This is a genomic window from Nocardia aegles (assembly GCF_052545135.1).
Map to the genome: position 1 here is coordinate 57672 of NZ_JBQWRI010000003.1, position 55629 is coordinate 113300.

General features: G+C 68.2%; 63 protein-coding genes and 2 pseudogenes (2 of these 65 running past the window's edge). 34 read left to right on the forward strand and 31 right to left on the reverse strand.

Translation table 11 applies throughout. The features are described 5' to 3' along the window. On the forward strand, window positions 1–49 hold the 3' portion of the coding sequence (locus ACT89H_RS10215) for a molybdopterin-dependent oxidoreductase (RefSeq protein WP_445108320.1). It extends 1610 nt beyond the left edge of the window; the window shows 49 of its 1659 coding nt (coding positions 1611–1659); its start codon lies beyond the left edge, outside the window; its stop codon occupies window positions 47–49. 72 nt (window positions 50–121) lie between these two features. Further along, a complete protein-coding gene (locus ACT89H_RS10220; protein ID WP_445108321.1) occupies window positions 122–559 on the forward strand; it encodes a Uma2 family endonuclease in 438 nt (145 codons plus the stop codon). A 50-nt stretch (window positions 560–609) separates the two neighbouring features. On the opposite strand, the gene ACT89H_RS10225 is transcribed toward ACT89H_RS10220, so the two are convergent. The 3 genes from ACT89H_RS10225 to ACT89H_RS10235 all read right to left on the reverse strand — a co-directional run bounded on the left by ACT89H_RS10225 (window position 610) and on the right by ACT89H_RS10235 (window position 3940). Further along, window positions 610–2091, reverse strand: a complete 1482-nt coding sequence (locus ACT89H_RS10225; protein ID WP_445108322.1) for an MFS transporter — start codon at window positions 2089–2091, stop codon at window positions 610–612. 7 nt (window positions 2092–2098) lie between these two features. Continuing rightward, window positions 2099–2785, reverse strand: coding sequence for a PadR family transcriptional regulator (locus ACT89H_RS10230; protein WP_445108323.1), 687 nt, complete (start codon window positions 2783–2785; stop codon window positions 2099–2101). Between the two features lie 264 nt (window positions 2786–3049). Then, complete coding sequence (locus ACT89H_RS10235; protein ID WP_445108324.1) at window positions 3050–3940, reverse strand: glycine betaine ABC transporter substrate-binding protein; 891 nt, start codon at window positions 3938–3940, stop codon at window positions 3050–3052. A 242-nt stretch (window positions 3941–4182) separates the two neighbouring features. Here ACT89H_RS10235 and ACT89H_RS10240 point away from each other — a divergent pair, with 242 nt between their 5' ends. From ACT89H_RS10240 to ACT89H_RS10255, 4 genes are read left to right on the forward strand one after another with little or no spacing between them, the layout of a single operon-like run. Further along, on the forward strand, window positions 4183–5067 hold the full coding sequence (locus ACT89H_RS10240) for an ABC transporter substrate-binding protein (protein ID WP_445108874.1): 885 nt from the start codon (window positions 4183–4185) through the stop codon (window positions 5065–5067). 13 nt (window positions 5068–5080) lie between these two features. Then, entirely contained in the window at window positions 5081–6229 is a 1149-nt protein-coding gene (locus ACT89H_RS10245; protein WP_445108325.1) for an ABC transporter ATP-binding protein, read from the forward strand. 49 nt (window positions 6230–6278) lie between these two features. After that, window positions 6279–6947 carry an ABC transporter permease gene (locus ACT89H_RS10250; protein WP_445108326.1) on the forward strand — a complete coding sequence of 223 codons (669 nt, stop codon included), beginning with the start codon at window positions 6279–6281 and terminating at the stop codon, window positions 6945–6947. Continuing rightward, window positions 6944–7669, forward strand: coding sequence for an ABC transporter permease (locus ACT89H_RS10255; RefSeq protein WP_445108327.1), 726 nt, complete (start codon window positions 6944–6946; stop codon window positions 7667–7669). Before ACT89H_RS10250 ends, ACT89H_RS10255 begins: the two co-directional genes overlap by 4 nt. 152 nt (window positions 7670–7821) lie before the next feature. Here the strand turns inward: ACT89H_RS10255 and ACT89H_RS10260 are convergent, their stop codons facing one another. From ACT89H_RS10260 to ACT89H_RS10275, 4 genes are all read right to left on the reverse strand, one after another. Beyond that, window positions 7822–9009: an NAD(P)-dependent malic enzyme gene (locus tag ACT89H_RS10260; RefSeq protein WP_445108328.1), complete on the reverse strand. Its 1188-nt coding sequence runs from the start codon at window positions 9007–9009 to the stop codon at window positions 7822–7824. A 515-nt stretch (window positions 9010–9524) separates the two neighbouring features. Next, window positions 9525–11066: an FAD-binding protein gene (locus ACT89H_RS10265; RefSeq protein WP_445108329.1), complete on the reverse strand. Its 1542-nt coding sequence runs from the start codon at window positions 11064–11066 to the stop codon at window positions 9525–9527. 51 nt (window positions 11067–11117) lie between these two features. Beyond that, window positions 11118–11375: a hypothetical protein gene (locus ACT89H_RS10270; RefSeq protein WP_445108330.1), complete on the reverse strand. Its 258-nt coding sequence runs from the start codon at window positions 11373–11375 to the stop codon at window positions 11118–11120. Between the two features lie 5 nt (window positions 11376–11380). Continuing rightward, on the reverse strand, window positions 11381–12235 hold the full coding sequence (locus tag ACT89H_RS10275; RefSeq protein ID WP_445108331.1) for a PHP domain-containing protein: 855 nt from the start codon (window positions 12233–12235) through the stop codon (window positions 11381–11383). A 75-nt stretch (window positions 12236–12310) separates the two neighbouring features. Here ACT89H_RS10275 and ACT89H_RS10280 point away from each other — a divergent pair, with 75 nt between their 5' ends. Next, on the forward strand, window positions 12311–13402 hold the full coding sequence (locus ACT89H_RS10280) for a magnesium and cobalt transport protein CorA (protein WP_445108875.1): 1092 nt from the start codon (window positions 12311–12313) through the stop codon (window positions 13400–13402). A 12-nt stretch (window positions 13403–13414) separates the two neighbouring features. On the opposite strand, the gene ACT89H_RS10285 is transcribed toward ACT89H_RS10280, so the two are convergent. The 3 genes from ACT89H_RS10285 to ACT89H_RS10295 are packed head-to-tail and all read right to left on the reverse strand — an operon-like array spanning window position 13415 to window position 15460. After that, window positions 13415–13996, reverse strand: coding sequence for a suppressor of fused domain protein (locus ACT89H_RS10285; RefSeq protein WP_445108332.1), 582 nt, complete (start codon window positions 13994–13996; stop codon window positions 13415–13417). A gap of 3 nt (window positions 13997–13999) precedes the next feature. Further along, window positions 14000–14491: a YflT domain-containing protein gene (locus ACT89H_RS10290; RefSeq protein ID WP_067804215.1), complete on the reverse strand. Its 492-nt coding sequence runs from the start codon at window positions 14489–14491 to the stop codon at window positions 14000–14002. A 12-nt stretch (window positions 14492–14503) separates the two neighbouring features. After that, complete coding sequence (locus tag ACT89H_RS10295; protein ID WP_445108876.1) at window positions 14504–15460, reverse strand: HpcH/HpaI aldolase/citrate lyase family protein; 957 nt, start codon at window positions 15458–15460, stop codon at window positions 14504–14506. A gap of 63 nt (window positions 15461–15523) precedes the next feature. Between ACT89H_RS10295 and ACT89H_RS10300 the strand changes: the two genes are divergently transcribed. From ACT89H_RS10300 to ACT89H_RS10340, 9 genes and pseudogenes are all read left to right on the forward strand, one after another. Then, window positions 15524–16804: a magnesium transporter MgtE N-terminal domain-containing protein gene (locus ACT89H_RS10300; RefSeq protein WP_445108333.1), complete on the forward strand. Its 1281-nt coding sequence runs from the start codon at window positions 15524–15526 to the stop codon at window positions 16802–16804. Window positions 16805–16862: 58 nt separating this feature from the next. Continuing rightward, the gene (locus tag ACT89H_RS10305; RefSeq protein ID WP_445108877.1) at window positions 16863–17492 is read left to right on the forward strand and encodes a DUF1003 domain-containing protein; all 630 of its coding nucleotides are present in this window, start codon (window positions 16863–16865) and stop codon (window positions 17490–17492) included. Window positions 17493–17630: 138 nt separating this feature from the next. Next, window positions 17631–19007 carry a lytic transglycosylase domain-containing protein gene (locus ACT89H_RS10310; protein WP_445108334.1) on the forward strand — a complete coding sequence of 459 codons (1377 nt, stop codon included), beginning with the start codon at window positions 17631–17633 and terminating at the stop codon, window positions 19005–19007. Between the two features lie 113 nt (window positions 19008–19120). Beyond that, window positions 19121–19978, forward strand: coding sequence for a lytic transglycosylase domain-containing protein (locus ACT89H_RS10315; protein WP_445108335.1), 858 nt, complete (start codon window positions 19121–19123; stop codon window positions 19976–19978). A 19-nt stretch (window positions 19979–19997) separates the two neighbouring features. Further along, a complete protein-coding gene (locus ACT89H_RS10320; RefSeq protein WP_445108336.1) occupies window positions 19998–21134 on the forward strand; it encodes an Mrp/NBP35 family ATP-binding protein in 1137 nt (378 codons plus the stop codon). Between the two features lie 58 nt (window positions 21135–21192). After that, the gene (locus tag ACT89H_RS10325) at window positions 21193–21513 is read left to right on the forward strand and encodes a DivIVA domain-containing protein (protein WP_445108337.1); all 321 of its coding nucleotides are present in this window, start codon (window positions 21193–21195) and stop codon (window positions 21511–21513) included. Further along, window positions 21510–22186, forward strand: a pseudogene (locus tag ACT89H_RS10330) (DNA-3-methyladenine glycosylase I). Before ACT89H_RS10325 ends, ACT89H_RS10330 begins: the two are co-directional and overlap by 4 nt. A gap of 56 nt (window positions 22187–22242) precedes the next feature. Further along, window positions 22243–22410: a DUF3117 domain-containing protein gene (locus ACT89H_RS10335; protein WP_011211259.1), complete on the forward strand. Its 168-nt coding sequence runs from the start codon at window positions 22243–22245 to the stop codon at window positions 22408–22410. Next, window positions 22411–23283 (forward strand): putative RNA methyltransferase, encoded by an 873-nt coding sequence (locus ACT89H_RS10340; protein ID WP_445108338.1) that lies wholly within the window; start codon window positions 22411–22413, stop codon window positions 23281–23283. Between the two features lie 9 nt (window positions 23284–23292). Here the strand turns inward: ACT89H_RS10340 and glgA are convergent, their stop codons facing one another. Further along, window positions 23293–24447 (reverse strand): glycogen synthase, encoded by a 1155-nt coding sequence (gene glgA / locus ACT89H_RS10345; RefSeq protein ID WP_445108878.1) that lies wholly within the window; start codon window positions 24445–24447, stop codon window positions 23293–23295. 137 nt (window positions 24448–24584) lie between these two features. On the opposite strand from glgA, the gene glgC reads away from it, so the two are divergent. After that, window positions 24585–25799: a glucose-1-phosphate adenylyltransferase gene (glgC, locus tag ACT89H_RS10350; RefSeq protein ID WP_445108339.1), complete on the forward strand. Its 1215-nt coding sequence runs from the start codon at window positions 24585–24587 to the stop codon at window positions 25797–25799. Between the two features lie 16 nt (window positions 25800–25815). Here glgC and ACT89H_RS10355 read toward each other — a convergent pair whose 3' ends face one another. The 3 genes from ACT89H_RS10355 to ACT89H_RS10365 form a co-directional block, all read right to left on the reverse strand. Then, window positions 25816–26046, reverse strand: coding sequence for a hypothetical protein (locus tag ACT89H_RS10355; protein ID WP_445108340.1), 231 nt, complete (start codon window positions 26044–26046; stop codon window positions 25816–25818). A gap of 192 nt (window positions 26047–26238) precedes the next feature. Then, entirely contained in the window at window positions 26239–26472 is a 234-nt protein-coding gene (locus tag ACT89H_RS10360) for a hypothetical protein (protein WP_445108341.1), read from the reverse strand. 74 nt (window positions 26473–26546) lie between these two features. After that, window positions 26547–27179: an O-methyltransferase gene (locus tag ACT89H_RS10365; RefSeq protein WP_445108342.1), complete on the reverse strand. Its 633-nt coding sequence runs from the start codon at window positions 27177–27179 to the stop codon at window positions 26547–26549. 288 nt (window positions 27180–27467) lie between these two features. Here ACT89H_RS10365 and sigE point away from each other — a divergent pair, with 288 nt between their 5' ends. From sigE to ACT89H_RS10400, 7 genes are all read left to right on the forward strand, one after another. Then, window positions 27468–28127: an RNA polymerase sigma factor SigE gene (gene sigE / locus ACT89H_RS10370; protein ID WP_445108343.1), complete on the forward strand. Its 660-nt coding sequence runs from the start codon at window positions 27468–27470 to the stop codon at window positions 28125–28127. Window positions 28128–28188: 61 nt separating this feature from the next. Next, window positions 28189–28587, forward strand: coding sequence for a hypothetical protein (locus tag ACT89H_RS10375; protein WP_195046890.1), 399 nt, complete (start codon window positions 28189–28191; stop codon window positions 28585–28587). A 10-nt stretch (window positions 28588–28597) separates the two neighbouring features. Then, window positions 28598–30130 carry a S1C family serine protease gene (locus ACT89H_RS10380; RefSeq protein WP_445108344.1) on the forward strand — a complete coding sequence of 511 codons (1533 nt, stop codon included), beginning with the start codon at window positions 28598–28600 and terminating at the stop codon, window positions 30128–30130. A gap of 33 nt (window positions 30131–30163) precedes the next feature. Next, window positions 30164–30580, forward strand: coding sequence for a Sec-independent protein translocase protein TatB (gene tatB / locus ACT89H_RS10385; RefSeq protein WP_445108345.1), 417 nt, complete (start codon window positions 30164–30166; stop codon window positions 30578–30580). Between the two features lie 51 nt (window positions 30581–30631). Further along, window positions 30632–31489 carry a hypothetical protein gene (locus ACT89H_RS10390; RefSeq protein ID WP_445108346.1) on the forward strand — a complete coding sequence of 286 codons (858 nt, stop codon included), beginning with the start codon at window positions 30632–30634 and terminating at the stop codon, window positions 31487–31489. A gap of 422 nt (window positions 31490–31911) precedes the next feature. Continuing rightward, on the forward strand, window positions 31912–32262 hold the full coding sequence (locus ACT89H_RS10395; RefSeq protein WP_445108347.1) for a hypothetical protein: 351 nt from the start codon (window positions 31912–31914) through the stop codon (window positions 32260–32262). Window positions 32263–32685: 423 nt separating this feature from the next. Beyond that, on the forward strand, window positions 32686–33021 hold the full coding sequence (locus ACT89H_RS10400) for a hypothetical protein (RefSeq protein WP_445108348.1): 336 nt from the start codon (window positions 32686–32688) through the stop codon (window positions 33019–33021). A gap of 25 nt (window positions 33022–33046) precedes the next feature. On the opposite strand, the gene ACT89H_RS10405 is transcribed toward ACT89H_RS10400, so the two are convergent. The 6 genes from ACT89H_RS10405 to dapE all read right to left on the reverse strand — a co-directional run bounded on the left by ACT89H_RS10405 (window position 33047) and on the right by dapE (window position 39649). After that, window positions 33047–33985: a glucosyl-3-phosphoglycerate synthase gene (locus tag ACT89H_RS10405; protein WP_445108349.1), complete on the reverse strand. Its 939-nt coding sequence runs from the start codon at window positions 33983–33985 to the stop codon at window positions 33047–33049. After that, complete coding sequence (gene folP / locus ACT89H_RS10410; protein WP_445108350.1) at window positions 33982–34866, reverse strand: dihydropteroate synthase; 885 nt, start codon at window positions 34864–34866, stop codon at window positions 33982–33984. Before folP ends, ACT89H_RS10405 begins: the two co-directional genes overlap by 4 nt. A 222-nt stretch (window positions 34867–35088) precedes the next feature. Further along, complete coding sequence (locus tag ACT89H_RS10415) at window positions 35089–36858, reverse strand: long-chain-acyl-CoA synthetase (protein ID WP_445108351.1); 1770 nt, start codon at window positions 36856–36858, stop codon at window positions 35089–35091. A gap of 4 nt (window positions 36859–36862) precedes the next feature. Continuing rightward, the gene (locus ACT89H_RS10420) at window positions 36863–37432 is read right to left on the reverse strand and encodes an LOG family protein (RefSeq protein WP_445108352.1); all 570 of its coding nucleotides are present in this window, start codon (window positions 37430–37432) and stop codon (window positions 36863–36865) included. Further along, window positions 37426–38235 (reverse strand): LOG family protein, encoded by an 810-nt coding sequence (locus ACT89H_RS10425; RefSeq protein WP_445108353.1) that lies wholly within the window; start codon window positions 38233–38235, stop codon window positions 37426–37428. Before ACT89H_RS10425 ends, ACT89H_RS10420 begins: the two co-directional genes overlap by 7 nt. Window positions 38236–38545: 310 nt before the next feature. Beyond that, entirely contained in the window at window positions 38546–39649 is a 1104-nt protein-coding gene (gene dapE / locus ACT89H_RS10430) for a succinyl-diaminopimelate desuccinylase (protein ID WP_445108354.1), read from the reverse strand. A 290-nt stretch (window positions 39650–39939) separates the two neighbouring features. Here dapE and dapD point away from each other — a divergent pair, with 290 nt between their 5' ends. From dapD to ACT89H_RS10450, 4 genes are all read left to right on the forward strand, one after another. Beyond that, entirely contained in the window at window positions 39940–40887 is a 948-nt protein-coding gene (gene dapD / locus ACT89H_RS10435) for a 2,3,4,5-tetrahydropyridine-2,6-dicarboxylate N-succinyltransferase (RefSeq protein WP_445108355.1), read from the forward strand. Window positions 40888–41248: 361 nt separating this feature from the next. After that, window positions 41249–41803, forward strand: coding sequence for a Mu transposase C-terminal domain-containing protein (locus ACT89H_RS10440; RefSeq protein ID WP_445108356.1), 555 nt, complete (start codon window positions 41249–41251; stop codon window positions 41801–41803). After that, entirely contained in the window at window positions 41800–42240 is a 441-nt protein-coding gene (locus ACT89H_RS10445) for an AAA family ATPase (protein WP_445108357.1), read from the forward strand. Before ACT89H_RS10440 ends, ACT89H_RS10445 begins: the two co-directional genes overlap by 4 nt. Further along, entirely contained in the window at window positions 42192–42773 is a 582-nt protein-coding gene (locus ACT89H_RS10450) for a ribbon-helix-helix domain-containing protein (protein WP_445108358.1), read from the forward strand. Before ACT89H_RS10445 ends, ACT89H_RS10450 begins: the two co-directional genes overlap by 49 nt. A gap of 27 nt (window positions 42774–42800) precedes the next feature. Here ACT89H_RS10450 and ACT89H_RS10455 read toward each other — a convergent pair whose 3' ends face one another. Continuing rightward, entirely contained in the window at window positions 42801–42956 is a 156-nt protein-coding gene (locus ACT89H_RS10455; RefSeq protein WP_445108359.1) for a hypothetical protein, read from the reverse strand. Between the two features lie 311 nt (window positions 42957–43267). Here ACT89H_RS10455 and ACT89H_RS10460 point away from each other — a divergent pair, with 311 nt between their 5' ends. Beyond that, entirely contained in the window at window positions 43268–43711 is a 444-nt protein-coding gene (locus ACT89H_RS10460; protein WP_445108360.1) for a hypothetical protein, read from the forward strand. 112 nt (window positions 43712–43823) lie between these two features. After that, window positions 43824–44117: a hypothetical protein gene (locus tag ACT89H_RS10465; protein ID WP_445108361.1), complete on the forward strand. Its 294-nt coding sequence runs from the start codon at window positions 43824–43826 to the stop codon at window positions 44115–44117. Here ACT89H_RS10465 and ACT89H_RS10470 read toward each other — a convergent pair. The 6 genes from ACT89H_RS10470 to ACT89H_RS10495 form a co-directional block, all read right to left on the reverse strand. Next, window positions 44054–45421 carry a TfuA-like protein gene (locus ACT89H_RS10470; RefSeq protein WP_445108362.1) on the reverse strand — a complete coding sequence of 456 codons (1368 nt, stop codon included), beginning with the start codon at window positions 45419–45421 and terminating at the stop codon, window positions 44054–44056. The two genes, ACT89H_RS10465 and ACT89H_RS10470, sit on opposite strands and share 64 nt — an antisense overlap. After that, window positions 45418–46581: a YcaO-like family protein gene (locus ACT89H_RS10475; protein ID WP_445108363.1), complete on the reverse strand. Its 1164-nt coding sequence runs from the start codon at window positions 46579–46581 to the stop codon at window positions 45418–45420. Before ACT89H_RS10475 ends, ACT89H_RS10470 begins: the two co-directional genes overlap by 4 nt. A 67-nt stretch (window positions 46582–46648) precedes the next feature. After that, complete coding sequence (locus ACT89H_RS10480; RefSeq protein WP_445108364.1) at window positions 46649–46786, reverse strand: hypothetical protein; 138 nt, start codon at window positions 46784–46786, stop codon at window positions 46649–46651. Window positions 46787–46852: 66 nt separating this feature from the next. Further along, complete coding sequence (locus ACT89H_RS10485; RefSeq protein ID WP_445108365.1) at window positions 46853–47467, reverse strand: hypothetical protein; 615 nt, start codon at window positions 47465–47467, stop codon at window positions 46853–46855. 35 nt (window positions 47468–47502) lie between these two features. After that, window positions 47503–48096 carry a 2OG-Fe(II) oxygenase gene (locus ACT89H_RS10490; protein ID WP_445108366.1) on the reverse strand — a complete coding sequence of 198 codons (594 nt, stop codon included), beginning with the start codon at window positions 48094–48096 and terminating at the stop codon, window positions 47503–47505. Continuing rightward, on the reverse strand, window positions 48080–49051 hold the full coding sequence (locus tag ACT89H_RS10495) for a JmjC domain-containing protein (RefSeq protein ID WP_445108367.1): 972 nt from the start codon (window positions 49049–49051) through the stop codon (window positions 48080–48082). The genes ACT89H_RS10490 and ACT89H_RS10495 overlap by 17 nt, the downstream gene beginning before the upstream one ends. Before the next feature lie 221 nt (window positions 49052–49272). Between ACT89H_RS10495 and ACT89H_RS10500 the strand changes: the two genes are divergently transcribed. Both ACT89H_RS10500 and ACT89H_RS10505 read left to right on the forward strand, forming a co-directional pair. Beyond that, window positions 49273–50511, forward strand: a complete 1239-nt coding sequence (locus ACT89H_RS10500; RefSeq protein WP_445108368.1) for an MFS transporter — start codon at window positions 49273–49275, stop codon at window positions 50509–50511. A 30-nt stretch (window positions 50512–50541) separates the two neighbouring features. Further along, window positions 50542–51300 (forward strand): class I SAM-dependent DNA methyltransferase, encoded by a 759-nt coding sequence (locus ACT89H_RS10505; RefSeq protein WP_445108369.1) that lies wholly within the window; start codon window positions 50542–50544, stop codon window positions 51298–51300. Window positions 51301–51966: 666 nt separating this feature from the next. Here the strand turns inward: ACT89H_RS10505 and ACT89H_RS10510 are convergent. Continuing rightward, window positions 51967–52110, reverse strand: a pseudogene (locus ACT89H_RS10510) (PNPOx family protein); the annotation flags it as partial. A gap of 46 nt (window positions 52111–52156) precedes the next feature. After that, window positions 52157–53572 (reverse strand): acyl-CoA synthetase, encoded by a 1416-nt coding sequence (locus tag ACT89H_RS10515; protein WP_445108370.1) that lies wholly within the window; start codon window positions 53570–53572, stop codon window positions 52157–52159. Window positions 53573–53709: 137 nt separating this feature from the next. On the opposite strand from ACT89H_RS10515, the gene ACT89H_RS10520 reads away from it, so the two are divergent. Continuing rightward, entirely contained in the window at window positions 53710–54561 is an 852-nt protein-coding gene (locus ACT89H_RS10520; RefSeq protein ID WP_445108371.1) for an oxygenase MpaB family protein, read from the forward strand. 112 nt (window positions 54562–54673) lie between these two features. Then, complete coding sequence (locus ACT89H_RS10525; protein ID WP_445108372.1) at window positions 54674–55393, forward strand: hypothetical protein; 720 nt, start codon at window positions 54674–54676, stop codon at window positions 55391–55393. Between the two features lies 1 nt (window position 55394). Here the strand turns inward: ACT89H_RS10525 and ACT89H_RS10530 are convergent, their stop codons facing one another. Together ACT89H_RS10530 and pruA are read right to left on the reverse strand one after the other, a co-directional pair. Continuing rightward, on the reverse strand, window positions 55395–55517 hold the full coding sequence (locus tag ACT89H_RS10530; protein WP_445108373.1) for a hypothetical protein: 123 nt from the start codon (window positions 55515–55517) through the stop codon (window positions 55395–55397). Next, window positions 55517–55629, reverse strand: partial view of an L-glutamate gamma-semialdehyde dehydrogenase gene (gene pruA / locus ACT89H_RS10535; protein WP_445108374.1) — the end only. It continues 1522 nt past the right edge of the window; the window shows 113 of its 1635 coding nt (coding positions 1523–1635); its start codon lies beyond the right edge, outside the window; its stop codon occupies window positions 55517–55519. Before pruA ends, ACT89H_RS10530 begins: the two co-directional genes overlap by 1 nt.

A 55629-nucleotide genomic window follows, 5' to 3' on the forward strand; every position in this document is an offset into this window, starting at 1 on the left:
CCCCGACGGCGCGACCGGTTACCCCTCCGTCACGGTCAGCGTAGTTTGACTGGGCAACAGGATAGGATCGGCCAGTCCGGTAGTCGTCGGCCGAGGTGGGGGCCATGTCCGAGATTTTGGATTGGGCGCGAGAAGAGAACTTGCAGCCGGCGCCGATCACGCTGGAAATCTGGAAAAAGCTTCCCGAGAAATTCTGCCGCTTGGTGGAGGTGGTGAACGGAGAAGCCGTCCGGGCGGAGTCGCCGACCAGGCCGCATCAGAAGTCTGCTCGGAGGATAGCGGACTTTATCGACTGGTGGTCGAAGTCGTCTCACCGGGGACCGAGCGTGTCGACACGGCCGACAAGCTCGCCGAGTACGCGCTGGCCGGGATCCCGTGGTACTGGATCGCCTGGGTGTCGAACAACAGCGTCGAATCGATCGAGGTCTACGTACTCGACCATGTGCTGGGCCAGTATCGGCCGCATCTGAAGCTGGAGCCGACTGATTCAGAGACCGTCATCGATGTGCCGATCGAGATCAGAATCGACTGGACCCGGTTGGGCGTGCTGGCACGCTGACGAGCATGCCCCGCAGAAGAACGTCTTCTGCGGGGCATGGATGCCGGAAGTCAGCTCGCTACGGAGTCGGCCTCGACCGGTTCCTTCTCGAGCCGCGGCGAGGTGGACTCGCCGTGGCGGATGAACAGGACCGAGGCGGCGACGCCGATGAGCAGGACGGCCGCGGGTAGCAGCACGGACTGGCTCAGCGCGGTACTGAAGGAATCCTTGACGAACTCCGGGAGCGGGCCCTGGCCCGCGCCGCCTTCGGCGACCGGGCCGCCACCGAGGCCGTTGGCCGTGAGCCGGGCCGCCACCAGGGCACTGATCGCCGCGCTGCCGAGCACCGAGCCCACCTGGCGGGTGGTGTTGTAGACACCGGCGCCCGCACCGGCCTGCTGGATCGGCAGGTTGTGGGTGGCGGTGGAGGACAGCGGCGGCCAGATACAGGCGTTGGCGAAGCCGGCCAGCGCCGCGGCCACCAGGAACCAGACCAGTGACGAGTCCGGCTTCATCAGCATCGAGAAGCAGAACACCGACAGGGCGAACAAGCCGAAGCCGACAGTGGGCACGATCCGCGGGTGCAGCTTGTCGGCGAGCTTGCCGACCAGCGGGGCCGAGAAACCGGTCACGATCGCCATGGGCGCGAAGATCAGCGCGGACTTGGTCGGCGACAGCTCCCGCACGGCCTGCAGGTAGAAGTACGTCGGCACCATCAGGGAGGTCACCGCCGCGCCCATCGCGGCGATCGCCGCATTGGCCAGCGCGAAGTTGCGATCGCGGAACAGGCTCAGCGGCAGCAACGGCTCCCGCGTGTTCCTGGCCTGGTTGACCAGGAACACCGCCAGCACCACCAGGCCCGCGATGATCAGCAGCCAGATGCGCGACGACCAGTCGTAGGTGTTGCCCTCCTGGATGCCGAACACCAGCAGGAACATGCCGACACCGCTGAGCAGCACGCCGGGGATGTCGAACTTGTGCTGGTGCGTCGGCAGGGCGGGCACCAGCCAGACCGCCAGCGCGAAGGCGACGACGCCGACCGGGACGTTCACGATGAAGATCCACTCCCAGCCGAGACCGTCCACCAGCACACCGCCGAGGATGGGGCCCACCAGGGTCGCCAATCCCGCGACACCGCCCCACAGACCCATCGCGGCGCCGCGCCGGTCCGGCGGGAAGGTCCTGGTGATCACGGCCATGGTCTGCGGCGTCATCAGCGCGGCGCCGATGCCCTGCGCGGCGCGGGCCGCGATCAGCATGCCGATGGTGCCGGACAGACCGCACCACAGCGACGCCGCGGTGAACACGGCCAGGCCGATCAGATAGATGTTCTTGGGGCCGAATCGATCCCCCAGCCGCCCGGTGACCAGCAGCGGCACCGCGTAGGTGAGCAGGTAGGCGCTGGTCACCCAGATGACCTGGGAGATGTCGGCGTGGAGGTTGGTCATGATCGCGGGATTGGCGACCGCGACGATCGTCATGTCCAGCAGGATCATGAAGAAGCCGACGACCAGCGCGAGCAGCGCCGGCCACGGATTGCGTTGTGTGGACATCTGTTTCCTAACTCGGACTATTCGACAATCTCGGAGTAGGGTTCGCCGCGGCGCGAGACGGCACCGGCAGCGACACCGCGGAGTCGGCGGCGGAGCGTTTGCCGGTCGCGGGGTCGACGTCGCCCCACTCGAGTGCGCCGCCGGCCAATTCGGCGGTGAATTCCTTGACCCAGGTGAGTTCGGCGGTGAGGATCGCCCGCAGATACGGCAGGGAGATCCAGTAGCGCCGGGGGACGACATGCTCCTCGGCCCAGGCGCTCAGCATGTCGGTATCGGCCAGTTCGGTTTCCAGTACGCCGATTCGTTCGCGCAGCAGCGTGAGCACCTCGGCTTTGGGCAGATTGTGCAACTCCCCCAGCGCCACCGGGAAGATCGGATACTCCGGGACGGGCCGCCGCACGATCTCGGCGATCCGGTTGCGCAACGCCTCCCTGCCACGCCCGGTGATCCGGTAGGTGGTGCGTTCGGGCCGGTTGCCCGCCCGGTCGACGCCCTCGGCGCGGACCAATTCCTGGTCGGCCAGGCGGGACACGGTGTGGTACAGCGAGCCGGGCCGTACCTTGACCAGCTTGTCCTCCCGCCGCGCGATCAGTAACTGGAACATCTCGTACGGATGCATGGGCCGTTCCTCCAGCAGCGCGAGCACGGCGATGGCCAACGGCGTCACCGATGGATGCGCCTGCCCTTGCCCCATGCCTGTTCACCTCCGTCACTCGATCGCCTCGGCCGTCGGCCGCCGACGCTGTGAGCCTGCCGCCGAACGGCACGCTATCGCCCGGTTCTGACATGCTCCACACTAAATATTCCACGTGGAATATACGAGGTGGAACAGCCGGCGGACAAGACGGCGCAGCTCGTGATGGAACCCACAATTCGCGGCCTCGTCTATCGCGCTGCCCCCGTACACGAAGAGAGGCCATCGAGATGTGCGTTCTCGATGACCTCTCGGCTTCGGCTCCTACAACGAGTGCTTGTCCAGCCACGCCCGCGCGACCTCGCGGGGAGCGGCGCCCTCGTCCCGGACATCGCGGATCATGACCGCCAACTCGTCCGCCGTCAGCTCGCCCGCGACGTAGTTGAGCTTCGTGATCTGCCGCTGGTCGAGCAGTCCTTTGCGGAACAGCGGCAGCACGTTCTCCGCTCGCACGGCGTACTCGTCATCGGACAGCACGGCCAATCCGTCGGTCGCGCCGGGCGCGAGCTCGGGCGGACCGCCGAGCAGACCGGCCTGAACCCGGCCTTCCAGCAAGGCATTCCGCAGCGCGGCCGGATCCGGGAAGGCGACGGCAGCCGCGAACTCGCACCCGGCGACGCGATCGGTTCCACCCGGCGGCAGCAGGCCGGGCATAGCTGCCACGCCGACGGTCAGCCCAGCGCAGCGGGGCGCGAGATCACGGACCGAACGCACCCTGTCCCGCTCCGCCGCCTGCGCGGTGACCAACACCCGCGGTCGCAGGTCGGCGCCGTCAGCGAAGTCCGAGACGACCAGACCTTCGGGCAGCCCAGCACTCACCGCGTCCGCCACCTGTTTCGGCAACCGTGCCGTCGCGTGTTCATCGACATATCCGAGCAACGCGCCGGTGTGCTCGCCGACCACCTGGACCCGGTCGGCATCGAGCGCGGTGAGGTAGTCCGCGCGGCTGCCCAGCCTCGGGTCCACCGCGGTCCGCAGGCCGGTGCGCGCCAGCGCCCCCGCATAGATTTCGGCGAGCACCGAGGACTCGATCGAGTCACCGGCGCCGACCGTGATCGACCGCTGCGGCTCGTCGTTCCCGCAGGATACGACGAGCGCGATCGAAGCGACGACCAGCACCCGAGCCAGCACCCGCTGTGACGCGGCCAACACCATCCGGCGACACCAACTCTCCGACGACTCGACACGGCCAACAGAAAAACCCGGAAGCGGGCAGTATGGACACCCAGAATGTACCGGCGGCCGCGTGGTACCGAGACCGCGCCCGCCGTCATGTCGGAAGGACTCTCGTGAAATCCACCCGCATCCCCGGTGCCGCCACGCACCGGCACCCCGCTGCGCGCCTCGCACTGCGCGCGGCCCGTGTCCTCGCCGCCGCGACGGCCCTCGCCGTCGCGATGGCCCTGTCGGCCTGTGGCAATTCCGATCCACTCGCCACCGGCGGCAGCTGCTCGGGAGACGGCATGATCGTCGGCTCGGCGAACTTCCCCGAGTCCGAGACCATCGCCGAGGTGTACGCGGAAGTGCTGCGCGTCAACGGCTTCAGCGTCGACACCAAGCTGAATATCGGCAGCAGGGAAGCCTATCTTCCCGCGTTACGGCAGTGCGCCATCTCGGTGGTCCCCGAATACACCGGCAATCTGCTGCAGTACCTGGACAAGAACGCCACCGCCACCAGCGCGGCCGAGGTGAACAGCGCGCTCGGCACAGCGCTCAGTTCCGATCTCGCGATCGGCACGCCCGCGCCCGGGGAGGACTCGGACGCCGTCGTCGTCACCCGCGCCACCGCCCAGCGCTGGAACCTGAGCACCATCGCGGACCTGGCCGCGCACTCGCCCGAGGTGAAATTCGGTGCGCCCGCCGAATTCCAGGAGCGGGCGGGTGGACTGCCCGGCTTGAAGAAGAACTACAACCTCGATATCGCGGCGAGCAATTTCGTGCCGATCGCCGACGGCGGCGGTCCCGCCACGGTGCGGGCGCTGGTCGAGGGCCAGGTGACCGCGGCGGATATCTTCACCACCTCGCCCGCCATCCCGCAGAACGACCTCGTGGTGCTGGGCGACCCGAAACACAACTTCCCCGCACAGAACGTGGTGCCGCTGCTCAACGCGAGCAAGAAGTCGGACAAGGCGCTCGCGGCGCTGAACGCGGTGTCGGCGCGACTGACCACCGCCGAGCTGATCACACTCAACGAGGCGGTCTCCGGCACCGGCAAGACCGAGCCCAAGGCCGCCGCCGCGGCGTGGGTGGCCGCCAAGGGGCTGAACAAGCCGGTCGGCTAGGGAGGAAGATTCGGTGTCCGATATCGAATTCTCCGGTATCAGCAAGACCTATCCGGACGGCACGCACGCCGTCACCGACCTGGATCTGCGCATCGAGTCCGGATCGTTCACCGTGTTCGTCGGGCCTTCCGGCTGCGGTAAGACGACCTCGATGCGGATGATCAACCGCATGATCGTGCCCAGTTCGGGGACGATCATGATTGCCGGACAGGATGTCTCGACCGTCGATCCGGTCCGGCTGCGCCTCGGGATCGGGTACGTCATCCAGAGTGGCGGCCTGCTGCCGCATCGGACGGTGGTCGACAATGTCGCGACCGTACCGGTATTACGCGGCGACTCCCGCCGCGCCGCCCGCGCCGCGGCGCTCGAGGTGCTCGACCGGGTCGGCCTGGACCGCTCGCTGGCCCAGCGGTACCCGGCGCAGCTGTCGGGTGGCCAGCAGCAGCGCGTCGGCGTGGCCCGCGCGCTGGCCGCGGACCCGCCGGTGCTGCTGATGGACGAGCCGTTCAGTGCCGTCGACCCCGTGGTGCGCGCCGAATTGCAGGTCGAAATGCAAAGGTTGCAGGCCGAATTGCACAAGACCATCGTGTTCGTCACCCACGACATCGATGAGGCGATCACGCTCGGCGATCGCGTGGCGGTGTTCGGGCGCGGCGGGGTGCTTCAGCAGTACGACGCGCCGCAACGCGTGCTCGCTCAGCCCGCCACCGATTTCGTCGCCGACTTCGTCGGCCGGGACCGCGGTTACCGCGGGTTGTCCTTCCGGTCCGCGAACGATGTTCCGCTGCATGAGATCCGGACGGCCGTCCCGGGCGAAGTGCGCGAGCTACGGCTGGACGCGGGCGAGTGGGCGCTGGTGGTGGACGCCGACGGCAAGCCGGTGGGCTGGGTGGACGCCACCGGCGTCGAGGGTATCCGCGCGGGCCGCGCACCGGCCGACAGCATGTCGGCGGGCGGTTCCCTGTTCACCCCGTCCGGGGACCTGCGCCAAGCGCTGGACGCCGCGATCTCCTCGCCGTCCGGAATCGGTGTCGCCGTCGATGCCACCGGCGCGGTGCGCGGCGGCGTGCTGGCCACCGACGTGCTGGAGCAGTTGGCCGGGCAGCGCGCCCACGAAGACGCCGAACGCAACCGGCACTTCTTCGAAGAACGAGTGCTGTGAACGGCCGCGAGCGAGCCGGAGTCGTACGCGACGGAATCCGGACAGCGGCATGAGGTACCTCGTCGAGAACTTCTCGGAAATCATGGGAATCACGGCGACTCACCTCGCTCTCGCCCTGGTGCCGCTGCTGCTGGCCCTGGTGATCGCGATCCCGGTCGGCGCGCTGGTGCGGCGGGCGGCGTGGCTGCGGCGGATCACGGTGACCGCCGCGAGCCTGGCCTACACCGTCCCGTCGCTGGCGCTGTTCGTGATCATTCCTCCGCTGGTGGGGATCTCGGCCATCGACCCGCTGAACGTGATCATCGCGCTCACCGTCTATTCCACCGCGCTGCTGGTGATCGCGGTCCCGGCGGCGCTGGATTCGGTGCCCGCCACGGTGCTCGACGCGGCCGATGCGGTGGGCTACGGCCCGCTGCGCCGCACACTCACCGTGGACATGCCGTTGGCCGTGCCGGTCTTCGTGTCCAGTCTTCGGGTGGTGGTGGTGACCAATATCGCGATGGTCTCGGTCGGCGCGCTGATCGGCGTCGGCGGGCTCGGCAAGCTGTTCACCCAGGGCTATCAGCGCGACTACCCGGACGAGATCGTGGCGGGCATCATCGTGACGCTCGCGCTCGCGCTGGTCGCCGACCGGGTGGTGTACGCGCTGGGCCGCTGGTCGACGCCATGGGTACGCGCGGATGCCGGAACAGCCAGGACGAAAGGCGCTGCGACATGAATCTTTTCCTCGACGCCTGGCACTACTTCACCGACGGCGCCAACTGGAGCGGGCCGTCGGGCATCGGGACCCGCATCGCCCAGCACCTGTGGTACAGCTTCCTGACCGTCGTCGTCTCCACGGTGATCGCGGTGCCGCTCGGCCTGATCATCGGCCACACCCGGCGCGGAGCGGCGGTACTGGTCGGCTTCGCCAACGCCATGCGCGCGCTGCCGACCCTGGGCCTGCTGACCTTTCTGGTGCTGCTGCTCGGCCTCGGCCTGATACCGCCGCTGCTGGCGCTGGTCACGGTCGGCATCCCCCCACTGCTCGCGGGCGCGTACGCCGGAATCGCGAACGTTCCCGCCGACGTCGTGGACGCCTCGCGCGCCATGGGCATGACCGAGCGGCAGATCCTGTTCCGGGTGGAGGTGCCCAACGCGCTGCCCCTCCTGCTCACCGGGCTACGCGGCGCGACACTCCAGGTCGTTGCCACCGCGACGATCGCCGCCTACGTCAACCTGGGCGGCTTGGGCCGCTACATCTTCGACGGCATCAGCCTCTACCGCTACGACCGGGTGCTGGTGGGCGCGCTGCTGGTGGCGGTGCTGGCCATGCTGCTGGACGGGCTGCTGGCGTTCGCGGTGTGGGCCGGCACGCCGGGTGTGGACCGATTACGCCGCACGTCCCGGGTCGCGCCTTCACCAGTGGCCGCACTGCCCAACGCGGACCGGGCCGGCTAGCTCCGAAACAACCGTTCAGTCGTCGGTGACGCGAAGTGCCACGACGATGTCTGCCACGGTCGAGTCGGTGACGAACGAGCGACCGGCGCGGTAGGTGAAAAGGGCGCCCATTCGCGTTCGAATGGGCGCCCTTCGGCTGACGTGCGGTTGCGTTACGCGACGCCCTCGGCGCGGGCGGCGGCGGCGACCGCTTCGGCGACGGCCGGAGCGACCCGCGGGTCCAGCGGGCTGGGCACGATCTTGTCCGGACCGAGCTCGTCGGCGACGACGCTGAGGATGGCGTCGGCGGCGGCGATCTTCATGCCCTCGGTGATCCGCCGGGCGCCCGCGTCCAGCGCGCCCTTGAAGACGCCGGGGAACGCGAGCACGTTGTTGATCTGGTTCGGGAAATCGCTGCGGCCGGTGGCCACGATCGCGGCGTACTTGCGCGCCACCTCGGGGTGGATCTCCGGGTCCGGGTTGGACATGGCGAACACGATCGCCTCCGGCGCCATCGACGCGATGAGCTCCTCGGCGATCAGCCCGGCAGACAGGCCGAGGAACACGTCGGCGCCCGCCAGCGCCTCCGCCGCGCCACCGGTGAGGCCGCGCGGGTTGGTGCGCGTGGCCAGCTCGGCCTTCACCTCGTTGAGGTCGCCACGCTCGCGGTCGACGATGCCCTTCGAATCGAGCACGATGACGTCACGGACACCGGCGGCCAGCAGGATGTTCGTGCACGCGACACCGGCGGCACCGGCGCCGGACACCACGACCTTCAGGCCTTCGACGCCACGGCCCTGCACCTTGGCCGCGCCGTTGAGCGCCGCGAGCACCACGATGGCGGTGCCGTGCTGGTCGTCGTGCATCACCGGGCAGTCGAGCGCCTCGATGACGCGCTTCTCGATCTCGAAGCAGCGCGGTGCGGAGATGTCCTCCAAATTCACCGCACCGAAGCTCGGCCGCAGGTGGATCAGCGTCTCGACGATCGCGTCGACATCTTTGGTGTCCAACACGATCGGGATCGAATCCAGCCCGGCGAACTTCTTGAACAACGCCGCCTTGCCCTCCATCACCGGCAAGGAGGCACGCGGGCCGATGTCGCCGAGGCCGAGCACGGCGCTGCCGTCGCTGACCACGACCACGAGCCGATCGGTCCAGGTGTAGCGCTTGGCCAGCGTCTCGTCCTCCGCGATCGCGCGGCTGACCTGGGCGACGCCTGGGGTGTAGGCGATCGACAAATCGCGCTGGGTCTCCAGGGGCGCACTGAGTTCGACCGAGAGCTTGCCGCCGAGATGTCCTGCGAAAATTTCGTCGTTGGTGATTTCGGAAAGGCTTGCGGTAGCCTTCGGTGCGTCTGTCACAGGTGACACGATTTCACTCCTGCTCGGGTCGGGCTACACCGGGGGACGGTTACCACCGGGTAATGGGTACAAGTGGTTTCACTACGCTCATCGGGTGCGCTGACCGGCGCGTTTCCGACCGGCAGCGAATGGGCGAACACTTCTTGCCGATATCTCGATGGCGGGCGCGGCACTGATCCGCGAAGCAGAACCGGGCGGGTGCGCCCGGATAGAACAGGCGGTGTGATCTCCCGCGTCGTCGACGGTACGTCGGCGAGGCGGAGACCTCCGTGCATCCCTCACCCGGCGGTGGCGGAGGCGAGGAATCCGACACATTCTGCCAGTCCGGTGGGCGAGTTGCCAAACCGGTTGCCCCTGGGTCGTGTCGCACTCCATCACCCGACCCTATGGGGCGGGAATTACCTTCAGGTAAGCGGGAACTCCCTCTTCAGCGGCCGTACGCGGTGAGTGATCGCACCACTCGGGGCGGCGGCGGTGTGAGTACAGCGCCCGCGGCGCCGTCCGGCGACGTGCGATCAAGCGACGAAATCGCGGGCCTGCTCCGGCATCGTCCGCGGCGCGTCCGGGCGCACCCACACGCTGCCTACGCCACCGGACCGCAGCAGCGTCCGCCAGGTGTCGGAGACGCCGGGATGATCGGTTCTGCGGTGCATGCCTCGGCTCTCGGTGCGCGTCAGCGCGCTGTATTTGGTCCAGCGCGCCACCGCGAGCAGCGCGGCGGACTGCCGGGCCCGCAGCAGCTCGACACCGCTGCCGCCGAGATCGAATTCGGCCCCTGGCCACATGCCGTCGAGTTCGGCGATGCTATCGCGCAGGCTGCCCGCGCTGCGCCAGTAGCTGCGCCGCAAGGGCAAGGTGTGCTCCTGGACGAGGCCCACCACCGCCCTCGGGTCGATCCGCGCCACGGCGTTGAGCCCGGCCCCCGGCACGCCGCGCGCCGGGGCGCGCCGGTCCGCGGTCCTGGCGAACTTCGCCGCGCCCGCGCCTGCCCAGACGCCGGAGGTGATCGCCCACGCCGCGCTCAGCCCGCCGAATCCGCTCACCGCGCCACTGATCGGCTCGCGACCGACCACGTCGCCGGCGGCGAACAGGCCCGCGACGGTGGTCGCGCAATCCGGCCCGGTGACGCGCAATCCGCCGGTGCCCCGCACGGTGCCCTCCAGCACGGCCCGCAGCGGCACCCGTTCGGCCCGGTCGACGAAGCCCTGGCGCGCCAGCCCGCGGCGGAGGACGACCGGTACGTCGTCCAGGGCTGCGAACACCCGCTGACCATCGGCGATTGCCGCGAACGCCGCAGCGCGATGCCCGGGCAACTCCGCGCCCGATTCGTCGTAGAGCGGGGCGAACCGCAAGGCGAGACTCCGCAGCGCGGTCGGCTGCGCCTTCCCCGGCGGAATCAGGCCGTAGGCGCAGGAGAACTCCATTCCGGACAGCTCGGCGCCCGCTTCCGCGGCGAACAGCAGACCGTCGCCGGTGTCCACGTCGGTGCCCGCGGCGCCGGAGAGGAACGCACAGCCCCCGGTGGCCACCACGACCGCGCCGGCACGCACGGTCCAGCGCCGGAAGCCGTCTTGGGAGCGCAGCCCCGTAGCGCCGCACACCACACCGTCGCGGTCGGCCAGCAGTTGCAACGCCGGGTGGAAATCGAGTACGCGCACCCCGGCTTCCCGCATCGCGCGGCGCATTCGCCGCAGGTAGCGGGCACCGTCGAGATAGGTGCGCCGCCGGTCCGGGCCCGCCGGACCACCGGCTATGCGATAACCCCACCGGGCCAATTGCTCGACCCGCTGATGGCTTTCCTCGAGCACGCGGTGCATCCAGTCGGGATCACCCAGCGCGCCGCCGTGCGCGTGCCCGTGCCGCACCGCATCCTCGCGCGCCGGACCGGGCGGCAGGTGCCACAGCGAGATCGCGCCGTACGTCGTCGGCCCGCTCGACCCGCAGCGCGCCTTGTCGACGAGCACCACGGTCGCGCCCGTCGCGGCGGCCGAGACGGCCGCCCAGGCACCGGCGGGACCGCCGCCGAGCACCAGTACATCCGCCACGATTTCGGTCATAAAGAAAAATGTTCGGGCACAATTCATCGGCCCGCAACCAAAACCCGGGGGTCAGCTCCACCATTGCGTCCACAGCAATAGCCCAGCAGCCAGAAAAACGATCATCGAACCGGCGAAGGCGGCCGAACCCCGACGCCGGTCCGAATATCCTTGCGCGCTGAGGGCGACCACCGCGGCCGCCACATGCCAGGCGACCGATTCGCCGCCGGGCCCCGGAAAGCCGCCCCGCTGCGCGAGGACCGCGGCGCCGACCACCACCAGCATGCCCACCACGGTGCCGCCGGCGACGATGCCGCTGAGGCCGCGCACGAGTCTCACGCGGCGATCACTGGCACGCCGGAAGCCTTGCCCACCAGCTTCTCGAATTGCGCGGGATCGGTGGTGAACTCGCCGAGCTGGATGGTCTTGTTGGTGCCGTGGTAGTCCGACGAACCGGTGGTGAGCAGGCCGAGTTCCGCGGCCAGATCGGTGAGCAGCGCGCGGTCGGCCGCGGAGTGGTCCGGGTGCGCGATCTCCAGGCCGCCGAGCCCGAACTCGGCCAACTCGCGGATGTCGTCGATGGCCAGCAGCCTGCCCCGCTTGCGCGCCCTGGTGTGCGCCAGCACGCTGACTCCCCCCGCGGAGGCGATCATCCGCACCGCACGCCGCAGCGGGGTGTCGGCCTTCTCGGCGTAGTAGGGGCCGTGCGGGGCGAGCAGTTCGTCGAACGCCGCGTCCACGCTCGGCACCACGCCCGCGGCGACCAGCGCCCGGGCCAGATGCGGGCGTCCGGCCGACGTGCCCGCCGAGGCCAGCACGGCGTCCGGATCGATCGGCAGTCCGTCGGCCGCCATCCGCTCGGCCATGGCCCGCAGCCGTTCCACCCGTTCGGCGCGCAACCGCTCGCGTTCCTCGGCGAAGCCGCGATGGGTCGGGTCGAACAAGTAGGCCAGCAAATGTACGGGCACCGGCCAGCCATCCTCCCCCAGTCCGACGCAGGACATCTCCATGCCGCGCACCAGCGTCATCCCCTCCGGCAGCGCGTCGACCGCGTCCGCCCATCCGGCTGTGGTGTCGTGATCGGTGATCGCGACGACGTCCAAGCCCGCGGCGGCCGCGTTCCGTACCAGTTCCGCCGGAGTGTCGGTGCCGTCGGACGCCGTCGAATGGGTATGCAGGTCGATGCGCACGCCTTCAAGTCTTACAGTGCGGCGCCGTCGTCCCGCATACGCAGGCGACGTTCCGGCCGCCCGCGGCGACGTAGCATCGTCAGCGTGCCGTCCTTTTCTCCGCTCTCGTCGCTTCGTGGATACGGCCGAACGCCGTCACAATCCGGGCAGCGTTTCATCCCGGTTCCGACGGCGCAGGCGATCGTCGACTGCGCGGTGTACGTGGACGGCAAGCGCCTGCCCGGACGGTTCACCCACCAGGCCGCGCTCACGCGAGCCCGTGCAGAGCCGAACGGCTTCGTCTGGGTCGGCCTGCACGATCCCGACCAGGCGCAGATGGCAGACATCGCCGCGACCTTCGGTCTGCACCAGCTCGCCACCGACGACGCCCTGCGACGGCACCAGCGGCCGAAGCTGGAACGCTACGACGATTCGCTGCTGCTGGTGTTGCGCACGGTCAGCTACGTTCCGCACGAGATGAACAGTGTCAGCGAGATCGTGGAGACCGGCGAGATCATCGTGTTCACCGGTCCCGACTTCGTGGTCGCCGTCCGCCACGGTGAGCACTCCGGACTGGCCGACGTGCGCAAGGCGCTGGAGCAGGACCCCACGCAGCTGGCTCTCGGCCCCGGTGCGGTGCTGCACGCGATCGCCGACCGGATCGTCGACTCCTACATCGAGGTCGCCCGGTTGGTCGAAAACGATATCGACGAGATGGAAGAGGAGATCTTCACCCCGCGCAGCAAGGTGACGGTGGAGTCCATCTACCAGCTCAAACGCGAAGTGGTCGAGCTGCGGCGCGCGGTGAATCCGCTCGCCGCGCCGCTCGAGCAGCTCGGTCGCAAGCCGGATCTGCCGGTGCCGAAGGAGGTCCGGCGCTATCTGCGCGACGTCGCCGAGCATCACGCCTCCGTGGCCGAGCGGATCAACGACTTCGACGAGGCGCTCAGTGCGCTGATCAGCGCCGCGCTGGCCCGGATCGGCGTGCAGCAGAACACCGACATGCGCAAGATCTCGGCCTGGGTGGCGATCGCGGCCGTGCCGACGATGATCGCGGGCATCTATGGGATGAACTTCGACCACATGCCCGAACTGCACCAGGTCTGGGGTTATCCGATGGTGTGGGTGCTCATCCTCACCATCTGCACCGGCCTGTTCTTCACCTTCCGCCGCAACAAGTGGCTGTAGCCGGACGCGGCATCACAGGCCGGCGGCACCGCGCCCCGGGTCGCGCACGTCGATGCCCGCCTCCCGCCACGCCTCTCGCAACGCCTGCGCACCCCGCACCCGGACCCATGCCGCCTCCGTCGCGGTGACCGGCGTCACCGCGAAGTACCGCACCGGCTCGGCCGGATCCGGCAGCGGCACCTCGGGAATGTCGCTGTCGCAGAGCAGAACCGCGGTGAACGGCGCGTCCCGCCACAGCGGCTCACCCAGGTCGAGCAGCGCGTTCGCTTGCAGCACAACGCCTTCCACGACCGGCGCCGCGGCCAGCACGCCGAGCGACTTGGCCAGGCCCGAGCCGGCGCCGACACCCGACCGCAACGTCAACACGAGTTCCGCGCGCGGCCCGCGTACCGGATCGGCGTGCACCGCGGTGGGATCGCCCATCGGATGCCTGCTGGCGCCCAGCGTCACGTAGTGCACCAGATCACCCTCGACGATGCGCAGGACCTCGATCGGCTCCAAGCCCAGAAAAGTGACCGAGGCGGCGTCGACGTGCGCGGCGTCCACCTCGAAATGGCCCAGCACCTCGGTGCGGACCGTCTCCAGCACTTCCATGCGTCAGATCGCCAGCCGCGCGAGCATGTCCCGTGCCTGCTCGGCCGACTTCGGATCGCACAGCACGTCGTAACGGCCCGCCACCAATTGCATGGTGGAGGCGAAGTCACGCTGCCCCCTGGTCGCCGCGTACGGGATCGAGGTCGATATCAGACCGAAGATGATGCCGCCGACCAGGCCGACGAGCAGCGGGCCCAGCGCGCCGCTGGTGGTGAACAGGCTCAGCAACAGACCGAGGAACAGGCCCAGCCAGGCACCCGACACCACGCCGCCGCCGATCACCTTGCCCCAGGTCAGCCGGTAGAGAACCCGCTCGACCTGCATCAAGTCGACACCGACGATGGTCACGTCCTGCACCGGGAACTGGTTGTCGGCCAGATAGTCGACCGCCTTCTGCGCCTCGGCGTAGGTCGGGTATGAGCCGACCGGCCAGCCCGACGGAGGCGTCGGGAGGGCCTGCCGCGCACGGCTCGAGTTCCCCAAGGGATTCGTCATAGTTCCATTCTGCTATTCCGACGCATCGCGCGGTGGGGTAAAGCGCGTGGTTCGCGTCATTCCGGCGGCACGACCCTTGTGCGCGATCACCTGGGCCATCTTGGCGCTGGCCTCGTCGATCATCTCGTCGCCGAGCATCACCGCCCCGCGCGCGCCGCCCGCCGCCGAGGTGTGAAAGGCGTAGGCGTCCAGAATCTCCTCGGCGCGGTCATAGTCCGCTTGCCGCGGACTGAAGATCTCGTTCGCCGCCTCGATCTGGCCGGGGTGCAGCACCCACTTGCCGTCGAATCCGAGCGCGGCGGTGCGCGCGGCGGCCCGGCGGAAGCCCTCCACATCCCGGATCTGCAGGTACGGGCCGTCGATCGCCTGGAGGCCGTGGGCGCGCGCGGCGAGCAGGATGGTCATCAGGATGTGGTGGTAGGCGTCGCCGGTGTCGTAGCCCTCCGGCTGCTCGCCGACCACCAGGGTGCGCATGTTGATGCTGGCCATGAAATCCGCCGGACCGAAGACCAGGGTCTGCACCCGGGGACTGGCGGTGGCGATCGCGTCGATATTGCGCAGTCCCAGCGCGTTCTCGAGCTGCGGCTCGATGCCGATCCGGCCGACATCCAGGCCGCAGGTCTTCTCCAGCTGGGTCAGCAGCAGATCCAGCGCGCGCACCTGGCCCGCGTCGGTCACCTTGGGCAGCAGGATCGCGTCCAGCCGCGCACCCGCGCCCTCGACCACGGAAATGACGTCGGCGTAGGTCCATTCGGTGGTCCAGTCGTTGACCCGGACCACGCGCAGCTGCCTTCCCCACCCGGAATCGTTGAGCGCCGCGACGATGTTCGCCCGCGCCTCGGCCTTCGCGACCGGCGCGACCGCGTCCTCCAGATCGAGGAACACCTCGTCGACCGGCAAGGTCTTGGCCTTCTCGATCATCTTCGTGTTGCTGCCCGGGCAGGCGAGCACCGAACGGCGTGGCTGCATGATCACTCCCGTCGATCGTGGCGGGATGTGAACACCCGCGCGCGAACATCTAGCCTTGGCAGCATGGCAGCTACCAGGGTGTACGTCGCCAGGCTGGCCGGTTTGGCGGTACTGGGACCGGACGGGGAGTCTATCGGCCGGATCCGTGACGTCGTCGTGGCCGTCCGCTCCGACCGCCAGCAGCCCCGCGTGCACGGCTTGGTCGTCGAATTGCCCACCCGGCGGCGCATTTTCGTGCCGATCCTGCGGATCACCGCGATCGAGCCCGGCGTGGTCACGCTGAACACCGGAACGGTCAGCCTACGACGTTTCACCCAGCGACCGGGCGAGATGCTCGCCTTGGCGCAGATCGTCGACTCGGTGGTGCGGGTCGACGACCCGGACCTGCCCGACCTGGCCGGCGTGGACGTCCACGTGGCCGATCTCGGTATCGAGCAGACCCGTTCCAGGGACTGGCTGGTCAGCCGGGTAGCCGTGCGCGGGCACCGCAGGCTCGGCCGCAGGCGCACGGTGCACGTGGTGGACTGGACCAGGGTGTCCGGCCTGACGCCCTACGAGATCGGCAGGCCGGGACAGGACGTCACGCAACTGCTCGAAGGATTCGAGGGGATGCGCGCGGCCGACGTGGCGCAGCAGCTGCGCGAGCTGCCGGAGAAACGGCGGATCGAGGTGGCCGTCGCGCTGGACGACGAACGTCTGGCCGATGTGGTGCAAGAACTGCCCGACGACGAGCAGGTCGAGTTGCTCAGCCACCTGGAGGTGCACCGGGCCGCCGACGTGCTGGAGGCGATGGACCCCGACGACGCCGCCGACCTGCTGGGCGAGCTGCCCAAGGGCGAGGCGGAATCGCTGCTGGCCCTGATGGACCCGCAGGAGTCGGAGCCGGTGCGCCGACTGCTCGAGCACTCGCCCTACAGCGCGGGCGGCCTGATGACGCCGAAGCCGGTCATCCTGACCCCGGCCACGACGGTGGCCGAAGCGCTCGCGCGCGTGCGCAACCCGGACCTCACCCCCGCACTGGCCTCCATGGTGTTCGTGGTCCGACCGCCCACCGCGACGCCGACCGGCCGCTACCTCGGTTCGGTCCACATCCAGCAATTGCTGCGCGAACCACCCGCCCACCTGGTGGGCGGCATCCTCGACACCGATCTGGCGCCGCTGCGCCCCGAACTGCCCCTGGCCGCGGTGACCCGGTACTTCGCGACCTACAACCTGGTCTGCGGACCGGTGGTGGACGAGGAGAACCATCTGCTCGGCGCGGTCAGCGTCGATGATGTCCTCGATCACCTGCTGCCGGAGGACTGGCGCGACCAGGAAGAGACCGACGAGCGGGGCGGAGCGTGAGCCCGCAGGATCGCGCGCATGCCCGAAAGGACACACCGTGAGCGAGAACGACCCGGGCCTGCGGCTCGGCCCCAGCAGGGCCCGCCAACGGCTGGAGACGCCGGTGGAAAGCCGGTTCCGGTTGGAGTGGGACGCCGAGGCCGTGGCCCGCAGCAGCGAGCAGGTGGCCCGATTCCTGGGGACCGGTCGGTATCTCGCGGTCCAGACGATCGTGGTGGTGGTCTGGATCGTGGTGAACGTCTTCGTGGTCACGCTGCGCTGGGACCCGTACCCGTTCATCCTGCTGAACCTGGCGTTCTCCACCCAGGCCGCCTACGCGGCGCCGCTGATCCTGCTGGCGCAGAACCGGCAGGACAACCGGGACCGCGTCGCCCTGGAAGAGGATCGGGTGCGGGCCGCGCAGACCAAGGCGGACACCGAGTTTCTGGCCCGGGAACTCGCCTCGCTGCGCATCGCGGTCGGCGAAGTGGCCACGCGTGATTACCTGCGCCGGGAATTGGAAGAGCTGAAAGGGATTCTGGACCGATTGGAGTACGCGGAATCCCCGGAGCAGGAAACCCGGGTGGAAACCGCCGGAAAGAGCGGTCGCAAGAAAACCTCCGGTCGAAAGCCCGCTCCGGCATCGGTTTCACCGTCGGTAACCAGTGATCAACCAGAAATACCGAATAAGGACCTGACCGGTGGGTAACCTGGACAACGTTGTCCAGAGCGGCCTGGGCACGGCAGGTCCCGGACGGCCGCTCCCACGACGTCGAGGATTGGGTGTGGCCGAATGCGTGTATCTGTTCCGATAACGGTCTCGGCTTTGGTGGTTGCTGGTGCGGTGGTGAGTGGTTCGGGGGTGCAGTCGGCGGTGGAGGGGTCGGCGCCGCAGGCGGCGGGGGTGTTGGCGGCGGCGGGTCCGGAGTCCGGGGTGGCGGGGTTGTTGCCGGTGGCGGCGGAGGGGCTGCGGCGGTTGCGGGCGGTGACGCCGGGGGTGGCGCCGTTCGGTGGCGCGGTGCCGTTGGGGGAGTTGTCGTTACCTGCGGTGGGGGGTGCGTTGGGGATTCCGGAGGTGGTGTTGGCGGCGTATCGGAATGCGGAGTTGGCGTTGGCGTCCTCGGCGCCGGGGTGTGGGTTGTCGTGGAGTTTGCTGGCGGGGATCGGGCGGATCGAGTCGGGGCATGCGGGGGGTGGGCGTACGGATGCGGCGGGTACGACGGTGTCGCCGATCTTCGGTCCGGTGCTGGATGGGAGTTCGCCGGGGAACGAGGTGATCCGGGCGGCGGATGGGGGGTACGCGCGGGCGGTGGGTCCGATGCAGTTCTTGCCGGGGACGTGGGCGTTGTACGCGGCGGATGGTAACGGGGACGGGGTGGCCGATCCGCACAATGTGTTCGATGCGGCGTTGGCGGCGGGGAAGTATTTGTGTTCGGGGGGTGTGGATCTGCGGGATCCGGCGCAGGAGTTGCGGGCGGTGTTGCGGTACAACAACTCGATGGCGTACGCGGCGAATGTGCTGAGTTGGGCACGGGCGTATCGGATGGGTGGCTCGCCGACGCCGGTACGGGTGTCGCCGGATCTGGTGGCGCCGGGGTCGTTGCCGCCGGTGGGGCCGAGCGCGGATATGACGGCGGTGCGCACCACTACCCCGGCGACGGAGCCGGCCGACCAGTATCGGGCGCCGCGGCCGCGGCCGCAGCCGACACAGGTGATGATCACGCTGCCCGGTCTGCCGCCGATCCCGTGCGGGATCTTCTGCCCGGTCGCGCCGCCGGTGAATCCCTGTGCCGGGCAATCGGTTCCCGCACCGATGCCGTTCCCGGATCTACCCGGGACCGTGCGGGTACCGCTGACGCCGCAGCAATCCGACGGCGCCGCACCGGCCGAGCCACGCAAGTTCGGTCCCGCCGCGACGGACCGGCCCGCGGATGCCGCGACCGCGGGACAACCCGGCACACAGGATCAATTTGCGGCCGGATGCGGACAGCCGGATACCACGCTCGCCACGGCCGAACCCACCCCCATCCCAGGCGAGCCACCCCTGGGCGACAACGAATCTCGCGGCGCGTCCGAACCCGCCACCACCCCACCGCCCGCGCCGGAACCCGAGCCGGCAACCGCCACCGAACCCACACCCACGCCTACACCGCAGCCCGGAATCACCCTGCCGTTCGGTATCGTCATCCCCCTTCCCGCACCACCCGCCGCACCCCAGCAGTGATCCAAACCCAGCCCAGATCACGAAGCAGTAACAAAAAGATCTCGGATGCGGTACTCTCCCTAGTGGTTCCGTAACAAACGGCTCACAGCGAGTCATGGGAGGGTCACCACACCGTGGGGCGTCATCGAAAACAACCGCCTGCCACCGTCCGACGGAGTTCGGTCATCGCGTTGACCGGATTGGTCCCCGCCGGGCTCGTATCCGTCGCGGCCGCCTCCGAGGTAGGCGAGGCGGCACCGCTCGCGACCGCCGTCCAGACGCCGGAAGGCCAGGACGTTCAGGGCGCCGCGCCATCGGTCGTCGAGCCCGCCGGGGGCGAATTCCTCGCGCACGCGATGGCCAAGGCCGCGCCCACCGCCCCGCCCGTGGTGAAAACCGTTGCGCTGCCGAGTGGTCGGCAGGCCGCCGCGATGCCGGCCGGGCCGCTCGGCATCCCCGGTATCGCCGTCGCGGCCTATCAGAACGCCGAACGGGTCCTGGCGGCGCAGAACCCGGTGTGCGGCATGCCGTGGTCGCTGCTGGCCGGCATCGGCCGGGTCGAGTCCACCCACGCGTACGGCGGCAAGGCCGACGCCGACGGCAACCCGCTCAGTCCCGTCTACGGCCCCGTGCTGGACGGCTCGCTCAGCGGTAACCACGTCGTGCGCGACTCCGACGACGGCGCACTGGACGGCTTGGACAGCTACGACCGCGCGATCGGCCCGATGCAGTTCCTGCCCGACACCTGGAAGCGCTACGGCGCCGACGGCAACGGCGATGGCATCGCCGACCCGCAGAACCTCTTCGACGCCGCGCTGACCGCGGGAAAGTACCTGTGCGACGGCGGCCTGAACATGCGTGATCTGGCCCAACAGTCCAAGGCGATCCTGCGCTACAACCACTCCATGGCCTACGTCGCGAACGTCATGGCCTGGGAGACCGCCTACAGCACGGGGGTCGCACCCCGGGCCGGAGACCTGCCGAAAATTTGACAGGCCTAAAATTCCTGCCATGTCAGTGGTTACGGAATCGGATGTGCGGGGTGCCCTCGCGAAGGTCGACGACCCGGAGATCCGCAAGCCGATCACCGAGCTGGGCATGGTGAAAAGCGTCGTCATCGGCGCCGATAGCGATGTCCACGTGGAGATCTATCTGACGACGGCGGGCTGCCCCCTGCGCACCGAGATCACGCAGCGGGTGAGCAAGGCCATCGCCGACGTACCGGGTGTGGGTGCCGTCAGCGTCGACCTCGATGTGATGGACGACGAGCAGCGCACCGCACTGCGCAGGCAGTTGCGCGGCGACTCCGCCGATCCGGTCATCCCCTTCGCCCAGCCCGGCTCGCTGACCCGCGTCTACGCCGTGGCCTCCGGGAAGGGCGGGGTCGGTAAGTCCAGCGTCACGGTGAACCTGGCCGCCGCCATGGCCGCGCGCGGCCTGTCGGTCGGCGTGCTGGACGCGGACATCTACGGTCATTCCATCCCCCGCATGCTCGGCACCGACGCCAGGCCCACGCAGGTAGAGCGGATGATCATGCCGCCGACCGCACACGATGTGAAAATGATCTCGATCGCGCAGTTCACCCAGGGCAACACCCCCGTGGTCTGGCGCGGCCCGATGCTGCACCGGGCATTGCAGCAGTTCCTCGCCGACGTGTTCTGGGGCGACCTCGACATCCTGCTGCTCGATCTGCCGCCCGGCACCGGCGATGTCGCGATCTCCATCGCGCAGCTGATCCCGAACGCCGAGATCCTGGTCGTGACCACCCCGCAGCCCGCCGCCGCGGAGGTGGCCGAGCGGGCGGGCGCGATCGCGTTGCAGACCCGGCAGCGCATCGCGGGCGTGGTGGAGAACATGTCATGGCTGGACCTGCCGGACGGCACCCGGATGGACCTGTACGGCTCCGGCGGTGGGCAGGCCGTCGCCGACCGGCTCACCCGCGCGGTGGGCGCGACCGTGCCGCTGCTCGGCCAGATCCCCATCGAACAGGCACTGCGCGAGGCGGGCGACGAAGGCACCCCGATCGTGCTGCGCGATCCGGAGAACCCCGCCGCCAAGGCCCTGCAGGAGGTCGCCGACAAACTCGCGGTCCGCCGCCGCGGCCTGGCCGGCATGTCTTTGGGCATCGACACCACCCGCGGTGCCTGATCCGCGGCGCCTGCGGCGCCTCGGCCGGTGCCGCGAGCTGTCCAAATAGAATTACTTCATGCTCACCATGCTGTTGTACGTGCTGATCGTCGGCTTGGTCGCCGCGGTGCTGTTCCTACTGGCCAGTGCGGTGTTCGGGCGCGCGGAGGAGCTGGGGCCGCTACCGGAGGGCACGACGGCCACCGTGTTGCCGGTGGAAGGGATCACCGGGGCGGACGTACGCGCGTTGCGGTTCCAGCAGGTGGTGCGCGGCTACAAAGCCGGAGAAGTGGATTGGGCGCTGGCCCGGCTGGCCGCGCGGATCGATGAGCTCCAGCACCAGCTGACCGAAGCGCAGGCCGCGCGGCGGCAGACGCCGATCGCGCCGGAGTCGATGTGAGCGCCCGCGCCGACGACGGACTGGTCCGCTGCGCGTGGCCGCTGGATTCCCAGCTCTACCGCGACTATCACGACTACGAGTGGGGCAAGCCCCTGCACGGCGACGATGCCCTGTTCGAGCGGCTCTGCCTCGAGGCATTCCAATCCGGGTTGTCCTGGCTGACCATCCTGCGCAAACGCCCGGCCTTCCGCGCGGCGTTCGCCGATTTCTCGATCGCACGGGTCGCGGAGTTCGGCGACGACGACGTCGCCCGGCTGATGGCCGACGCGGGCATCGTCCGCAACCGCGGCAAGATCAACGCGGCCATCGCCAACGCCCGCGTCGCCCGTGACCTGGACGTCGGCTTGGACGAGTTGCTGTGGTCGTTCGCCCCACCCCCGCGCCCGCGCCCCCGTTCCGGCGCCGAGGTGCCCGCCACCACCCCGGAATCGACCGCCATGGCAAAAGAATTGAAGCGGCGCGGATTCCGGTTCGTGGGGCCGACCACGGCGTACGCCCTGATGCAGGCGACCGGAATGGTCGATGATCATGTGGCCGGCTGCTGGGTGGGCAGCGCCGCCTGGACACGTGCCGACCGGTCACTTTTCGAACTCAGCTATCCGTCCACATCGACGATAGGGAAGAATGGGACGGGTGTCGCTCGCCAAACGCCGGCGAGCTCACTGGTTGGTGACAACTGAAGTTCCGAGAAAGTGCGCAAGGACCGCGCAGATCTGGAGGGAGCAGAGGATGGCGGCCATGAAGCCCCGTACCGGGGATGGTCCCCTCGAGGCAACCAAAGAAGGGCGTGGAATCGTCATGCGGGTTCCACTCGAGGGTGGCGGGCGTCTGGTCGTCGAACTCACGCCGGACGAGGCAGCGGCGCTCGGTGACGAACTGAAGAGCGTCACGAGCTGAGTGGCCCCGGCTGAGCATTCGGCCCTCGCCGTCGCGGCCGACGTTTTGGCCTGCCCGGAATGCCTGCGGGCGCACCGGGATGCCGCGTCGCTCGCGTTCGAGTCGCGGGATCGAGCACTGCGCTGCGGTCGCGGTCACAGTTTCGACGTCGCCAGACAGGGTTACGTCAGCCTGTTGACCGGTGCGTCGACCAAGATGACCGGGGACACCGCGGCCATGCTCGATTCCCGCGCCGCCTTCCAGAGCGAAGGCCACTTCGCGCCGATCGCCGACGCGGTGACGCGCGCCGCGACCGGGCACCGGACCGACGGCCCGGTGCTGGAGATCGGCGCGGGCACCGGCTACTACCTCGCCCGGGCGCTCGACGCCGCTCCCCCGGCCGTCGGCATCGGGCTGGACGTGGCCAAGCCGGCCGTCCGGCGGTGCGCCCGCGCCCACCCGCGTGCCGCGGCGGTGCTGGCCGACGCCTGGCGCGGGTTGCCGATCCGCGATGGCGCGCTGGCCTGCGTACTCTCGGTCTTCGCCCCGCGCAATCCCGGCGAGATCGCCAGGGTGCTCGCCGCGGACGGTCGCTTCGTCGTCGCCACCCCCACCGAACGCCACCTGGGCGAGCTGATCGAGCCGCTGGACATGGTCCGGGTCGATCCGGACAAGAACCGCAGGCTCGACGCCGCGATGGCGGGACATTTCGAGCCCGTCGACCGGACGTTGATCGAGTATCCGATGACGCTTGCCAGAACTGATGTCGAGCACGTAGTGGGCATGGGGCCGTCCGCGCATCACGCGGCCGCCGGAGCGGAGCGCCTCGCGCGACTGCCGGAAACCGTCGAGGTCACCGCGTCGGTCGTGGTCGGCGCCTACCGTGCGGCGTGATCGCCCGGCTCAGCCTTTCCTGACCTCGTCGTAGACCGCGAGCGTGCGGGCCGCGATGTGCGACCAGTCGAATTCGGAGATCGCGCGCTCGCGCCCCGCGGCGCCGAGCCGGGCGGCCAGCTCCGGATCGCCGGCGACCTCGTTCACCGCGGCGGCGAGCCCGCGCTCGTAGTCCGCGGCGGCACCGGCGTCGTAGTGCACCAGTCGTCCGTTGCGGTCGTCGACCACCTCGGGGATGCCGCCCACGTCGGAGGCGATCACCGCGGTCGCGCAGGCCATCGCCTCCAGGTTGACGATGCCCAGCGGCTCGTACACCGACGGGCACACGAACAGCGCCGCGGCGGCGAGGATCTGCCGGATCCGCTCGGTGGGCAGCATCTCGCGCACCCAGAACACGCCGCCGCGTCGCTGCCGCAGCTCCTGGACCGCAGCGGCGACCTCCTGCCCCAGCTCGGGCGTGTCCGGCGCGCCGGCGCACAGCACGAGCTGGATGTCGGGGTCGAAGTCGCGGGCGGCGGCCAGCAGGTGGCCCACGCCCTTCTGGCGCGTGATGCGGCCGACGAAGGCGACGATGGGCAGATCGGTCCGCACGCCGAGTTCGGCGAGGATCGACGGCTCGTCAGCCGACGCGGGGCCGGGATGCCAGACCGCACCGTCGATGCCGTTGTGCACCACGTGGACGCGGTCCGGGTCGACCGCGGGATAGGCGTCGAGTACGTCGTGGCGCATGCCCTCGCTCACCGCGATGACGGCGTCGGCGTGCTCGACGGCGTTGCGCTCCGACCAGGACGAGAGCCGATAGCCGCCACCGAGCTGCTCGGCCTTCCACGGCCTGCGCGGCTCCAGGGAATGGGCGGTCAGCACGTGCGGCACGCCGTAGAGGGTCGCGGCCAGATGCCCGGCCAAACCGCTGTACCAGGTGTGCGAGTGCACCACGTCCACGTCACCCACCGCGTCGGCCATCCGCAACTGGGCGGACATCATCTGCAGCGCGGCGTTGGCGGCGTAGAGCGACGGATCCGGTTGATGAACCACGGCATCAGCGCGCTCGGCACCCATGCAGTGCACGGTCACTTCGCACAGGTGACGTAAATGCGCCGTCAACTGTGTGACGTGCACTCCGGCCCCGCCGTACACCTCGGGTGGGTACTCGCGGGTCAGCATCGCGACGCGAAGCCGGTCCCGCTCACCGGATCCCACCGCCGAACGTCCGCCATCCGTGCCGAAACTCACCGATCCAAACTAAACCTTGGAGTCCACAGCGGCCACTCACGCGCGCTGCACCCGGTAGTTTGGCAGATGTGAGGAGCCAGCCGCACGTACTCGGAATCGTGCTCGCAGGTGGCGAGGGCAAGCGACTCTTTCCACTCACGGCCGACCGCGCCAAACCCGCCGTCCCGTTCGGCGGCGCCTACCGTCTCATCGACTTCGTACTCAGCAATCTGGTCAACGCGGGCTTTCTGCGACTGTGCGTACTCACCCAGTACAAGTCGCACTCGCTCGACCGGCATATCTCGCAGACCTGGCGGCTGTCCGGTTTCGCGGGCGAGTACATCACCCCCGTGCCCGCCCAGCAGCGCCTGGGCCCGCGCTGGTACACCGGCAGCGCGGACGCGATCTTGCAGTCGCTGAACCTGATCTACGACGAGGACCCCGAATACATCGCGGTTTTCGGCGCCGATCACGTCTACCGGATGGACCCGGAGCAGATGGTGCGCCATCACATCGATTCCGGCGCGGGCGTGACCGTGGCGGGCATCCGGGTCCCGCGCAGCCAAGCCAGCGCGTTCGGCTGCATCGACAGCGACGAGTCCGGCCGCATCACCCAGTTCCTGGAGAAGCCCGCGCATCCGCCCGGCACCCCGGACGACCCGAACGTCACGTTCGCGTCCATGGGCAACTATGTCTTCACCACCAAGGTGCTGGTGGACTCGATCCGGGCGGACGCGGACAACTCCGACTCCGACCACGATATGGGCGGTGACATCATCCCGGCCCTCGTCGCGGCGGGGCAGGCCGGTGTCTACGACTTCGCCGACAACGACGTGCCCGGCGCCACCGACCGCGACCGGGGCTATTGGCGCGATGTCGGCACCATCGACGCGTTCTACGACGCGCACATGGACCTGGTCTCGGTGCACCCGGTGTTCAACCTCTACAACCGCCACTGGCCGATCCGCGGGGCGGCCGAGAACCTGCCTCCCGCGAAGTTCGCCCAGGGCGGGCTGGCGCAGGAGTGCATCGTGGGCGCGGGCAGCATTCTGTCGGCCGCCACCGTCCGCAATTCGGTGCTCAGCGCCAACGTCATGGTCGACGACGGCGCCACCGTCGAAGGGTGCGTGCTCATGCCCGGCGTGCGGATCGGGCGCGGAGCGGTCGTGCGGCACGCCATCCTGGACAAGAACGTAGTCGTCGGCGAAGGCGAGATCATCGGGGTCGATCTGGCTCGCGATCACAGCCGCTTCGCCGTGAGCAACGGCGGCGTCGTCACGGTGGGCAAGGGCGTCTGGGTGTAGCAGCGCCGGATCGCGGCTAGGGCGCGCCCGGCTCCGGCGCGGGCGCGTTGATGCAAAACGGCGCGCAAGGGCCCGGTGTGCGCGGCACGGTGGATTTCGAGGCGCCACCGAAATCGGCGGTGCTCACCAAATAGACCACCAGCACGGCGAACAGCAGCACCCCGGCGAAAGCGATCATGGTCCGTCCCCAATGGATCGGCTTGGGACGACGCTCGTCTTCGTCCCAGAGAAACATCATCATCACCATGCCGCACCCACTTCCGGATCCACTCGGAACCTGACCTCCACCAGTATCGGCGATCTTTCGTCCGGTGCGGCAGCCCGCGCCGAACCGTGGCTCTACGGTGGCTGTTTCGCGAAGTGGCGGCGGCACGGAATTCCGGAAAACTTCGGCGGCAGGCATATTCCGCCGCAGCGGGGCCGCCTGCGGCCGGGACAACTACTGCGCGGGCGGGGCGCCGTTCTGGGTGCAGAACGGCGCACAGGGGCCCGGGGTCGGTGTGGTTTTCGCCGGGCCGGTGTCGAAATCGGCGTTGCTCACCACCACCATCACGAGCACGGCTCCCAGAAGCACGAGCAGCAGGGCCACCATCGTCGGCCGCAACCAACTCGTCCGTCGTTCGGTCACGACTTCCCCCATGGCCGCTACTTCAAGGGGAGTTAGTTCACGCATAACTGTGTTCCTCACCGAGTTCTTTCTCAGCGCATACCCCGGATTCCCGGGTGGAACCAGACTGCCGCGAAGCACTAACCGCGTGCGGCGCAGAGCAATCCGTCGCCGACCGGAATCAGCACACAGGTGAGTTCTGGATTCTCCGCGATGGCGCGGGTCGCGGCGCGCACTGCCTGCGTGGCCGGATCACGGTGCGCCGGATCGGGTACGCGCCCGCCCAGCAGCGCGTTGTGCAGCAGGATGGCACCGCCCTCGCGAAGCAGCCGCACCGCTTGGGCGACGTACTCCGGGTGCTCCAGCGGCGCGGCGTCGATGAAGACCAGGTCGTAGGCGCCGTCGGCCAGCCGGGGCAGCACGTCCGACGCCCGCCCGTTGATCAGGCGGGTGCGCGCGGGCGGGATGTCGGCGGCGCGGAACGCCTCCTTGGCCGCGCGCTGGTGCTCCGGCTCCGAATCGATGGTGGTCAGCGTGCCGTCCTCGCGCATACCGTCGAGCAGCCACAGCCCGCTGATGCCCGCGCCGGTGCCGACCTCGACCACCGCACGCGCACCGAGCAACTGCGCGTACATGCTCAGCAGCGCGCCCACCGAGGGCGGCACGGGTACCGCGCCGAGTTCGGTGGCCCGTTCCCGCGCGCTGACGAGGATTTCGTCTTCCACGACGGATTCCTCCACATAGGCGAGATTCCGCTCCAGATTCGATGCCACGGTTATGAGGCTAACGCCGGGCGGGTGATCTCGGCGTTCCGGACAACACGCGCCGCCCGCCATTTCCGCCGCCGTTTTTCTCAGGTGACCCTCAGGGTCTCCATAACAGGGCCATATCAGGACAAGAAAGAGTATGTGCAACGCAAGACCACCGACCGTGCCTTGACAGGAGACGCGGGAACAATCACATACCGGTTGTCGGTTGTATCCGTACGTGACGGACCGTAGACCCGGTCCGGAGCGAGTTCTCCCCGTTTGCGGTCCTTAGTAGGAGGTAGCCCCATCCACATGGTCGATGCGGCGCGCGAATACGCCACCCTGCCCGAGCAGATCCTGCCGGTCGAGACCGAGCCCACCGAGGAGTCGGTCGAACTGACCGGGACTGCTGCCTTCGATGCCACCGGTGACCGGTCGGCGATGCCCACCTGGGACGAACTCGTCCGCGAGCACGCGGACCGGGTCTATCGCCTGGCCTACCGTCTCTCCGGCGACGCACAAGACGCGGAGGACCTCACCCAGGAGACGTTCATCCGGGTGTTCCGTTCGCTGTCGAATTATCAACCGGGCACCTTCGAGGGATGGCTGCACCGCATCACGACCAACCTGTTCCTGGACATGGTGCGCCGCCGTAACCGGATCAGGATGGAAGCGCTGCCCGAGGACTACGACCGGGTGCCCGCCGAGGGCCCCGGGCCGGAGCAGGCCTACCACGATGCCCGGCTGGATCCCGACCTGCAATCGGCCCTGGATTCGCTCGCGCCGGAGTTCCGCGCAGCGGTCGTCCTGTGTGACATCGAGGGGCTGTCCTACGAGGAGATCGGCGCTACGCTCGGCGTGAAACTGGGCACTGTGCGCAGTCGGATCCACCGTGGGCGCCAAGCCCTGCGCGACTACCTTGCGCATAATGGAAGTGAGCAGCGGTTCGCCGCTGACGCGAACATCGGGTGATCCGTCGGAAGCCGGCATCGCCCGAACACCGGTCGATGTCGGTTGGAAGGGTGAGCACCGAATGAGTGGCGACTTCAGCACGTCCGGTCGTCGTCCGCCCCGTTTTCGCCCTACCGAGCATCTGGCGAGCGAGGCGATCGCGGCGTACGTGGACGGTGAGCTGCGGATGAACGCCTACCTGCGTGCCGCTCAACATCTCTCGCTGTGTCCGGAGTGCGCGGCGGAGGTCGATGCCCAGCAACAGGCGCGCATCGCACTGCGGCATGCGGGCCAGGTCGCGATTCCCACCGGCCTACACGACAGCCTGACCAGGATCCCTCTCGCGGAGCTGCCCGGCGGCGCGTCCAGCGGCCGGACACCCTCCTCGGCATCCGGTCAGTCCGGGCGTAACGACGCGGTTTTCGGGTTTCTGACCGATTCGTTCACCGCGACCCGGTGGACCACGTGGTGGCGCAAGTAGAGTTTCCCGAGTGACCACCGAATCGACGAATTCCGGATCGGCCGACACCTCGGATTCGGCGGCCAACCGCGGGGATCTCCGTCCACCGGACGCACCCGTGCTCGGTCCGCGCCCGGTCTACCGGCCTCATGTCGACACGCACACCGCGCGGGCCTTCCGCAGACCGTCCGGCCTGTCCGGTTCGTTCGCCGAGCCGCTCCGCAAGGCGGGTTCGGCGCCGCAGTCGGGACCCGAACTACAGAACCGGCCGCCCGACGCGGTGCTGGCCGAAGCTTTCGGCCGCCCCGAAGGCTCCACCGAACTTCTGCAGCGCGATCCCGACGCGGCCGGTGGCCAGGCTCCCGCGGCCGGGCCGGCCGATCCGTGGCGTGACCCGGAGGCCATCGCCCGCCTCGGCGCTCCCGCGGTGCCCACACCCAACCGGCAGGCGCTGCCCCGGGCCGAGAAGCTCAGTGCCCGCGAAGTGCTGTTCGGTTCCCGGGTCGCGCCCAAGGCGCTGGCTCTGCTCGCGCTGGTCGCGCTCGTCATCGGTCTGCTCGGCGGGCTGGTCGGTCGACTGACCGCGGAAACCGCCTCGACGCTCACCTCGCGCAAGGTGACGCTCGAACAGAGCGGCGACGGCACCCGTCCGCACGGCATGATCGCGCGGGTGGCCAATGCCGTGCTGCCGTCGGTCGTCTCCATCCGGGTGACCGTCGGTGAGAACGGCGCCACCGGCTCCGGCGTGGTGATCGACGGCGGCGGCTACGTCGTCACCAACAACCACGTCGTTTCGATGGCCGCCCAGGACAAGACCAACCGGTCCGCGATCCAGGTGCAGTTCTCCGACGGCACCCGGGTGCCGGCCCAGATCGTCGGCCGCGACCCGAAGACCGACCTGGCCGTACTGAAGGTCGATGTGAAAAATCTCACCGTCGCTCAGCTCGGTAAGTCCGGCGACGTCCAGGTCGGCGACGACGTACTGGCCATCGGTTCGCCGCTCGGCCTCAGCAAGACGGTCACCTCCGGCATCGTCAGCGCCCTGCATCGCCCGGTGAAGCTGGAGGGCGAGGGCAGCGACACGAAAGCCGTGATCGATGCCGTGCAGACCGACGCGTCGATCAACCCTGGTAACTCCGGTGGCGCGCTGGTGGACATGGACGGCCGGGTCATCGGCATCAACACCGCCATCCGCAGCGAAACCGGTGGCTCGGTCGGCCTCGGCTTCGCGATCCCGGTGGACAAGATGATCGAGGTCGCGCAGACCCTGATCCACGACGGCGTGGTGCACCACCCGACCATCGGCCTGAGCGCGCGCACCAAGCAGGTGGCCAACGAGGTCATGAGCGGTGCCGCCGTAGCGGACGTCGTGGCAGGCGGTCCCGCCGCGCGGGCCGGGATCGTGGAGGGTGACGTGATCGTGAAGGTCGGCGATCGGGAGGTCACCGGGCCGGACGAGCTGGTCGTCGCGGTGCAGTCCCGCAAGATCGGCGAGACGGTGAACGTGCAGTTGATCCGGGATGGCAGGCAGGTGGACGTGCCGGTGACCCTGGAATCCGACTGAGCCGCTGGTCGGACCGCCGGGTAGCCTGGTGACGTGTTCAGCAACATCGGCTGGAGCGAGATGGTCATCCTGCTCGTCGCCGCCCTCGTGATTCTCGGCCCGGAGCGCTTGCCCGGTGCCGTGCGCTGGACCACCCGCAGCCTGCGGCAGGTGCGCGATTACGCGAGCGGCGCCACCTCCCAGCTCAGGGAGGAGTTGGGGCCTGAATTCGAAGATCTGCGCAAGCCGCTGGCCGACCTGAACGAACTGCGCGGTATGACGCCCCGGGCGATGGTGACGAGACATCTTCTCAACGGCGACGATTCGCTGTTCCGGAATTTCGACGACGCGCTGCCCGATGCCAAGGATCTGTACAGCACGAACAGCGGAATGCCGGACTATCCGATGCCCAAGTTGGATAAGCCGTTGGAGCGCAACGAACGTCCGCCGATCGACACCGACGCCACCTGAACGTCAAGCAGACTAAACACATTGAGCTGTTCGGCTGTCTAGACTTCGCACATGTCGGCCGATGACGTGGCGCGCGTGTTCGCGATCGAGGACAAAGTCGAGCGACTGAAGGCGGCCACCGACGGGGTGGCGGCGGCCCAGCAGACCATCAACGAACTGACCAGGATTCGGCGTGCCGTGATCCGGGAGCTCCATGCCGAAGGCTGGACGTTCGCCAGAATCGGTGCGGCCGCCGGGCTTTCCCGGGCCCGCATCCACCAGGTGAGTACACAGGGGCCCGCGCCGGAAGGACTGTTCTTCGGGCACGGCTCGCTCACCGTGCTCGTCCCGGAGGTGCGCGCCGGGCGGGTGATCGGCGCGCCGGATCCCGCGGCGCCGCTCCGATTGGCCGAACTGCTACGCGAGCTCGGTTTCACCGTGGCGGTCGAGCATTTCCTACCGGGTCGTCCGATCGACCTGCGGCGGGACGGCCTGATCGTATTGGGCGGGCCGGAACTGTCCCCGAGTTTGCGTCAACTGGTCGCCGCCGACCCGCGATTGCGCCGCGCGGTGGCCAGAGTGGGCGACTCGCGCCGGGGTATCGAGGATCGCCCGGCTCGGCGGGTGTACCGGCCGGACGGATCCGAACCGCACGACATCGCCTATCTGGGCAGGCTTCCCAGGCCCGACGGGCGGGGCAGCGTCCTGATGATCGACGGCATGCATCCGCCCGGCTCGCTCGGCGCCATCCGGCTGCTCGCCACCCGGCTGTCCGGTTTGCACGAGCAAGCGAGCAATCACCTGTTCTCGGTGTTGATCGCCTGTCGCTTCGACCGCGCCACCGGCGAACCGCTGGAGGCCGAACTGCTCACGCCGGTCTACCGGCACGACCCCGAGAACAGGTCGCCCGCAACGGGTCTGCGCCGCTGAGCCGCGCCCCGGGCGGATGCCGCCGCCGGATGCTCGATCCCTTTGCCGGTGTTCGGGTTTCGACCGGAGTCGCGCGGCGAGGCGACCCCTGGCTATGTGTCCGACGCACTGACACAGCAAGTTTCAGCAAATATGTGGACACCATAAGTCTGCACACGTCACACCGAAGAAGTGATGCAGCGAAAAAGCCCTGCGCCGGCAAACCAGCACGGAATCATCTCGCCGACGACCTGGTCACAGCACTCTTACCGCGACACCCGAATAGTCGCGCCGTCGTGTGGCGCAGGTCACCAACCCTGCCACAGTCGCGTTCCTGCACGGATGATTGAATAGCTGGACGATAACCGCTTCGAGACCGGCGTCGTCCGTCCATCCACAGCTTGGCGAAGCGGACGTGCGCGGCGTCCGGCAAGGAGGAAATCGTGAATCCGCTATTGCTCATCGGCGGTGCCGTCCTGGCGGTGGGGCTGCTCGGCCTGATCGTCAGCGTGCTGCTGCGACCGACGGGGTCGCAGGCCCACGTGACCGTCGCCGACCTGCAAGCACGGCTGGCGAGGGAGCAGTCCGCGACATCGCCCGAGGCGGACGACTCGGGTGACGACGAACCGGAGCCCGGCCCGCCGCACACCGCCGAGGCCGAAGCGGTCGATTCCGGACGCGAGGAGCCCGAGCAGCCCACCGATGGCGACCAGCCGCGCGACGCGGCGGCGGATGTGGCTCCGGATGAAGCAGTGGGCCGGCCGAGGCCGGATCATCGTCGCCACGCAGGGTAGCTTTCCATTAGCTGAAGCGGAAGCCGCGTGAGGGCGGGCCGCGACGTCATCGACACCAGCTCGGCAGGATAAGGAACCCGGTCGGACTCCACCCGACGCGCGGACACCGGATGAGACGGCTACGTCCACCGTCGCCCAGCTCGACAAGAGCATCCTCCCCGCTGGACCGCACCGCGGTGCCCATTCACCGCCGACCGATCCGAACTTCGTGCCCGCATGGCGGATTGGACCGCCGGCCGGCGGGAATACCCGGCGGCAGAGCCGCACATACCGGTCGCGGGCGCGTCCTGATCCCACTTGCGCGATGCGTCCACCCGGCCCACACTTGATTTGCTGAAAGTTAGCTATAAGTAGGTGACGGTGCGTTGCGCTGCGGCCCCGCCACGTGCTGCCCGGCCCGCCCCATCGAGAGGAGAATGCGCCGTGACCGCCACCCAGATCGCCGTCCTCTGCTCGCTCGTCGGCGCGGCGAGCCTGTTCGCCACCATCGGGTTGCTGCACGGACCGGCGAACCGGCGGCGCCGGGTCGGCGCCGCCGAGCACGCGATCGCGGAACAGTTGCCCGCCCCCGCGCTCCCGACCTGCCCGATCGGCAGACCGCAGCGACTACTCGTTGAGCCGTTGACCGTAGGGGAGGCGCACGAACTCATGCAACGCCACCGGATCTGTGAGCCGTCCGAGTGCGTCTACAAGCACGCGGCCTTTCGCACCCTGATCGAGGCGGGATACATGCGGGATCCCCATGCGGAAGGTGCTTGACCGAATCCGTATGCCGCGCGAGCAGTCAGGCCGCGGCGCAGGCGGGCCGAAGGGTGTTCATCGGCGGGCGGTCCAGCAGGGAGACCTCGGTGCGATGCGCGGTGAACTCGTCGCCGATCAGCGGGAACTGGGTCAGCGCGGCCCCGGAGTCCTGGACACCGCTGCGGCCGAGCACGGTGCCGAGGATCTGGCGGCTCATCACCCCCAGGTCGGCCAGCGGCCGGTTGCGATGCGTGCGCACGCCGAGGTTGACCTGGCCGATCGCGGACATGCCGAGCCGATCGTAGGTGTCGAGCAGCAGCCCGATCTCCACCCCGTAGCCCGGCGCGAACGGCACCGAGGTGAGCAGTTCCCGGGTGCCCGCGTACTCGCCGCCGAGCGGCTGCAACACCTGCGAGAGCTCCGGTCGCAGCGCGGCCAGCAGGGGCCGGGCGACCAGTTCGGTGACGCGGCCGCCGCCGTGCGCGTCCACCGCGCCGCCTTGCCGCAGCGGCCTGCGGTAGTACGCCTTGGCCAAGTGCATGTCGGCAACCGTGAGCAGCGGCCCGAGCAGTTTCGGCACGAACGCGGGGTCCGGGTCGATGAGGTCGGAGTCGACGAAGGCGATCAAGTCGCCGCTGGTCACCGCCAGGGAACGCCACAACACCTCGCCCTTGCCCGGCACCGGCTCCAGCTCCGGCACCGCCTGCTCGCGGCTGATCACCTCGGCGCCCGCGGCGCGGGCCCGTTCCGCGGTGGCGTCGGTCGAGCCGGAGTCCAGCACGATCAGCTCGTCCACCAGCGTGCCGAGCAGCGGGCGGATGCTGGCCACCACGTCGGCCACGGTCCGTTCTTCGTTCAGTGCGGGCAGCACCACCGATACGGTGCGCCCGGCTTTCGCGGAGACGAGCTCGTCCACGCGCCAGCCCGGGGTGTCCCAGGTATGGGTCGTCGCCCAAGCGGGCTCACGGTGTTGAAATGTCATACCAGACCTCGCAAGGTTCGTGCGGGGGGCCGGATGCCCTGGATCGCGGCGATCATGTCCACGACCCGCCGGGTCGCGGCGACTTCGTGGACACGAAAGACTCTGGCGCCGGCCGCCGCCGACCACGCTGTCGCCGCCAATGTGCCCTCCAGCCGTTCGGAAAGACCGACACCTAGAGTCTCCCCGATGAAATCCTTGTTGCTCAGCGCCATCAAGACTGGCCATCCGGTTTTTACAAGAACGTCGACTCCGCGCAACAGTTCGAGACCGTGGTAGGTGTTCTTGCCGAAATCATGCGTCGGATCGATCAGAATCGAATCCCGGCGCACCCCCGCCGCGAGCGCGTCCTCGGCGGCCCGCACCACCGTTTCGGTGACCTCGCCCACCACGTCGCGGTAGCGGACCCGGTGCGGCCTGGTGCGCGGCACCGCACCACCGGTATGGCTGCACACCAGACCCGCTCCGTGCGCGGCGGCCACCGCAACGAGATCGGGATCGGCGCCGGCCCAGGTGTCGTTGATCAGATCCGCGCCCTCGCCCACCGCGGCCAGCGCCACGTCGGCGCGCCAGGTGTCGACGCTGATCAGCAGCTCCGGGTACTTCCCGCGAATGGCCGCGACGAACGGCACCACCCGGCGCGTTTCCTCGGCCGCGTCCACCGAATCACCCGGCCCGGCTTTCACCCCGCCGATATCGACGAGGTCGGCGCCCTCGTCCACCGCGCGCGCCACGGCGTCCATGGCCGCCGCGTCGGTGAACGTAGCGCCGCGGTCGTAGAACGAGTCCGGGGTGCGATTCACGATCGCCATCACCAGCGCTCGATCCGTCGGCACCGGCCGCCCGCACAGCGTGGGAAGCGGCGCCGCGGTCGAGCTGAACATGTCGCTCTCCCGCCTCTCCGCGAATCAGGCCGTACAGATCAGGAGACCGCGATCGAGTCGTGCCGTCGGGGTCTGGACATGCCCGACGAGTGACCCGTGTGCTCGCGAAACCAGTCGCCTCCTAATGCTCAGACCGTACCAGTCTCGCGCCACAAGATCAGCGGGCAGTCCTGCGGCCGAGCTCGCAGAACCGCCGCCACCAGGCTCTTTTCCGGATGACCGTCAGCTCTTCGGGGCGCGGCCCGCGGCTACGTCGGCGGCGTAGCCGGCATAGGCGGGCAGGTAGCCCTCGGTGCGGCCCGCGAGAACGTACAGCGCGCTGTCCGGGTCCTGGGTGTAGCCCTGCTTGCGCAGTTCCACTTTGCGGCTCTTGAACGTCGAGGTCTGCTCCAGCTCGTGCACGATACGAATGAACAGCGGAACGGCGTAACCGGGCAACTGCTCGTAGGCCAGCTTCGCGACAGCCGCTCCGTCGAATTCCGCGCCCGGACGCAGAGTCACGGCGGCCATGCCCGCCTTACCATCGGTGCCGGGGATGTCCACGCCGAAGACCACCGCCTGCTCGATCGACTCCGCCTTGCTCAGCGCGCCCTCCACCTCGGTGGTCGCCACGTTCTCCCCCTTCCACCGGAACGTGTCGCCGAGCCGGTCCACGAACGCGATGTGGTGCCAGCCCTGGTCCCGCACCAGATCGCCGGTGTCGAACCAGACGTCCCCGGATTCGAAGCCGTCGCGTACCAGCTTGGCTTCGGACGCGGCCTTATCGGTGTAACCATCGAACGGGGAGCGGTCGGTCACCTTGGCCAGCAGGAGGCCGACGCCGCCCGCGCCCACACGACGCAGGCGTCCGTTCTTGTCGCGCGCGGCCTTTCCGGTCTCCTCGTCGTACTCCACGACGGCATACGGCAGCGGACCGAAGCCCGCCGTCCGGTCGACGCCGAACGCGTTGACGAAGGCGATATTCGCCTCACTCGCGCCGTAGAACTCCACGATGCGCTCGATGCCGAACCGGGATTTGAACTCGTCCCACAATTCCGGACGCAATCCGTTGCCGACGGCGAGCCGGACCTCGTGCTGCCGGTCGGTGGGCTCGACCGGCTGGTTGAGCAGATAGCGGCACAGCTCGCCGATGTAGATGAACGCTGTGGCCTGCTCGCGCGTGACCTCGTCCCAGAACCGGGACGCGGAGAAACTCCGGCCGAGGGCGAACGTGCCGCCGGAGGCGAGGACCGCGGACAAGGCGACGGTGAGCGCGTTGTTGTGGTAGAGCGGCAGGCAACAGTACAGAGTGTCGTTGCCGCGCAGGCGGATCCCGAGGCCGCCCAGTCCGGCCATGCTCTTGGTCCAGCGCAGATGGGTCATCACGCTGGCCTTAGGCAGTCCGGTGGTGCCGGAGGTGAAGATGAGGAACGCGCGCTCGCCCGCGGTGACTTCCGCACAGCTCGGCGGATCGCCGTCGTCGGCCGCGCGGGCGGCCGCGTGGAGTTCGTCGGCAGGCAGGACATCGGCGGGCGGTTCGGGCAGCGAGTCGATCGCCTCGGCGCATTCCGCGCCGACCACGGTCAGCACGCTGTCGAGCAGGCCGAGGCTGTGCGCCAGCACCTGGTCGCGCTGATGATGGTTGAGCAATCCCACGGTGGCCCCGAGCTTGACCGTCGCCAGCACGACGAACAGGGTCTCCGGCCGGTTGGTCATCAGCACGCCCACCACGTCGCCGCGCCGCACACCGCGTGCGGTGAGCACACTCGCGTACCGGTTCACCTCCGCGTTCGCCTCGCCGTAGGTGTAGCACGCGCCCTCGAACCGCAGGAATGGGCGGTCCGGATGCCGGTGGGCGGTGCGCTGGAAGTACAGGCCCACCGACGACTTGGAATCCGGCGTCACGAGCATCTTCAGCGCATTGCGGAGCATGCCGGGTGCGTCCAGGGCCATCGCGGGAAGATGCCGGGCGAGGTCGGCCAAACTCACCGTGGAGCGGGTGGCAGTGCTCACGTCGTCAGTTCTCCTGACCGAGTATGCGAGTCTCCAATGCCGCGAATGCGGACGGGATATCGGTCACCACGGTGATCCGCGACAGCGCTGTCCGGGGCACGAACTTCCGCTCGTACAGCTCGTCCAGCCAGGAGAACAACCCGCTGAAGAACCCATTGGGATCCAGCACGACAACGGGTTTCTCGTGCTGTCCCAGATAGCCTCCGGTCCAGGTCTCGAAGAACTCCTCGAGTGTGCCGATGCCGCCGGGCAGGGTGAGGAAGGCGTCGGCGCGGTCTTCCATCACCTGCTTGCGCTGGCGCATCGTGTCGGTGACGACCAGTTCGTCGGCGTCGACGTCGGCCACCTCCCGGTGCACCAGGTGCTTCGGGATCACGCCGATGGTGTTCGCGCCGCCCGCCCGCGCCGCGGTGGCGATCGCGCCCATCATCGACACGTGACCGCCACCGGATACCAGTTGCCAACCGCGCCGGGCGATCTCGGTGCCCACCCGCGCGGCCAATGAAAGGTACTCCTGGTCGGTGGTACTGGCCGAGCAGTAGACACAGACGGCGAAAGGCCGATCACTCACCACTGATCCTCCGTTCCGATCGCGTCCTCGGCGCCGCCCGCCACCGCGGCGGCCTGGATGATGTGCACGACCTCCTCGACGCTGTCGGTCACGTGCAGTAGTCCGAGGTCGCCGGGAGATATCTTGCCGGAACCGCCCAGCGAATCGCGCAACCAATCGACCAGCCCGGACCAATATCTGGTGCCGAACAGGATGATCGGGAACCGGGTGATCTTGCGGGTCTGCACCAGGGTGAGCGCCTCGAACAATTCGTCGAGCGTGCCGAAGCCGCCGGGCAGGCAGATGAACGCCTGCGAGTACTTCACGAACATCGTCTTGCGGACGAAGAAGTACCGGAAATTGATGCCCAGGTCGACCCAATCGTTGATGCTCTGCTCGAACGGCAGCTCGATGCCGAGGCCGATCGAGTAGCCGCCCGCCTCGCAGGCGCCCCGGTTGGCCGCCTCCATCGCGCCGGGACCGCCGCCGGTGATCACCGCGAAACCCGCTCGCGCCAGCGCGGCGCCGATGGCCCGCCCGGCCTGGTACTCCGGATGGTCGGCGGAGGTTCGCGCGGAACCGAACACGGTCACCGCGCGGGGCACCTCGGCGAGAGCGCCGAAGCCCTCGACGAACTCGGCCTGGATGCGCAGCACACGCCAGGGATCGGTGTGCACCCAGTCGGTATCGCCGCGCTTGTCCAGCAAATTCCGGTCGGCAGTGCTGACGCCGTCGGCACGGTCGCGGCGGAACATGATCGGCCCGCGAAACTTCGGGGCCGACTTCGGTTCGGGGGTGACCTCACGGTCCGCGGCGTCGGTGGACATGCGTTCCACGCTACCGCCCGGCAAGAGGGACTTACGGGCTGGACGAGAGAAGTCGTCCGACGTTCAGCCGGACGCAGGCCGGGCGAGACGCGGTCGCAATCTCGGCGCTCGAGGCGCACGTCACCGCGCGAATCGCGCGGGCGGCGAGCCGGAGTCGGGCACTCGCGTTCGCGACCATCGGTGGGGATCGGGCGCGTGGCCGGGGCGCCGGCAACCGAACCTCGCCGGGTCGATCAGGCGCGCGGCGGTCCGCCGGTCGCGGCGACACCGGGCCGGGATGCGACGGCACCCGCGGATCCGCACCCGTCGTTCAGTCCGGAGTGCCGCTCAGGTAGCTGCGCAACATGGCGGTCACGGCGGTGATCTGATCTACCGGGACGTGTTCGTCGCGCTTGTGCGCGAGGTTGGGATCGCCGGGGCCGAAGTTTACGGCGGGGATGCCGCGGGCCGCGAAACGCGAGACGTCGGTCCAGCCGTACTTCGCGCGCACACCGCCGCCGCCGTGCCGCCGCACCGAGGCGATCAGGTCCTTGGCCGCCGGAGCCGTCAACCCGGGCAGCGCGCCCGGCGCCGAGTCGGTCACGTCGAAGGACAGCTCCAACCCGGCGAAGACCTCGCGCACGTGCTCGACGGCTTGGCCGACGGTGCGGTCGGGTGCGAAACGGAAGTTGACGTCCAGTTCGGCGGCATCCGGCACCACGTTGCCCGCGACGCCGCCGGTGACCCGGACCGCGGAAAGTCCCTCGCGATAGACGCAGCCGTCGATGTCCACTTCTCGGGCGCGATAATCGGCGAGCCGCTGCAGGATCGGCGCCAGACGGTGAATCGCGTTGTCGCCCAGCCAGGCTCGCGCCGAGTGCGCGCGCACGCCGGAGGTGCTCAGCCGCACCCGCAACGTACCCTGGCACCCCGCCTCGATCCAGCCGCCGGACGGTTCGCCGAGCACGGCGAGGTCGCCGGTGAGCCAGTCGGGCAGATCGCGTTCGATGTGCCCGAGGCCGTTGAACTCCGCGGCGATCTCCTCGCCGTCGTAGAAGATCAGGGTCAGGTCGTGTACCGGGTCGGCGATGGTAGCGGCCAGGTGCAGGAAGACCGCGTCGCCGGATTTCATGTCCACCGAACCGCAGCCGTAGAAAACGTGCTCGCCCGTCGGGCCCACCGCGAATCGGCCGGGCACGTTGCCGGCGATCGGCACGGTGTCCAGGTGCCCGGCGAGGATCACCCGGGTCGGCAGCCCGCGACGGGTGCGCGCCAACACCACATTCCCGTGCCGGACGATCTCGAACCCGGTCGTCTGCTCCCGCAGCGCCCGCTCCACCGCGTCGGTGATGGCCGCCTCGTCGCGCGAGACGCTCGGGATGTCGACTAGCGCGGCGGTCAGTGTGATCGGGTCGGCATGCAGGTCGATGGTCACGCGCTTCACCCTACGACCGCGCACCCGCTACACCGGCCGGCGCCGGTCGGTGTTCCGTCCCTCGTCCGGGACCGGTCATTTTCGCCGAGAGGTTCGGCAACCCTCGTGTCGCGATGTACGGGCGGCACGTTTCGAGTTCTGCGTCTGCCCGGTCGGGCGCGATATGACACCGGCCGCGCGCGGAGCCGACGTCGTCCTTACCGGCCTCTCCGCCGAGTAGCAGGACTGTGCGGGCGGTGTCCCCGGAGCGGGCGCACCGTCGACCCGCACGGGTCGGTAATCTCTAGGCCGTGAGCATCCAGGGAGCAGCAGCAATCGGTATCGCCAACGTGACCGCGGACGGGACCGTGCTGGACACGTGGTACCCGAGCCCGCAGCTGGGCGCGTTCGCCGAGACCGGCACCAAGCGGCTGGACGAGGCGCCCGCCGAGTACGCGGCGCTGCTCGGCTTCGACGACGCGCGCGGGGTCGACGTGATCGCGGTGCACACCACGATCGCCGACCTGTCCGCCGCCCCGGTCGACGCGCACGACGTCTACCTGCGCCTGCACCTGCTCTCGCACCGCCTGGTCAAGCCACACGAGGTGAGCCTCGACGGCCAGTTCGGCCTGCTCACCAACGTGGTGTGGACCAACCACGGCCCCGCCGCGGTGGAGGGCTTCGAGGCCACCCGCGCCAAGCTGCGCGCCCGGGGCCCGGTCACGGTGTACAGCGTGGACAAGTTCCCGCGCATGGTGGACTACGTGCTGCCCGCCGGCGTCCGTATCGGCGACGCCGACCGGGTCCGCCTCGGCGCGCACCTGGCCTCCGGTACCACCGTCATGCACGAGGGCTTCGTGAACTTCAACGCGGGCACCCTCGGCGCGTCCATGGTCGAGGGCCGCATCTCCGCGGGCGTCGTGGTCGGCGACGGCTCGGATATCGGCGGCGGCGCGTCCACCATGGGCACCCTCTCCGGCGGCGGCACCACGGTGATCTCCATCGGCGAACGGTCGCTGCTCGGCGCCAATTCCGGCCTCGGCATCCCCCTCGGCGACGACTGCGTCGTGGAGGCAGGCCTCTACCTCACCGCGGGCACCAAAGTCGCCACCCCCGACGGGACCCTGATCAAAGCCGCCGAACTCGCCGGCCGCGACAACCTCCTGTTCCGCCGCAACTCCACCACCGGCGCGGTCGAAGTGGTCCCCCGCGAAGGTACCGGCATCGAGCTCAACGCCGATCTCCACGCCAACGACTGAGCCGTTCCGCCAGTGGCATGCGGTTGAGCGGTCTTCTCACACTTCGCCGCGACCGTGTGCCACTCGCGAGGTTGCGCGCGCTTACCCGACCGCAAGTGGCATAGGGCTGTCCGGCGGATCAGGTGAGGTCGGGATCCGCACCCGCGAGCCCGAAGGCGATGACTCGCTGGGGATGGATGCGGATCATTTCGCGGGAGACGCCGGAGAGGTAGGGGTCGACGTCGGTGAGTGCTTCGGCGGTGCCGCGGATTTCGAGGCAGCGGTGCGCTGGTCGATCCGGACCAGCCAGCGCTGACGTTCGAGGCGTTCGTCGCCGAGTTACTGGCGTGGGTGGACTGGTGGAACCACGACCACGTCATCGATGAGCTCGGCGGCCGGACACCGCTGGCGTCGTGGCTGGCTCGAGGACGACCGCCGCCACCGCAAGATCACCACCAAGGGCGTCGCGTTCGGACGTGGCCGCCACTACATCGCGGACTGGATGGTGGGCCGCGTCGGGACCACGGTCCGGCTGCGCTACATGCCACACCACGATCACGAAGTCGAGGTGTTCGATGCCCGCGCTGGCGCGCATCTGGGCCGCGCCGAGCTGGCCGACCGGGCGTCGGAGGCCACCAAGGCAGCGGTGCGCCGCACCCGCGACCGCAAGGCGGCCAAGTTGCGAGCGGAGTTGTCGGCGGCCGAACGTGCCCGCCGCACCCGGTATGCCGCCACGACGACACCGGTCCCGGCGAAACGCCTGGATGCGATGACCGTCACCGAGGCCGACCGGGAACGCAGCGACGAGCAGGACGCGGACCTGGCGCGGTGGGCGCGCCCGGACTTGATTCCGCTGCCGCCGCCCGCGCCGGGCTGGGTCATGCCGATCGATCTGGATGAGGTGCACCACCGCAGCGGGAGAAAGAAGCAACTGTGACTCGACCACCGCACCCGGGTGCCGACCTCGCCGCTGCGGCCGATCACTTCCTCGGCCTGGCCGGCGCGCACATCGTGGCCACCGACGCGCTGCTGCTGATGAAGGACAACCTGGCCGACGTGATCGACGCCAAGGCGATGATGTGCGTGCACGGCGACGCCGGTGTCGGAAAGACACTGTCGGTCAACGCCACGCTGCGCGAGCTGGCCCCGGACACGGTATGCCGGGTGCAGTTCCGGGCCCGCCCTACACCGCGCGACATCCGGCACACGCTGTTCGACGCGCTCGCGATCGGCGGAGCACCGCCACGCAAGCCGATCGAGTTCGACAAGGTGCTCAAAGACGTTCTCTCCGAACGCTTCCGGGTGCTCGTGTGCGATGAGGCGCAATGGCTCTCGCGGGAGTGCTTCGAGTACTGGCGTTCTATCGCCGATTAGATCTGTTGCGGCTTAACCTGATTGGGCTCAACTTCTCGCAGGTCAGATCATGCCCTGTCGGTCATGGGTTTGCAACAGCCTCTGAACGTGTGTCCGGAGGCTGTTCGCGGTTGGAGAGTTGGTCGGCCGGGATGTTTCGCGGTGCAATGATCGCTGGATCACCCCAGCAGACGCTCGGCGAGGCAACCCGATCAGTGGGAGGTTGTGCGTTGGATCCGTGGACAGACGGCGAAACCGACCCTGGTGAGGAGTTTCACCAGGAAATGCTGGCCCGTTATGGCCAGGACTGGCCGAGGAAGATGCGGGAGGATCTGCGGTTCGATCCGGACGCCGAGGCCGAGGACGTCGAGCTGCCGGGACCGAATGCCGAGTTCATCATGGTGCGGAAGGTGTTCCTGCGGTTGCCGTTCGAGGTGGATAAGCAGTTCGAACAGCTCGGCCGCCGTCTCGGCCGCGGCCCGAGCGAGCTGGTGACCGAGTGGATCGCCGAACGCCTTGCCCGCGAAACCGAACCGCCAGCCACCAGGGAATGATCGCAGCACGAAACGATCGGGTCGCGGTCATTCGCCGAAGTCGAGGGGTTCGTGCGGTGTGCGGTCGCGGTTGTTGAGCAAGGCGTGCTCGTCGTCGGTGAGCCTGTTCTCCGGGCTGATGGCATCGACGAGCAATGAGCCGAGCTTAATCGGCTCGAGTTGCTCAGGCGACGGATCAATCATACGCCAATTCTTCCAGTCAAAGGATGTTCCCGGCACCCAGTAGACCAATAACGTTGCGGCACAAACCTTCGAGTAGCGATAGTTCCGTCAGGTGCCGCTCGCCAGGTCGACACGGCCGCTGGCCCAGCGGGCATAGGCTTTCTCCGGGCTGACCGTGATCACATCGGCGGCGGCCACGACGAGTTCGGGCCGAACACTACTCAGTCACCATGAAATCGCCCGTACCACAACATCTCTCGAAAACCGGTGATGTTACGGATACTCCGCAGGCCCACACTGAGCGGCCTTGGCATAAGGCTGATCTTCATTGCGTGTGGAAGGCCAACAAAGATCGCCTGGCCCGGGAGAAGTTCGCCCTCATCATCGGTGACGGTCAGGTGTGCGCCGTCGGGGAGATCACCGGCGTCACCGACCACGGCGACCGCGTCGCCGTCGAGCGCACCGTCCTACTCGAGGGGCACCCGGTGCGCGACGCCTGGATCGGTCGCCCCCACCCCGTGGTGAACAACTCGCAGAACCCGGTCGGCTACGTCTCCCTGCCCGAGGAAGCCGAGTTCACCGAACGCCCCTGTGGATGCGGCTGCGGGCAGGTCAGCACCCGCGATTTCCTGCCCGGCCACGACGTGCGTGCCATGCAGGACCGGGTCCGGCGCATGTTCGCCGGATCCGCCCTGGAGTTCATCCGCTGGGTCGACCGCAAGGCCGGTGAACACGGCGTCCCCTCCTCGCCGCGCACAGCCCATCGGGCACCATGAATTCCGCGAGCATCGCCCTGCGGGGACTGCCACCGGACAGCCGGCCCGAACTCTCGGTCACCCTCTACGATTCCCTGCTGCGCCACCCATGCCCGACCGAAAGCGAAAGCCGATGATCAGCAACAGAATCGGCCAGCACATCAAGTACCGCGAGTTCCTGCTCTGCCAGGCATGCGACGAGTACGTGTCGTGGCCGCCGGGCCAGCTCACCGACGACCTCGGCTGGGAGATCCGCACTTGTCCCGAGGGATGCGGCAGTCAGGTCAGCACCGTCCCGAGGTTCTGGACCGACCAGGGCCAGGCCACCGAATGGTTCGACGGCTGGTCCCCGACGCCCGCCCGCTATTTCGGCAGGCACGTTCGTGCGAGAACGAACGTGCGGCTCGCGTCTTTGGCGCGTTCGTAGGACAGGAATCCGCGTTGGCGTGCAGCGATCTCCTGCTGCAGTGGTGTCGGCGCGGAGAGTCCCCATTCGGCGTCGAGAGAGTTCACCAGGTGACCGTCCGACAATTGGTCGACGGTGAAACCCGCGGGCAGCAGCGAGGCGGTGGTTGTCACTGCAGCGCGCGCGTCCCCCGCGTTGTGGCGCACGCGCGCATCGATGGGCCTTGACCATGGCGTCGAGGAGTCGATGTGCAGGGGCGTGAGCGGGGTAGAGCGCATCACGATCAGGCGCACCTGAGTGCGGTCATCGAGTGTGCGTTGTTCGTCTGGCGTGAGCCATTGGTCTCGCTGTTCTGTCGCAAGGTCGCTCACAGTGATTGCATGGTTAGCGATTTCGAAATCTGCGGCACGGAGGAGATGCTTTTCGGGGGCCAGCGCGGTGATGGCGCTGATGTGGGCGAGCATCACCGTGCGCCACAGCTCGGGGAACTGTGGATCGTAGAGCTGGGTGTACTGCAGTGCCGCGAGTGAGGTGAGTGGCTCGGCTGGCTGGGACGTATACGGGCGGAAGCGATTTCGCCACTGATAGACAAATCCAGTGGCCCATCGCTCGGCTGGCGCATTGGACTGCTGCGGAGCTTCGCGTGCCAGTTCATCCAGGGCGTGCAGCGCGTCTGCCTTCTTGGTGTTGGCGGAGGCGGGGTGCTCGGTAAGCCAGCTCGTGACGGCCGCGCACTGGTCGGCGAGGTGGATGTTGTTGTCGCGTTTGAATATCCGCTGAAGGTTCTTCCAGGTGCGGCTGGGGTAGTCGAGTTGTTGGAGCTGGTCGAGGATGGCGGAGGCCACGCGGGAATCGATCACTGCCGCGGCGGCGGCGTCATGCAAGGCGAATCGGAAGTTGACCAACGGTTCGCTCAGCGCCCGGTACTGGTCTTCTTCTTCGAGGTGGACAACCGCCACTGCGTCGTCGTTGTCGATGACACCATGTGCGAAAAGGTCGAATATCCGCCCGATGCCGCGCATCCCGTGACGGTGCAGTTCGGCGGCGCGGAGGGCTCCCATGCTGCTGGACCCGAGGACGTCGACGCCGGCGGCGATCGTGTCGAGGATTTCCTTGTGCCGGATCGGTGCGGATTGGTGGAACAAGCCGTCGACAATGAGCACCCGGTCGCCGGGGTGGAGCTGCATCCGGTAGAGGTCGCCGTGGCGGACGGGCGGGTGAACGATCGCGTCCGGGCAGATCGTGTGGACCTCGCTCGCTGAGATCGTCGGTCCGCAGGTGACGTGCAGCCGCCGCTGTGGTGGGTTCGTCGTTGACTTGGTCATGAGGCTTCAGGCCGTGGGATCTGGTGGCGTGTACGGAATTGCAGGTTCGGGCATAGGGCTTTCACGACCGCGAAAGCTGGGTGGTCGGCCAAATCGACGATCAAGGGATGGTGACCGGAGACTGCCGCGATCTGGTTCGCCAGCCAGGCGGCTTCGGAGTCGTCGTCGTGGAACCGCGGCACCGCCATCCGGGTGAGGAGAGTGTCCCAATCCACCAGTGCGTGTGGGTCGGTGGTTTCGGTGGGTGGCCGGTTGGGTGTGGTCGATCGGCGGTAGGACTGGGGGTTGATGTCGTCGCGGGTGCCGACGATGGCGGTGAGTCGGCTTTGGGCGGCTTCGGTGATCGCGCGCGATAGCGCGACTCCGGGGTCGGTGTGTGCGCCGGAGCCGGTAGCGATGACCGGGGTGTCCGGCAGCCACAGGTAGCAGGCGAAACACCAGACCGGCCAGTGGGTTGTGGCGAGGACCAGTTCGAACCATGCGTCGGCGGCGCGCAGGGCGGCGAGCAGGTCGATCGCTGTGGGGTCGGCGATGGTCGCGGGGTCGATCCGTGTCCGCGCGGCGAGCGGGACAGCGGCCAGTGCGGTCGTGCAGTCGCGTTCGATGACTTCGAGCATGGCGTGGATGCAGGCTTCGGCGCGGGTATTGCCGGAGGCGAGGCCGTTGCTGGTGCTGGTGATCGCCTGTGGTGTCCACCGTGTCGGGGGTCGCCAATCCATGACCACTGCGGCGCGCGGGACGTAAGTCGTAGCGCTGCGGGCGTAGTCGGTGGCCGAGATCCAGTCCAGCGGCATGGTGTCGGTGCCGATGCCGCGCACGGTGGTGGCCAGATCCGCGACGCGGTAGGTAAGGGCGAGTTCGCGGGCGGGTACCGCGGTGGCGGTGGCCTCAGGCGTTGCGTGTTCGGCATGCCACATTTCGATGGCTTCCATCGCTGCGGATACCTTGGCGGCCAAGGGGTCTGCACCTTTGCCCTGTGCGACGGTCAGTGTGCGCGCGAGCGGTCGCACGGCCATGTAGACGGGGATGCCGATGATGTCGAGATCGGTAACGTTCGCGAGGCGGGTGATGCCGTAGTCGTTCAGGCGCGGTTCGATGCCGGCCCAGGTGGTTTCGGGATGGCGTACGCGGTGGGTACCGCGGAAGTAGGTCTTGTGCACGGTAGGCGTTTCCTTGTCGCGGTGGTGGGGCCGCCTGCAGTCGGCCCCACCACCGTCTTCAGTGTGGTCAGCCGAGGAAGTCCGGCACGGCCGCATCGTGCATGACGATGGCGGGCACGAGGCCTTCGTTGAACAGGTCCATCACGAAGTCATGGACGTCGTTGTCGTCGGCTGGAGCCGCCTTCTTGTCGGTGTTGTTGGGCATGGGTTCACCTCCTTCGCCTGTCGGTGGGATAACACGGCGCGATCGCCGTGCAGGTCTTGATGGTGCTCAGTCGAGGTCGAAGAAGCACACGAATCCGAGGATGCCCAGCGGCTGCTCGAAAGGCGGCCGCCAATGTGGGATGTTGTAACCGTCGAATCCGCGCATTTTGCGGTGTACGATGTCAAATCGCTGCCCTGAAGAGGGGAAATAGCCTTCGCGGCGTGCTTGTTCGATGACTGTCATGTTGGGTTCGCCGCGCAGGGACGGCATCCAACCCATGTAGTCCAGGTTCGGGGTCACCCCGAAGCTGACGGTGATGGCACATTTCACGTCGTCGCGGTGGATGGCCATGAAATCGCCGTGGGTGTAGTACTTGTAGCCCAGTCTGGCCGGGACGAGTCCTCGCATTCCGGTGGCGGCGGAGACAAGTTTGTTGAACTCCCGGGAGATCGCGATTTCGCGCAGGACCGGGCCCGCCAGATGCGCTCGGCATCGTTGCGGTGCTACCAAAGCACCGTCGCGGCGGTCGTCGAAGTCAATGCCTTCGGTCTGCCGGTCGAAGGCATCCGGTTCCAGCGTGTGGGCTTCGCGTTCGATGTCATCCCAGGTGCGGGAATCCAGGAAGTCAGGTAGTTCGATGAATCCTGAGTCGGTCCATGTTTGATGCACGGCATCGGACAAGACGCCACCCCCATTGCGTGTAAAGAGTCCGGTGGTCAGAGGTCGAAATAGCAGAACGTGCCGAGGATTCCGAGGTCGGAGTTGAACGGCGTCCGCCAGTGCGGAATGTTGTAGCCGTCGAATGCTTGGGCGCTGCGGCGGGCGATGGGCATGCCTTTTTCAGGCAACGAGTCGAACAGATTGTCGTCGCTGATCATCGCGACGACCTCGTCGTTGCTGGAGTGGCGGTGCTCGGGCGCCCATCCCATTTGGTCGAGGTTGTCGGTCAGCCCGATCAGCACGGTGACAGTCGCCTTGATCGAGTCGCGGTGCGGGCCCAGGAAATCGCCGGGCCGGTAGAAGTTGTAGCCACACCGGACCGGCACGAGTCGTGGCAGTTCGGTGGCCTCACGGATGGCGGTGAGTACTTCGCGCGACCGCAGCACCGATTGGAAGGCGGGCCCGCCCTTATGGCTGCTGAAGTGGGCTGGTGAGCAGAAGCTTCCGTCACGGAAGGTCTGAACGCTGGGCAGACCGTCCTCGTGGGCGTGGGGAACAAGCGCGTTCGCCTCGGATTCCAGTGCTTCCCACGTTGATTCGTCGATAATGGAGTCGAGCTGGAGGTAACCGGTGTCAGACCATGTCGCCATCGTGATTCCTCCCCCGTGATGTGTGCGAATGCAGCGAGCCCAGAACCGCGGTGGTGTGATCGGCCCTGTGCCGCAGGGTTTCGAGATGGTCGTCGAGGATGTGGCCGGTGTCAGCGGCGACCAGCGCGTGGGCCAGATGTTCGAGGATGTGTGTGAGCTGCTCATGGGCGCGGTGTGGCGCAACGGGCCAGCCGACGGGCAGATTCCGGGCCTCGCCTTGGTCGAGAAGGTTCTCGAGTGTCTGTGTGACGTAGGAGTTGACGAGGGCCTGGCACGCGGTGGCGCGGACTCCGATAGTGATGTGTCCGGAGAGTTGGCCGGTGGTCGAGCGTGCCGAATGCACGGTGTTCTTGGTCAGATAGAGGGTGTCGCCGGGATTCATGGTCAGCTCGGTGTCGGGTCCGTCACCGTCGCGCAAGGTCCACTGTTTGCTTCCGAACGCCTGCACGACGAACGCATTGTGCGGATCGGTGTGTGGCGGAAGGCCTTGTTCCCCAGGCGGGGTGATGTAGATGTTGGCTTGGCAGACGTGTCCGAGTTCTTCGGTGAGGTTGTCACAGAATGCGCGCAGTGCGGGCAGGAAGCGGTGCGCTCCCTGCAGGATCAGGGTGGCGCCACTGTTAATGGCGGCCACGATCCGGGTCGTGTCCGGTGTTCCCTCAGTGAATTGCTGGAACAGGGCGGACGCTTCGGCTACCAGCTCCGGTGGGCGGGGCGGGCCCGGTGTGCGGATGTATTCCGATGGCGGGATCGCCCGGCCTTCGCGCACGAGTCGAAAGTGCTGCACCCGCAACAACGATGTCGCGAACAAGGCGTCGATGTCGGTGATCCCGATGAGCGGTTGTGTGAGCATGCTCGGGAAATGCGCCGATCGCTGTCCCCACACCTGGGTGAGAAACAGGTCCGGCTCTTTGACCAGTTGCTGCAACACCGAACTGCTGTCTGCGTCGTTCAAATGTCCACCCCCTAGACGGACTCTGTTGTCGCGGTGCGGAATTCGCATTCCCCGCGATCTGTGAGGCGGAAAGCCGACTCCCCTGACTTCCCTCATTCGCAGCGTAACGTCCAGACGGACGAAGCCGATCTCTCGCCACGAATTGTGACAAAGCGCACAATAGGGCGGTGGTGGTGTTGGTGTTGCTGCTGTTGATCACCATGCGCGTATGCTCCGAAAGCATGTCGTTGAAGTCGGGGGCTCAGGTACTGGCGGCTCACCCACAATTCCGAATCCTGTTCTGGGGCAGGACGATATCGCTCACGGGCTCGGCGGTCGCGCCGATCGCGCAAGCCTTCGCCGTGCTGGATCTGACCGGGTCCGCCACAGCCTTTGGTGTCGTGCTGGCCATCGGCTACACCCCACTGATCGCGTTCCTGCTCATCGGCGGCGTCGTCGCCGACCGGTTCAGCCGCAGCACGGTCATGGTCTGGTCGAATTGGATTTGCGCTGCCGCACAAGCAGTTCTGGCCGCGCTGCTCGTGACCGGACATGCGCACGTGTGGCAGATCGCCGCCGCCGCCGCGGTGGCCGGTGGTGCGGGCGCGTTCTTCGGACCCGCCTCCCAAGGCATCCTCCCCCAACTGGTGGACTCCAAGCAGTTGCACGACGCCAACGCGTTGCTGCGCCTGAGCATGAACGGCGTCAAGGTTCTCGGCCCGGCCCTGGGCGGCGCCGCCGTCGCGTTCATCGGATCCGGCTGGGTCATCGCCTGGGACGCAGCCTCTTTCGCGATCGCCGCGATACTTCTGGGACGTCTGCGCGTGCAGCTGCCCCCCCGACCGCCCTCACAGTTCCGCACCGATCTAGCAGAGGGGTGGAACGAGTTCTGGTCCCGGTCCTGGCTGTGGTCACTGGTACTGCAGTACTCCCTGGTCAACGCCGTGTGGGTCGGTTGCTTCCAGCTACTCGGACCGATCATCAGTGAGCGCAGCCTCGGCGGGCCAACCGCATGGGGCATCATCACCGCCGCGTTGGCCGCTGGGCTGCTTGCCGGTGGTGTGCTCATCCTGGCATGGAAGCCGCGGCGGCCGCTGCTGGCCGCCGCGGCGAGCACGCTCACCAAGGCGCTACCATTGGCCGCCCTCGCCGCAGCCCAACCGTTGTGGCTGGTCACGGCAGCCACCTTCATCGCCGGTGTCGGGACAGAGATCTTCATCGTGTGCTTCTACGCCACCCTGCAGCGACTCGTACCTGCCGACCGCGTCAGCCGGGTATCGTCCTACGACATCCTGTTCGGGACCGTCCTGATACCCCTGGGCTATCTCATCGCCGGCCCTGTCAGCGATCACGTCGGCACGATGCCGACGATCATCACCGGCGTCGGAATCGTCATCGCCTCGACCGTCGCGGTCGCGCCGCTCCCGGCCGTCCGCGCCTACCGCGCACCTGATGAAACCAAGGCCGACGTTTCGGCCTAGCCACCACCACCTGGGGAGGGAATCCACATCATGAGTCACGACAACGAACATGCCCGCCAGCAAGCCCAGCTCTGGGATCGGTGGGCCGACGTCTACGACGACTGGCACGCTTCCAACACCCCGCACGACGCAGCGGAGTTCCTGATCAAACACCTGCCCGAATCCGGGCGGATACTGGAGCTCGGTGTCGGAACTGGCCGGGTCGCATTGGAAATCGCTCGCCGCAGCTACCCAGTCGAGGGCCTCGACATCTCCGAAGCCATGCTCGCCCAACTGGCCAGCAAAGCCACCGATCTCCCACTCACTGCGTCGTTGGGCGACATGGCCGACATCCCCCTCAGCGGTCGCTTCGACCTCATCTACTGCACGTCTAGCTCGTTTTTCCACCTCGCCGACCAGCAGCGGCAGGTCGCGTGCTTCCGCAGCGTCAGCGAACACCTTGCTCCGCAAGGACGCTTCGTTCTGGAAGCTTTCATCCCCTCGCCGGAACTGCTCAGTCCGGCCCGCACCATGACGCTGCGGGACTTCACGCCCACGGCTCTTCGGTTTTCCGCGACTATGGTGAACCGGTACACCCAGCGGATCCGGTTCCAGGAAGCGACCCTTCGTCCAGACGGCATCGAGTTTCTGCCGGTCGAGGAACGCTACTGCTGGCCCTCCGAACTCGACCTCATGGCTCAACTGGCCGGTCTCGAGTTCGAAACCCGCTACGCCAGCTACACCTACGAACCGATCAACCACAAAGCCAGTCAGCATGTATCGATCTACCGCAGTCAAGAACAGGGCTGATCTCACCGGAAGATCGAACTTCACTGTGCGGTAGTCCAGTTCCGAAATGCCGAGAGTCCCGGCACACTGCTATTCCGCACCGTCGCCGATCAGATCTGTCTGAGGTTGGACACACGCCACTCGTCGGGAGTACGCGCAACGGAGCAGGACAACGATGATCCGGGCTCACCCGGGGATTCAGATTTCACGGCTGAAGAGGACTTCGAACATCGCTGAAGCCGACTTCGAAACCCGACACCACGTCCGCCGAATCCGGCGGTAAGAGCCACTACCGCAGATAGTTTCGCGATTCGGCGCAATCTTTGCACGCCACGGTGCATTCGCCCGGGTCGCTGTTCTAGTTTCCGCACATAGTGTCGTTGTCGGCGGTAACTCCTTGGCGTGACATTTCGTCAAGTTGGGGATCTACTCGCGGGCCCGCGCCGAACGGGGAGCCTTGCCCGTTCGCTGGGCAGCGTGGGCACCCAGCGGATATGGCGAGCGACGTGCGCGTCCTGCCGCTTGCCCACAGAGTAGCTACTAGCACCGACAGTTCCGGTCAGCACGAGCCGACCTGCGGAGATGCCGTCAGACCGTGCGGCGTCCACTGACATTTCATGCGGCCTACCACTGACAGGCAGTGACGTTTCCCCAGCTCACGCCACAGACATTTTCGTGCGGGCTCCCAATGTCGATGGTGCCCAGCTCGGCGTTGTAGCGGAAGCCGACCGGGTTGTTCTGCGGAGTGCCGTCGGGCCGGACGGTGGCCAACCGGCCCAGCCGCTGGGTGTGCAGGTAATCGATCTGTTCGGGTGTCAGGGTCGCAGTCATGCGCTGACCATAGAACCTCTACCTAGCTCGAGGTCAATGCCCACGGTCAGCCCAGCTTCTTCTTCTGCACCTTGCCCATGGCGTTGCGTGGCAGCGCGTCGACCACCCGGATCTCGCGTGGGCGTTTGTGCACCGAAAGTTCCGCCGCCACATGGTCGATCAACTCGCGTTCGGTCGCGGCGGCGCGCAGCACGACGAACGCGGTGATGCGCTTACCGAGGTCGTCGTCGGGCAGGCCGACTACCGCGGCTTCCGCGACCGCGGGGTGACCGAGCAGCACCGTCTCCACCTCACCCGCGCCGACCCGGTAACCACCGGACTTGATCAAATCGACCGATTCCCGGCCGACGATGCGATGAAAGCCTTCCGCGTCGATGGCGGCGACATCGCCGGTCCGGAACCATCCGTCCTCGGTCCAGCTCTGCGCGGTCGCCTCCGGCCGGTTCAGGTAGCCGTCGAACAGCATGGGCCCGGCCACTTCCAGGCCCCCGATGCTCTCGCCGTCGTGCGGCACCGGATGCCCGGACTCGTCCCGGATCCGGGTGCGCACACCGCGCACCGGCAATCCGACCCAGCCCGGCCTGCGCTCACCGTCGGCCCGGGTGGACAGGGTGATCATGGTTTCGCTCATGCCGTAGCGCTCGACCGGCGCGTGCCCGGTCAGCTCGCGCAGCCGCTCGAACACCGGCACCGGCAGCGGCGCGCTACCGGATACCAACAGCCGCGCGTCGGCCAGTTGCTTCGCGGCGTCGGGGTCGTCGACCACCCGTGACCACACGGTCGGCACGCCGAAGTACAGGGAACCCTTGGCTTCCGCGTACGCCTGCGGCGTCGGCTTGCCGGTGTGGATCAGCGGACTGCCCACTCGCAGCGGACCGAGCAGGCCGAGGATCAGCCCGTGCACATGGAACAACGGGAGCCCGTGTACCAGTGTGTCGCTAGCGGTCCACGCCCAGGCCTCGGCAAGGGCGTCCAGACCAGCGGCGATCGCCCCGCGACCGAGTAGCACGCCTTTGGGCAGGCCGGTGGTTCCCGAGGTGTAGAGCACGAAAGCCGTGGCGGCCGGGTCGGGTTCGGGATAGGTGTGCCAGGACCTGGCGTGCCGCCGCACCGGCACCACGGGCAGGTCGGTGCCATCCGGCGCATTTCCCAGCCACGCCTGAGCGCCCGAGTCGGCCAGAATGTGCGCCCGCTCGGCGGTTCCGGAGTCCGGCGGCACCGGTACTACCGTGACGCCCGCGACGAGGCAGCCCACCACCGCGAGCACGGTCTCCACGGTCGGCTCGGCGAAAACCGCCACCCGTTCCGCGCGCGCGACGCGTTCGGCCACCGACGTGGCGGCGCCGAGCAGGTCGCTGCGCGAGAGGGTGGTCCCGTCGATGGTGACGGCGTCGGGGATGTCCGCCCCACCTGCGACGGCGAGCGGATTCAAGGAGCTGAGCAGCGGCGGACCGAACGACATTCGTTCACGCTACTTCGCCGGGTTCGCGGCGATGCCGCGGCATCCCACACCGACCGGCGTCGAATGTGACGGTTGACACTCCATCTGAGGTGATGAGAACGTTGTTGCATAGCTTTCTCACCCCTGCGAGGTCGACGATGACCGGGCACCTTCCCGCGACGCAGCGTCCCGAATCGCCGGACTCCTTCGACATCGGGCACTACATCGATGGCGCTGCCGGCCTGTTCGGGGGCGTGGCGAACGTGATCATGCAGCTGAGCACCCCTCCGGTCGGATATGGCGTGCTGGAGAGCACGGTGGACAGCGGAAACGTCATGCTGCATCCGGTCAAACGACTGCGCACCACGTTGACCTACCTCGCCGTGGCCATGCTCGGCACCGACGAGGAACGCGCCGCCTACCGCGCCGCGGTCGACGTGTCCCATCGCCGGGTCCACTCCACCGGCTCGAGCCCCGTGCGCTACAACGCCTTCGATCCCGGGCTGCAACTCTGGGTCGCGGCCTGCCTGCATTGGGGAGCGCGGGATCTGTACGAGCGCATGCACGGCCCGATGGACGAGGCGGCGGCGGACGCGTTCTACCGCCTCGGCGCCCGGCTCGGCACCACCCTCCAGATGCCCGAAACGATGTGGCCCGCCGACCGCCGCGCCTTCGCCGCGTACTGGACCGCCACCCTCGCCGGTACCAGCATCGACCCGACGGTCCGGGCCTATTTCGACGACCTCATCGACCTGCGCATGCTGCCGCGACCCGCGCAGCTTGCCTTCGGGCGGCTGCATCGCTTCTTCGTGACCGGATTGCTACCCCAGCACCTGCGCGAGGAGATGGGGATGACCTGGACCGACCGCGACGAGCGCATACTCGGCCGCATCCTGCGCATCGTCGGAGCCACCGAGTCCCGGCTGCCGCGACCGATCCGCGCGTTCCCGCTGAATGCCTATCTCCTGGACATGCGCATCCGGCGTCGGCTCGGCCTCCGCCTCGTCTGAAGTAACCCTCGTTTCACTTCAGTTACCACTGGGCAATCGCATCTCGTATTCCTGATCGCGCCCGAACAGCGCCGCGGCGATGCGACGTGGCGACCCACACCAGGAGGAGACGATGGGCTACCGAACGATGGTGACCGCGCTGATCGCCTGCGGATTCCTGGCGCTGTCCGCGCCGGTGGCCTCTGCCGACGAAACCGGCGAGACGGAGGTCGCCGCGGTGCCACCGCGCACGGCGATCTCCGTACGCACCTCGGTCGGCATCGGCTGGGGAACGCCGAACGAACACGAGTCACGCTCGAGTCTGTCGCTGTCCAAACTCTTCCTCGCCGACTACGCCCTGCGCCACGGCGACGGCTCGCCCGAGGACCGCATGCTGGGCGAGCGAATGATCCGCTACTCCGATGACGGTGCGGCGACCGCGATGGAGGCCAAGTATCCCCAAGCGATCGCGGCCATCGCCGCCGAATACGGCCTGGCCGAGACGGTGCCCGGGCCCGACTGGGGCGCGGGTGCGACCAGCGCCGCGAACGTGTCCGACTTCCTGGCCACCAAGCTGCGCACCGATCCCGGATCACCGATCTTCGAATGGATGGCCGCCGCGGGATCGACGGCGCAAGACGGCACCGAACAGGACTGGGGCACCGCCCGGTGGCCGTTCGTCCAGGGCACCAAGTGGGGCTGGTCGGATCTCGGCGAGCCGGAGGTCGCCTCCGCGTCCTTCGGGCCGGGTTTCGCCGTGACCGCGCACACCCACGGCACCGCGGCCGAGCAGACCGCGGACGTGATGGCCGCGCTCGGGGCCATGCTCTTCGGCCTTCCGCAACACCGCTGAGTCAGCGCACCCGGACCGACACCACCACGTGATCGCGCCCGAACCGCCGGATCGACGCGTCGTCGCCGAGCGGGATGACGGTCTGCGGTGGCAGCGCCAGTGCCGGCGCGGTCCGGGCGATCATCACCTCTCCATGTGTGGGTAGCGGAAGTCGACCGGCGGCACGAAGGTCTCCTTGATCGTCCGGGGCGCCACCCAGCGCAGCAGGTTCAACGGCGAGCCCGCCTTGTCGTCGG

Bases quoted from the DNA above. Each gene is read 5' to 3' on its own strand.
- ACT89H_RS10355 (WP_445108340.1), bottom strand. From the start codon at position 26,046: ATGGTGATGATGATGTTTCTCTGGGACGAAGACGAGCGTCGTCCCAAG.
- ACT89H_RS10425 (WP_445108353.1), bottom strand. From the start codon at position 38,235: ATGTCCACCGACGCCGCGGACCGTGAGGTCACCCCCGAACCGAAGTCG.
- ACT89H_RS10255 (WP_445108327.1), top strand. From the start codon at position 6,944: ATGAATCTTTTCCTCGACGCCTGGCACTACTTCACCGACGGCGCCAAC.
- ACT89H_RS10295 (WP_445108876.1), bottom strand. From the start codon at position 15,460: ATGCAGCCACGCCGTTCGGTGCTCGCCTGCCCGGGCAGCAACACGAAG.
- ACT89H_RS10525 (WP_445108372.1), top strand. From the start codon at position 54,674: ATGGGCTACCGAACGATGGTGACCGCGCTGATCGCCTGCGGATTCCTG.
- ACT89H_RS10230 (WP_445108323.1), bottom strand. From the start codon at position 2,785: ATGGGGCAAGGGCAGGCGCATCCATCGGTGACGCCGTTGGCCATCGCC.
- glgA (WP_445108878.1), bottom strand. From the start codon at position 24,447: ATGCTGACCCGCGAGTACCCACCCGAGGTGTACGGCGGGGCCGGAGTG.
- ACT89H_RS10235 (WP_445108324.1), bottom strand. From the start codon at position 3,940: ATGGTGTTGGCCGCGTCACAGCGGGTGCTGGCTCGGGTGCTGGTCGTC.
- ACT89H_RS10530 (WP_445108373.1), bottom strand. From the start codon at position 55,517: ATGATCGCCCGGACCGCGCCGGCACTGGCGCTGCCACCGCAGACCGTC.
- ACT89H_RS10505 (WP_445108369.1), top strand. From the start codon at position 50,542: ATGAGTCACGACAACGAACATGCCCGCCAGCAAGCCCAGCTCTGGGAT.
- ACT89H_RS10285 (WP_445108332.1), bottom strand. From the start codon at position 13,996: ATGGAAGTGCTGGAGACGGTCCGCACCGAGGTGCTGGGCCATTTCGAG.
- ACT89H_RS10250 (WP_445108326.1), top strand. From the start codon at position 6,279: ATGAGGTACCTCGTCGAGAACTTCTCGGAAATCATGGGAATCACGGCG.
- ACT89H_RS10290 (WP_067804215.1), bottom strand. From the start codon at position 14,491: ATGACGAATCCCTTGGGGAACTCGAGCCGTGCGCGGCAGGCCCTCCCG.
- ACT89H_RS10470 (WP_445108362.1), bottom strand. From the start codon at position 45,421: ATGACCAAGTCAACGACGAACCCACCACAGCGGCGGCTGCACGTCACC.
- ACT89H_RS10320 (WP_445108336.1), top strand. From the start codon at position 19,998: ATGTCAGTGGTTACGGAATCGGATGTGCGGGGTGCCCTCGCGAAGGTC.
- ACT89H_RS10480 (WP_445108364.1), bottom strand. From the start codon at position 46,786: ATGCCCAACAACACCGACAAGAAGGCGGCTCCAGCCGACGACAACGAC.
- ACT89H_RS10360 (WP_445108341.1), bottom strand. From the start codon at position 26,472: ATGCGTGAACTAACTCCCCTTGAAGTAGCGGCCATGGGGGAAGTCGTG.
- ACT89H_RS10450 (WP_445108358.1), top strand. From the start codon at position 42,192: ATGGCTCTCGCGGGAGTGCTTCGAGTACTGGCGTTCTATCGCCGATTA.
- ACT89H_RS10440 (WP_445108356.1), top strand. From the start codon at position 41,249: ATGAGCTCGGCGGCCGGACACCGCTGGCGTCGTGGCTGGCTCGAGGAC.
- sigE (WP_445108343.1), top strand. From the start codon at position 27,468: ATGGTCGATGCGGCGCGCGAATACGCCACCCTGCCCGAGCAGATCCTG.
- ACT89H_RS10500 (WP_445108368.1), top strand. From the start codon at position 49,273: ATGTCGTTGAAGTCGGGGGCTCAGGTACTGGCGGCTCACCCACAATTC.
- ACT89H_RS10240 (WP_445108874.1), top strand. From the start codon at position 4,183: ATGGCCCTGTCGGCCTGTGGCAATTCCGATCCACTCGCCACCGGCGGC.
- ACT89H_RS10265 (WP_445108329.1), bottom strand. From the start codon at position 11,066: ATGACCGAAATCGTGGCGGATGTACTGGTGCTCGGCGGCGGTCCCGCC.
- folP (WP_445108350.1), bottom strand. From the start codon at position 34,866: ATGTTCAGCTCGACCGCGGCGCCGCTTCCCACGCTGTGCGGGCGGCCG.
- ACT89H_RS10300 (WP_445108333.1), top strand. From the start codon at position 15,524: ATGGCAGCTACCAGGGTGTACGTCGCCAGGCTGGCCGGTTTGGCGGTA.
- ACT89H_RS10335 (WP_011211259.1), top strand. From the start codon at position 22,243: ATGGCGGCCATGAAGCCCCGTACCGGGGATGGTCCCCTCGAGGCAACC.
- ACT89H_RS10455 (WP_445108359.1), bottom strand. From the start codon at position 42,956: ATGATTGATCCGTCGCCTGAGCAACTCGAGCCGATTAAGCTCGGCTCA.
- ACT89H_RS10225 (WP_445108322.1), bottom strand. From the start codon at position 2,091: ATGTCCACACAACGCAATCCGTGGCCGGCGCTGCTCGCGCTGGTCGTC.
- ACT89H_RS10520 (WP_445108371.1), top strand. From the start codon at position 53,710: ATGACCGGGCACCTTCCCGCGACGCAGCGTCCCGAATCGCCGGACTCC.
- ACT89H_RS10390 (WP_445108346.1), top strand. From the start codon at position 30,632: ATGTCGGCCGATGACGTGGCGCGCGTGTTCGCGATCGAGGACAAAGTC.
- ACT89H_RS10490 (WP_445108366.1), bottom strand. From the start codon at position 48,096: ATGGCGACATGGTCTGACACCGGTTACCTCCAGCTCGACTCCATTATC.
- ACT89H_RS10325 (WP_445108337.1), top strand. From the start codon at position 21,193: ATGCTCACCATGCTGTTGTACGTGCTGATCGTCGGCTTGGTCGCCGCG.
- ACT89H_RS10375 (WP_195046890.1), top strand. From the start codon at position 28,189: ATGAGTGGCGACTTCAGCACGTCCGGTCGTCGTCCGCCCCGTTTTCGC.
- ACT89H_RS10515 (WP_445108370.1), bottom strand. From the start codon at position 53,572: ATGTCGTTCGGTCCGCCGCTGCTCAGCTCCTTGAATCCGCTCGCCGTC.
- ACT89H_RS10465 (WP_445108361.1), top strand. From the start codon at position 43,824: ATGATCAGCAACAGAATCGGCCAGCACATCAAGTACCGCGAGTTCCTG.
- ACT89H_RS10405 (WP_445108349.1), bottom strand. From the start codon at position 33,985: ATGACATTTCAACACCGTGAGCCCGCTTGGGCGACGACCCATACCTGG.